Genomic DNA, 54,347 nt, shown 5'->3' on the forward strand with positions numbered 1-54,347 from the left:
CGCTGGCGAGAGCGGTTGAGCCTTGAGCCACAGGATGGTGCAAGCCGCAAAGCTGCCATGCGCGCCGTCAATCCAGCTTTTATCCCGCGCAATCATCGCGTGGAGGCGATGATACAAGCTGCAGTGGAACGGAACGACTTTGCTCCTTTCGAGGAGCTTCTGATGGTTCTCTCGCACCCTTATACGGATCAGCCAGCTTTCGCCCATTATTCTGAGCCACCGGAACCACACCAGCGCGTCCATCGGACATTCTGCGGGACGTAAGGCGGGAAGGCCGCCTCATCAGCTTCGCGCCTAAGCCGCTTGGCACATCTAATGCTGCTCTTTCAGCGTCCGACGAGGAACTCCTTGGACATCAATGGCCCTCGACGGCTTTTACCTCCGCCCAGCGGCCATTTTGCTGGCTGGACGCAGGAACGGCGGCACCCGTAAAAGGTCAGCTCGCAGGGGTAGCCAAATGTCGGACATATGTTGGCGTGCTTCGTCGTCCATCTCAGCCTTGAAGCTATGCCGCTCCTTCAGCGTGGCAGCGGCCTGTGCTGCCGGGCGAGCGCTGATCTCATCAAAAAGACGCTTGAGGTTAGAGAGGTATTTCCAGGCGTTCTCACTCAGGATGAACGGCACCATGCGTGCCCAGCCCCACAGGGCCATGTCCACGATGGTGTAAGTCTCGCCCACCATGTATCGCTGCCTGGCCAGATGTGCATCAATGATGCCGTAATGCCGCTTCGCTTCGTACAGATAACGATTGCCGGTATAGTCCTTGGGCTCAGGCTCAAAGTGCTTGAAATGCACAGCTTGACCTGAGAACGTGCGATGCCTGTTGCAATGAACATCAGCCAAACGAGAAGCTCATCATGCGCGACCGGTGTGCTGGCGGGCAGGAACTGTCCGGTCCTCCCCAAGATAGAGCAGGATCGCGTTTGAGTCGAAGACCCTTGCTCCGCTATCCTGATCGATGATTCAGGCACCTTGCCATTCGGATTGATGGTTAGAAAGTCCGGCTGGTGCTGCTCGCCTTTGCATGTATCTACGGGCTTGAGCTCATACGGAAGGCTCATCTCCTCCAAGCACAGAGCAGCCTTCAACAGGTTTGGTACAAGGTTGCAGTAGAATGTGATAAAAGGGGTGCTCCAACAGCAGGGGTGACGTCGGCGAGGTTCTGACGGAGGCCGCTACGGTAGGTAGTACAATCGAAGCGCGACCCGTGAGGGACCGTCAGGCAGGCTTCTAGTGAGGTGAGAGGACGTGGATCATTCGGGACTCGATCATGTCAGCCGTCCTCTCGGCATAGGCTTTCATGTGCGGAGACGCGGCATGGGCGTTGAGTGCTCCAGGGCTCGCCCATTTCTCGACCACGACGAAAGTGTCTGGCCCGAGCTCGGTCTGAAAGGGGCCGAATGCTGGAAGATCGACAACAGGAACGTACTCAATACAACCCTCTTCGGCATGCACCGCCGGCATGTTGGCGCGGAACTCTCGGAGCACGCTTTCGCGCATACCGGGCTTTGCAGTGATATAGGCTAGAACGTGCAGCATGATTGCTCTCCTTATAGCCGATTGTTAGACACAGCTCCACGACCCCGCAAGCTCCTCACCCTGGATGCCAGGATCTGTGACCCTCGCGTTAGGTCTGGTAATCGCGATACATCAACCTGGTCCGGGGCCCGAACGCCTCGGCCGCATCTCAACAGGCTGACAGGAGATCGGGCCAATGCCCCCGAGGGGAGGGCAGTCAGGCCACCGGGATCCTTGTCCCCAATGCCACTGGGCGTGTGGGGTTAAGCCGATCTGGCTTCCCTGCTCCGGGATATTGATGCCAATCAGCAACCGATAAGTAGCGGTCTGGTGCACCCAGTCCTCGCGGTGATACCGGATCTCTCGTTTGCGATGGAGACAGTGTGATGCGAGGACTTTTCTGAAGGGCTGTGGGCTTTCTGCGAGATCAGGAAGAGCCGCTTGAGCTTCGGCATAAGCGGCCGCATAGCCCTCCATCACTTGGACCACCTCAATTTTGAGAGTGTTCCCACGTGCTGCTTCGGACCTGTAAGGAGATCCATGTTTCGGCATGTGCGGTGCCAACATTAGTCCTCACGAAGAACAAGGAGGATGATCCCGTGCTGGCCATTCCCATACCACTGAAGCTTGCCGCTGAGTGCACCGGTGACAAAGTCAGGGGTACTGAGTGAAAAGGCATCGACATGCACGTGCGCTCCCGGCAAGCCATCCTGATCTTTCCAGGTCGTGGATTTGAATGTTGGGAGATGCGGGTCAGCAGGCCTGAGCCAGTAATGATGCAGGCTCATGAGCGACCAGCCAGAGGGTGCGGATGCCAGAAGCCATATAGCGCTCTTGCCGCTGGCGGTAAGCTTCCTCCCCCTGGAGCTGAACCTAAGCTTCAATGGCGGCGGTCCAGTGTTTTCCAGGCCGGCGGCACAAGACATCAGCCCGCCCATCCTGACCATCGGGTGTTGTTCCAGATTGTTCTGGCAGACCATCCCAACCCGCGGCTCGGGCTCCGATCAGGATCTGTGCTTTGATGTAGGGATGAAGGTCAATTTCCTTTGCTCCCTCAGGCGCTCGCCCAGGAGGATAGGTGAAGAAGCGTGTTCCACGATGCGATGTCTTCGGGATGGCCCGCCCTTTTCCATATGGCATTCATGCATCGCGATTTCGCGCTGATCGCAATCGCTCCCATTTATCATCGGTCATCAATGGGGCAATTAGCGGCTCTCCTGAGTGCGTGTATGCGAGCAGCGGCACGCTCTAACTTGTATTGCCCCGAGACGTGCGTATGGTGTTGGAACCTCACACCTTGAACGCGGCATGAGAACGGAAGTTTGCGCTATCGATCAATGGGCAGCTAACCATTCCCGCAGCTTCGTCCAGCGCCTCTTCATCTGCCCGCCTCTAACGGCAATCCCGACTGCTTTCTTCTGGCCCACCAGAACGACCAGACGCTTGCCGCGGGTGACGCCCGTGTAAAGCAGATTGCGGGCCAGCATCGTGAAATGCTGCGTCACGACAGGGATGATGACGGCCGGATACTCCGATCCCTGTGATTTATGAATCGTGGTGGCGTAGGCCGGTATCAGCGTATCGAGTTCACCGAATGGGTAGGACACCTCCCGTCCATCGAACGAGGCAATCAGCGCCCCTTCCTCGTCATCAATCCGCGCGACTGTCCCAAGATCGCCATTAAACACCTCCCGGTCATAGTCGTTCTGGGTCTCCATGACCCGATCTCCCGGGGAGAAGCGCCAGCCAAACCGTTCCACCTTGGATGGAGGATTGGGGTTGAGCACTTCCTGAAGCCGGATGTTGAGGTTGCGGGCTCCGAGCGCACCTCGGTTCATCGGGCACAGCACCTGAATGTCCTTCATTGGATCAAGGCCGAACCGGCGTGGCATGCGCTCCTTGATCATCTGAACAATCTTCGGCACGCCCTCCTCGGGATCGGCGATCTCGACGAAGTAGAAGTCGCTCTCCTCGCCTGCCTTCTGCGGCTCAGGCATCTGACCCTTGTTGATGCGGTGAGCATTCACCACGATCCGGCTCTCTGCCGCCTGCCGGAAGACCTCGGTCAGACGGGCGACTGGGATGCGCTCCGAGGCGATGATGTCAGCCAGCACCTGCCCCGAGCCAACCGACGGCAACTGATCCACGTCGCCCACCAGCAGCAGACCCGCCGGAGCAGGGATAGCCTTGGTCAGAGCATTCATCAGCGGCACGTCCAGCATGGAGGTCTCGTCCACCACCAGCAGATCGCAGTCGAGCGGGTTCTCCTCATTGCGAGAGAAGCCACCGTGCTTCGGATCAATCTCGAGGAGGCGATGGATCGTCTTGGCTTCCAGACCGGTCTGCTCTGTCATGCGCTTGGCCGCGCGTCCTGTGGGAGCCGCCAACGCGACGCGAACGCCTTTCGCGACGAGCAGACGCAAGATCGTGTCAAGCAGGGTTGTCTTGCCGACACCAGGACCACCGGTCACCACGGCCATCTTGGAGCCAAGCACCAGTTTTAGAGCCTCGCGCTGCGAGGCCGCCAGGGTCTTGCCGGTGCGGCCTTCAACCCATGGAATGGCCTTGTCGAGGTCGATCTCGGGCCAGGGTGATGGACCAGACGCTCGCTCAATCAACCGAGAGGCAATCGCCTGCTCGGCCAGATGGAGCCCTTTGAGGAAAAGGCAGGTCTCGCCGCCGATTGAGTCCGAGACGATCTCGCCCTTAGACAACTCCTCGGCGACAGCGGTGCGGATCAGGGCCTCATCAACTTCAAGGAGCTGTTCGGCCAGCCGGGTGAGAGCATCAACCGGTAGTGCGCAATGCCCCTCGTCCGTCGCCATCTGGAGCGCGAACGAGATACCTGCCCGGATGCGCTGAGGCGCAGTCTTCTCCATCCCGAGCTTGGCCGCGATGGCATCCGCTGTTCTGAAGCCAATGCCGCGCACATCCTTAGCCAGCCGGTACGGGTCCTCGGTCATGACCTGGACGGACTCATAGCCGTAGGTCTTGAAGATGCGGACAGCTCGTGCCGTGCCGACCCCGTGCGCGTGAAGGAAGATCATGATCTCCCGCACCGCCTTCTGCTCGGCCCAGCCCGCCACGATGCGGGAGGCCCGCATCGGGCCAATTCCAGGCACCTCAGTCAAGCGCTCAGGAGCGGCCTCGATCATCTCAAAGGTGTCTACGCCGAAGGCAGCGACAATCCGCTTGGCGATGGCCGGTCCGATGCCGCGCATCTGGCCCGAGGCCAGATACTTCTCGATGCCCTCTGCTCCGGTGGGTGGTGTCGTCTTGAGCACCTCGGCCTTGAACTGAAGCCCATGTGTGCGGTCGTTGATCCAAATGCCACTCGCGGTGATCCACTCCCCGGCAGAAGCCGCAGGCGTATGCCCAACAACGGTCACAAGGTCACGCTTGCCCCGCGTGTGGACCTTAAGGACAGCGAAGCCGTTCTCCGCATTGTGGAAGGTGACGCGCTCCACAGAACCCGCGAGGGTCTCGAGGACCGGCCTCTGATCAACTTGCGAGGGGCGAATCATCTGGTTCATGGTGCCTGCCAGGAATCGCTCCCAGCCTCTCCGACTGTATCGCTGAATGGCACCGCTGACGAGGATGCTCTGCTTCTCCAGCTCCAGATGTTCTTGTTTTGTTTCAGGGCTTTTTTGCGGCGATTTGGATTAACTCTGCTCCCCCCGCGCAATCTACCGATTCGGTTGTAGTGCCGGCTATGCAAGCGCCAATCCCGAGCATTCACAGAGTTCTGCCCGGTTTCCACAGCTGAAAAGAGAGTTGGTTAACGATCAGGTAGCAAAGCGGTACTCAGGGGGTGGCTGCTGATTGGGAGATGGAAATGGATAACGGACCTGATAGTGGCAAGCGACCTTCAGCGGTCTCCGACACCGAACTCCTGCGCCGGATTGGGCAAGATCTCCGCTCAATTTACGCCGATGTGATCAGGCAGCCTCTCCCACAGCGCATTCGAGCAACTCTCGCCCTCATTGATCGGGAGCAGAGGCTTGGTGAACAGTTGCCTCGTACGCTGCCGCACTGAAGAAGGGAGGTGCTGTTCGCAAGACCACCTTGCCCGTAGTTTTGCCCGACTACAAGGCTCGATGAGCTTGAGCCACACCTTCGTGGAGGCAGACGTCGAGACCTGAGCAGGATTGCCGCCAGCAACGACTACGAGATGGGTATCCTTGTTAGAGGTACGTTTCAGCTACGGACAAACGATGGCTTTCGAGAGAACTTAAAGCCCGGAGCCACGCTGAACTGTATGCTGCTCGCCAAACACACATACATTGGCATTGCAGCTGAGGAGGCCGAACTGCTTTGGGTGGGATGACGCGCTTAGTTCCTTACCGTTTTATCGTTCCGTGACGTGCGATGGTTAGACGCAAGTGTATGTTGCTGAAGGCTGTAACAGAGACGCGTTGCAGTTGCTCCGCCTGATTCGTTTCTGATCGCTTCGGCCGGCTCCTTGACTGGTCTTGGTTGCTGTCTCATCGTCATGTCCTAAGGGGCTACGATGAACCATAAACTCTCCCTCCTTCAACTCACCCCATCTGTCTCAGGAGTGATGACGGTGGACACCTGCAATCCGGCCTATCCACCCAGCCGAACCTGTCCAGTTGATAGATCCAGCATCATTCCGGTGAGGGATCCCGTCCCAGGCTCTGTTGATCATGCGGCTCGATTATCGTGAAGCAGTGCTCGATCAATCTGTGCTTTCCGCCTTCTGCCGCAATGCATTACAGTGGTTGTGCCATTTCGACCCGACAGGAGCCCGCATGAAGAAGGCGCGCAAGCTCTATGAAAGTTCAAGCGGTGATCGCTGGTACCTCATCCGAGACCCTTCAGGGGCTTTGTTCGTCCGCCACGAAGCCAATGTCGCTTCCGGAGGGCAGGTGGAACATGAAGACATCGCGGCTTTCCTGGGGAGGGGCGTAGGGCCGGAACAGCAGGAACTGCTGCGTCTGATCGGCACCCTCGTCGAGGAGCACCCCGCAAACGGGTAACCCATTTATGAAAGCGGCGGCCCTACGAGTTCTTGATTGCGATCTTGCCGTGGCGGAAGGTGAAGATATCGCAGCCTTGGACCTCCACATGAGCACCGTCAGGCCCGGTGGCTGTGAACACCCACTCGGAGACGCCCCGATCTCCAGCAATGAAGTGCTTAGGATTATTCCACCTGGCATCCGGAAAGGTTGCAAAGACCTCCTCAATTCCACGGCGGACTGCAGCCCGACCTGTAAAGATCGTCCCCTTCACGTCAGGACCACGGCTGGCCTCGAACACGCAGTCCTCCGTCATCATCGACAGGATCGCATCCGGGTCATGCCGGTTCCAGGCTGCCGCAAAGTCATCAAGGACAGAAATGGAAACAGCGTCTGCCATCAGGGGTCCCCTCTTGGCTCCTGAGATGCACCGGGTCAGTAGACAATGCTGCGGTCGCACTCCATCACCAGCCGCACCAGCATAGGCGGGCCAGCCTTCTCGTGAGGGACACCTTGAAGGTCCGCATCGCTGACGCCCCGCGCGGCACAGGACCCAGCCGAGAGATACAGCCGGCCACCTCCGGCGATCACCTTGTCGAAATGCTCCCGAAGGGCACCCGTACCAAGCCCGGCGAGGCCGGTGCGCGTGGGTTCGCGGATGAGTTGAACCGCATCGCCTGCCAGGAACACGTGAACCTGATGCCCTGCCTCGACGGCTGCTGCCGCGACGAAGAAGGCGAGTACAGCCTTAGTGGGGTTTTCAGGCCCGCAGGTGACATGGACAAGAAGGCTGGACATGAACACCTCCGCCGAGCCTAGAACGGGAGAGCAGGACTATGCTCCTCGTCAGGCCGTACGCCAACGTGACGGTTCTACTATTTGGGATGAGATGGGCCGGGAGCCGTAAACCCGCCTTGGTCGCTCGAAGATCTTGACGAGAGTAGCTGCTCAACCCACGCTGGGACGACCTCGCTGGCTGGCCCATACCGTCCCTCATCGAACTGGCGGGCGTTATCTGAGGGCTCCAGATTGATCTCGCAGGTGCGGAGGCCATGTTCCCGCGCCTCCGATACGAAGCCTGCTGCCGGGTAGACGGAACCCGAAGTGCCGATTGCAACAAACAGGTCTGCCCCGAGCAGAGCGTCATAGATCGCATCCATCTCCAGCGGCATCTCGCCAAACCAGACTACGTGAGGTCTCAACCCTCCGGAACGGCGGCAGGACGGGCAGGGGACTGCGATGCTCAAGTCTTCGTGCCATGGCATTGTCCCGCCACAGGCTGTGCAACGGGCTTTGAGCAGTTCGCCGTGCATATGGACGACCCGCTTCGATCCAGCCCGCTCGTGGAGGTCGTCGATGTTCTGCGTGCAAAGAAACAGGCTGCCGCCGCGCTCGGCCAGACCGGCCTCCAAGCGGGCAAGTGCCCGGTGAGCGGCGTTGGGCTCTGCCGAGAGGAGGTTCTGGCGGCGCATGTTGTAGAAGGCATGCACCTCGTCCGGATTGTGAGCGAATGCCTCTGGCCTGGCGAGCTTCATTGGGTCAAAGCGGGACCACAGCCCATCCTTATCCCGGAAGGTACCCAAGCCGCTTTCGGCTGACGCGCCGGCTCCGGTCAGTGCGAAGATCTTCATGATTTCTCCTAGGAGTACAAGCACGAGCTACCTTGGTGTCCTGAGCCCTGCCACCTGTTGCAACAAGACCGGCTGTGGCCACGACCCCCTCCCTGGGAGCCACCGCAAGGAGTATCCCGTCGAACTCACAGCCTGGGTCATGGGCCAGGAGATCGGCCGCCCCCAGAGGCTCGACCAGCTTGGAGGCAGGTTCTGTCCGATCTTCAAACGTATGCAATATGCCGCGCATAGCCTCTCGGGTGAATCGTCCATAACCGATGAAGGTTGGCATGTATTCGTCCCTGCTCACTGCGTTCGGATGAGCCGCAAGAGTTTATCACGTCATGGTTTGGACCTCGGGCAGCCTCAGATACCCACTCAGGATGAGATGCTCAGCCCAGCCTGATGTGGTTCGATGCTTTCCAAACTGAGAAGGACAAGCCCATGGCCGGTAAGTCTCGCATGCGACCCTCGTTCAAAAAGAACACCCGCCGCTACAGGGAGGTGATTGCCCCAGCCAAGACGCTCGAAGGGCAGAAGAAACTCACCAAAAAGCGTCGCTATGCCAACCGCCACGGTTAGCCGAACACAATCCCCTTTAGGTTCTTCAGAGCTTTATCGCAACGTTCGATGTGGTCGCTGGCCCGCCGCTGCATCTCCACGGTGTTGCGGCAGGGCTCATCGACCTCTTGCTTGCAGAACGGGCAGATCATTGGCTCGATCTCCTAGCTGACGGGGCATGTCAGGCCAACAGAGATGCTGGATCGAGGTTCCCGTGTGTCGCAGCCCAAGCCCTACAGCAAGGATCACGCCAGATGCTCTTCTGGCCTAAAGCCTCAGCATCAGTGTCATTAAAAAGCCAAGGTATCTGCCCTTGATCCCTTTATGAGCAAAGCTCCCAAGCGCCCAAGCCAACGTGATAACCCCAAACCACCGGATGTCGAGGCTGGTGTGCAGCGGCTCAAGTCCACCACCCGTAAGCCGCGCGCTGCGCCGAAGAAGGCGAACACGGCTCTGGATTCCCTGAGCGCTGAGATGCCCAATGGGGGACTGGAGGGACCCGAAGGGAACACTGGCTCCAAACTTCCGCCTGTGCAGAGCGACACCCTCGCCTCAAGCGGCAACTTGGCAACGGAAGACAATCGGAACACGCCAGATCAGCAAGACCTACACAGCAGGATCAGAGATGAGGTCGAGCAGCCGGTGCAGACGGTTGGTCTCGGCCCAACAGAGCCTCATCACGGCCTTGCAAGTGGTCAGCCCCGGCCCAGCGAGGGGCTTGAGATGCAAGTCGCCCAAAAGCAGGAACCAACCCAGCATCTTCTTATGGTTCGTGACCTCAAGTCGGAAAGTCGACAGGATAGGAAAAGATCTGTCCGCATTGGCCTCGAAGGCCAGGTTCAACAAGCGATCAGAGTGTGGAGCCCACGCCTCCAGGCTGCGTCAGCACAGGTGAGAGGTGCCTCGGGACGTGTGAAGGTCTGGGCACAGGAGAAGTCGGAGCGCAGGGGGCATGAGACCGACAAGGCTAGAAGATCAGCAAACCCGGTCTACATTCTTGGCGCAATCACCCTTGGCATTCCAGCTTTGCTGCTGATCCCGCTGGTGGGGATGAACCCGGGAGTTCAGGAAGGGACCTTCACGACTGTTGCGACCTTCCTCGTCGTCTCCGCCTTTGTCACGGCTGCAGTGTTCGAGATCAAAAGGCTTGCCGACCAATCCTCTGATGAGGAGCATCACTGACTAAGGGGAGTTGTCGTCTTTCGCCAAAGCTCCCCTCAAGACCCAGGACCGTTAGAGGAAGTGGTGCAGTGAGCAGGCGGTGCACCAACCGGCACCGCCCGACGGAAGAGTGGCCCTAGCACTCTGTTTTTTGCTTTGTGGTGGTGCCGGTCGCGTCAGTCGTCTGTTTCGTCGTTGTCGAGCAGCCGGTGCTGCCAGTTGTGCCGACATCCCGGTTCTCAATCACGACGTTCTTCTGGTCCGGTCCTGAAGCGGCGTCACCAGTTGCGCCGCCTACACCAGCCCCGACTGCTGCGCCAACTGGACCTCCAACAACCGCACCAACTGCACCGCCTGCTGCAGCACCGGCTGCGGCCCCTCCTGGATCGGCCGAGGCCAGGGTCGGTATCAGGAGGGCTGCTGCAAGAGCAGCGTACTTGATGTGTGCGCGCATGACTGTTTCTCCAACGAACCAATCGCGAACTGCGATCTGCTGCCACGTTAACGGCGTCCTCACGAAGGCGTTTCAGCTTGGCGGTTTGCGACCCTCAGTGATTTTGAAACATCAGCATGATCCCCAGCTTTTGCTGAATGATGGGATAAAGTCCTCTATTGAATTCGGTAGGGGTGCCTTGCCAAAGGTGAGCAAGGAGCATAGGTGGAGCAAAGGTCACGGGTATTTACTGTGCTGCACAGGCCGTTCCTGCTGATCCTGTTAGGATTTCATCTAGATCTATTCACCTTCTGAAACCTGTTCCTGTGCAGCCGAGGACATGAGCACTATGAGCGAGAGCACAACCTCTCCGAACTTCATCGAACTCTCTGCTGACATTGTTTCGGCTTATGTCAGCAACAACTCCGTTCCGGCCTCTGAGCTCCCGGCGCTCCTTAGTTCTGTTTACTCGGCTCTGACGAAGACTGCACAGGGTCAGCAAGAGGAGCCCAAGGCTGAGTTGGTGCCTGCGGTCTCGGTGCGGAAGTCCGTTACTCCGGATGCCATCATCTGCCTGGAAGATGGCAAGTCATTCAAGTCGCTGAAGCGTCATCTGCGGACGACCTATGACATGACGCCCGAGCAGTACCGGGCGAAGTGGGGTCTGCCCGCTGACTACCCGATGGTCGCGCCGAACTATGCCAAGGCACGCTCCGAGCTTGCTAAGACCATGGGGCTCGGCCAGCAGCGCAGAAAGACTGCTGCTCTGGTGGATGCTGCTGCCAATGAGGCTGCTCCTGCCAAACCCAAGGGGGCGGCTGCGAAGGCGGCTACGACATCGGACGAAGTGACTGCGCCTGCCAAGGGTAAACGCACGAAAAATGCCGCCTAGTTCATCCCGTAGTATTTAAAGCAGCCATAGCCGTTTAGATGCTCTCTCACTCAAACCCGGTGCTTCCAGTGCCGGGTTTTCTATGCCGCTCCGCCAACTTCCGTACCGCTATCCCGGAAGTGCGTCGGCTATGCCGCACTTCAGGCTGAAGCGGGTTAAGACCTCATTTACCGTGAGAGCACATCGTGTTGGCTCCGCCATCGGAGCCTATCATGATCAGTGTTGAGCAGATTCTCCGCAGTTGCCTCGGTCGTGGTGGCAAAACTAAGCGTATACTTCTGGGGCTGACCCTCCTGAGCCTCTCGGGGTTCTCGGAGGCTGCGTCTGCCCAGAGCTTGATCTCGATGCGAGGAACGGATCGTATCCAAGTGGTAGGTCGTGCAGACCCGACCCAGGCATGGGTGAGCTTCTGCCAGCACCGACCTCGTGAATGCCATATCGATCTCTCGCAGCCTGCGCGCATCACCCTAACCCCTGGCACCTGGGCGGCTCTCACGCAGGTGAATGAGCGCGTCAACTCATCGATCCTTGCGGTCACAGACCAGGATCACTGGGGTGTTCTCGACCGGTGGGACTATCCAGATGATGGGCTTGGTGACTGCGAGGACATTCAGCTTCTGAAGCGCAAGCTGCTGGTCCAGACCGGGCTGCCGCACCGCGCCCTACGGATGACAGCCGTCATCGACGACCAGGGGCAGGGGCATGCGGTACTCATGGTCCTCACAGACCAGGGCGATTTCGTTCTCGACAACAAGCGCAATGCCATCCTGCCTTGGCGGTGGACTGGCTATACCTTCATCAAGCGGGAGGGCACCAGCGGCAAAGCTTGGGTTGCTCTCGGAGATCAAGCCGCCCCAACTGTCACAGCCAATCGTTAGATCGGATGGAGGGCGGAAATGACTGACCGACGATGCGGGTGTGCAAAGGGAACGCTATTTCAACCGGCTCATTGATGACGAGCACCTCCGAGACCTCCGCGTGATGGACGGGTGTACCCTCATGCTCGACCGCAGGCTCTGGCAACAGAGCAGATTTTGCTGTCGATCCGGGATAGTTGACACCGCCACGATCCGGGGCGTGGCAGCACCTCCTGCACCCGGCTCCCTGCCAAGTCTGGCCGAGCATCTAGTTCCTGTCTGACGGCCTGAGCATGCGTAGGTACTGGCGCAGGAACGCGAGCTTCACCATCGCGGCGAGATTCAAGGCGAGCTTCTCGTGCCAGATCCTGCGGCTGCCGACAACAGGCGCTTCCAACAAGCTGATCGCCCGAGAGCTTGGCTTGACTGAGGCGACGGTGAAGGTTCACATCAAGGCGATCCTGCGGAACGCTAAAGCCGAGAAACGGACACAGGCGGCCATGTGGGCAACCCAGTTCCTTGGCCCTGCTGCTAACTCCCCCGAGATGGTGCTCGCGGGCTAAGCAAGATCGTCACTCCCATCTCATGAAAAGAGACCCGCTCCGTGGGGGAGGAGCCCTAAGGTTGACGCCCTTGTTTTTGAGAGAGGAACGGCGATTTCTTTTCAGACGGGTCCAACAGGAGCGCGCGACCATCAGAATTGCAAACGGTAGGAAGGCGCGAGGTAGTTCAGCGTGGCCGAAAAGAAAAAGCCCGACCGAATGTGAGGCTTTTGCATCCGCGGCTAAGTGAGGGTAAAGCTGGATGCTGTCTTCTGATTGTTCAAGCTCAGCTCGAGAGCGCTATGATCGCGCGGGGACTCCAAGAGGGCTGAGCATCAGGAAGCGAAACTCCAGTCAGCTGCGAATTAACGGCCGCGCTGAAACCCAACCCGAAAGGGTGAGTTGCCTCTCACATCTGTTAACAGGGGCAATGCTGGGCAACGAGCGAAAGCCATGCAGCAGAGTAACAGACACCGATGGGCAAGACAGATCCCCAATAGCCTGAACTTCTCGCAGGAGCAGGTGACCTTCATCCTCGGCCATTCCCTGCGTAACCTCTATAACGATGTCCTGGCGGCAGACCTGCCAGACAGGCTGAAAGCTCTTGTGGAGCAGCTTGATAACGGGCATTCCCCACCGCCCGCTGCCCGCTAAGCTGGGCGCTCGACAGCAGTGGAATGAAAGAATGGCCGGCAAGACGGTGAAACGGGCAGACCTGTGCGATGCAGTCTATGCGACCACGGGTGTTCCCCGGCATGAGGCAGCGACACTGGTCGAGCAAGTTCTGTCCGAGCTCGGAGAAGCCTTGGTCAGGGGGGAGAGTGTCAAACTCTCCGGCTTCGGCACCTTCACGGTCCGGAACAAAGCTGAACGGATGGGCCGAAATCCAAAGACAGGGGTCGAGGTGCCCATCGAGCCGCGCCGGGCGCTCACCTTCAATCCATCCTATGTTCTGAAAGACCACGTCAACAGAACATCCTAAGTGATCTCAAGCTGAAAAAGAAAAGGGTCGCGCCCAGTCTTTTGACCGTGTTCGCGACCCGTCAGCCCCCGCATTTGCCCCTACGGTAAGTACATAAAACTATTGTTGTTTTTTAAACCAATCAATGAAAGTGTGGGGTGCTTCCAATGACCGGGAAGATGAACTAGCCAGGTGCTTCGCGCAATAAGGGAAAACCGAAAGCTTGGCTGTAGGCAAAATACGTATTGCCTTAACGGAAGGTGAGAACGTTACGGCGAACATACCAAGAACAAAGTTCCATTCTAGTCAGAAGAACACATCTCCAGCATTCTATACTAAGCTTGGCCGTAAGTTGCGGCGGCTTTTACATTGTTAATCGCCTGTCTCTTTGCTATCCGCCCGAGCGCGTTACCTCCAAAGATTAGAAACACTGGACGGTCGGGGCAGCATTCCAACAATGGCTATCAGCAGTTTCAGCATCGGGGTTTCTGAGCCAAACGGCGCAAATCGTTTGGCTGCCGTTCGTGATCTTGGCGTTCTCGACACGCCACCTGAGGCTGTGTTCGACGACGTTGTTCTAATCGCGGCTCAAGCCTGCCGGACCCCAATGGGTTCTATTGGGTTCTTGGTCGAGGGGCGGCACTGGTTCAAGGCCAAGGTCGGTTTCGATGAAGTCGAGATCCCGGCTGACCTGTCGATCTGCGCCTTTACAATCCAGCAACCCGGGCTGACGGTTATCACCGATCTCCGCGAGCATCCGGAGTTTCGCCACAACCCGTTCGTCACCGGAGAGCCGGGGCTGCGCTTTTACGCCGGCATTGCCTTGCGGAATGAGAATGGCTTTCCTGTTGGCACCCTGACCGTTGTAGATTGCGAGGCACGCCCGGAAGGGTTGTCGCCGGTACAGGAGCGGACGCTTCTGGCGCTGGCTCGCTCCATCCAGCGCGAGATGAAGCTCCGCAAAGCCGAGCGGGAGTTGGCCCAGAAGACCGAGATGCTGGACCGGTTGCATGCCAGCTCCGAGGACTGCATAACGGTGCTCGATCTGGAGGGTCGGCTTCGTTTCATGAGCGAGGGCGGTTGTCGGGCGATGGAGGTGGAGACCTTCGCCGACATTGAGGGCTGTGACTGGCTCGACTTCTGGACGGGACCGTCGGCTGACGATGCCCGCCGGGCCGTGCTGCGGGCCAAGCTCGGGGAGGCCGGTCGCTTCCGCGGGTTCTGCCCGACGCTGGCGGGAACCCCGAAGTGGTGGGACGTAATCGTCACGCCGATCATGGGCAGCGACAGCAAGCCGGATGGGTTGCTGGCCATCTCGCGCGACATCACAGGTCTACAGCATGCTGAGGAGAGCTTGCGCCAGAGCGAGGAGCGGCTGCGTCTGGCAATCGAGACGACCGGCCTCGGGATCTGGGATCTTAATACCCTCACCGGCGAGAGGCAGTGGACCGCCGAGGCGCGAGACCTGTTCGGTTTTGCGCCGGACACAACGATCAGTCAGGAACTTGTGCTTGAGCGGATCCATCCAGAGGATCGGGAGCGGGTTGCGGACACCGCGTACCGGGATCAGCCGGGTGACAGCCTGACCTTTACCAACACATTTCGGATCATCCGGGCTGATAATGGCGAAGAGCGCTGGATCACGTCCGTCGGACACACGCTGGTCGACAAGAACGGACGGGCGACCCGCAAGCTGGGGATCGCGCAGGATGTCACCCACCACATCGTGGCCGAGGAAGCCCTGCGCGCCAGCCAGGACGATCTGCTCCGGCAAACCGCCCACCTACAATCCATTCTGGCGACGGTGCCTGACGCGATGGTCGTGTCAGACGAGAAGGGGATCATCAGGTCCTTCAGTGCCACCGCGGTAAAGATGTTCGGCTACCAGCCTGAGGAGATCATTGGTACAAGCGTCAAGTACCTGATGCCGGTGCCGTACCGGGACAACCACGAGGGGTTCATGCACCGCTACCGGCAGACCGGCGAGCGCCGGATTACGGAAAGCGGCCGTGTGGCGGTAGCCCAGCGCAAGGATGGCTCCACCTTCCCGATGGAGGTGCACCTGGGTGAGATGGAGTCGGGCGGCCAGCGCTTCTTTACCGCCTTCATCCGCGATCTGACTGATCGGCAATATACAGAGAAGCGCATGCAGGAGTTGCAGACCGAACTCGCCTACATGTCTCGCATGACGGCTATGGGCGAGATGGGCTCGACCCTGGCGCATGAGGTGAACCAACCGCTGACCGCGATCACCGGATACCTGAAGGGCTGCGGGATGATCCTGGACCGGATGGACGGAGAGCACGTGCCGATGCTGCGCCACGGGATCGAAGGAGCCGTGGAGGAGGCACAGCGGGCCGGTGAGGTGATCCGTCAGCTGCGGGCGTTCGTGGCCCGCGGCGAGACTGATCAGGAGGTTGAAGACCTGCGCAAGCTGATTGAGGAGGCCAGTGCCCTGGCTCTGGCCGGCGCCAAGGACAAGGGCATCAAAGTTGATTTCGATCTTCCTCACGAGAGCCCCAAGGTGCTCGTCAGTCGAGTTCAGATCCAGCAGGTTCTTCTCAACCTGGTTCGCAACGCTATGGAGGCCATGCAGCACGTCGGTGAGCGCGATCTCACCATCAAGGCAGAGGTGGAAGACGAGGGGACGATGGTACGTCTGAGCGTCAAAGATACAGGGACTGGTCTGGCGCCCTCTGTCCAAGACAAGCTGTTCACGCCATTCACAACCACCAAGAAGGCTGGCATGGGCGTGGGCCTGTCAATCTGCCGGACGATCATCGAGGCGCATGGCGGCAAGATCTGGGCAGACTCGACACAAGGGGAAGGGACAACCTTCCACTTCACCTTGAAAGCGGTGAAGGAGGAGGAACTTGCCGAGGCGGCGGAGGCATGAGCTACCAGGCCAAGCGCCGCGGCTAAGGCCCTGAAAGTGTCACAAACCTGATTAGGCTCTGGAGCTCGGCCTTGCCCTGTTTCAGCTCGCACTGAGACAGTATCCCGAGGCCGCGACGCTGACCGGCCGTGCGGTCCCTTGTGCTCGCTGCGAGCAACCGCTCAAGATGACCCGGACGGTCAGCGTCACCACATCCCCCAAGGGAACAACACCACAGGAACCAGCGGCCAGAGTGTAGCGGAACAGATCAACAACCAAATTGCCTATCCCGCTTGAAAAACACGAATCATGGACTCTATTCTGTTTCGGGCCGCCGTAATGAAGCGGACGTCTTCCAGCCGCCGTGCGGGGCTTCTGGATTGTGTCATCACCTCTTCGTCGTTCAAAAGTCAGTCTGAACCGGTGCGGGTGCATCGGGGCAGGAGTTCAGGAGTCTCTCTTTTGGCCACGCTGAAGCAATTCGAAGAAGCCCTGCGGGCTCAAGGCATGAATATGGCCCTGGCCATCCTCGAGAAGATGCGCAAAGAGGAGAAGAAGACGCGGTCGATCGCACCGGCGCGTCGGGTATCCGGGCGAAAGATGACGCCAGAGCTCGCCCGCAAGATCCTTGAGCTTCATAGCACCACCGACATGACCCAGCAGGAGATCGCGTTCCAGCTTGGGGTCAATCAGGGCAGGGTGAATGAGGTTCTGAAACGAGGAAAATGGCTGGTCGAAGATCCCCAGTCGGAGGAAGCCCAAGCCCGCAATAAGGCGAAAGCTCGCATGAAGCGCATGCAAACTGAGGATACTCCGATCCCGCGCAAGCAGCCTGTTGCCGCAGGTGTCGAGGAGGGCCCAAAGAAGCCGAGGCCTAAGCCGAGCAACACGGCGCAATTGTCGATCGACGACTTCCTGTAAGCCTCAAGCATCTGAATGGAATCTTGTATCAGCGGGTACCTGCCCCGCTGGTGACGATCAGGTCTAGCCGCTCCAGATCCGAGTGGTGCATCAGCAGCACGCCGTTTTTGTGCGCGAGCTGGTGGGCAGATTTTGTGTAGACAGAGTTTGTGACCACCACAGCGTAAGGAGCATCCTGAAACGCAGCGGCCGCATAGGCTTCCTGAACAGCCTTGTTGCCAACGGTGCCGTTGTAAAACTTGCACTGGATGACCACCCGTCTGCCATCCTTCTCCGCGATGATGTCGGCACCTTGATCGCCCGATCCGGGAGTAAGCGCGGCCTGCCATCCGGCTTCGTGAAGCACATCACGGCAATAGAGCTCAAACTCCCGGCCGGTCATCGCATCGTCAAACTCGACTGCAGCCTCGGTCGGCTGGTGCCGATCGATGATCCGGTTCATCCGGGTCCTGAGGCGGGCAACGTACCGTTTTGGGTCCTTAGCGACGAGATGATCGATCTTCCGGCGCTGGAACTCCGGTACAAGCGTCTTCTTGATGAAGGTGTTCAGGTGCCTGTCCCAGGTTTCCTCTGAGATGTTTCCATACTCGTCAGGTGAGAGCATATGGGCACGTTTGGTCGCCAGGGTCCGGACATGCCTTAAGGCCGCTCGGTCCGTTAGATCATAGATCAGCAGAAGCGAGTGAACCTTGGTCAGCCGCAAGAACAGGAGCAGCGCGAGCCCGGCCCAGGCGGCAATGGGGTGTAGATAGAGGCCTACGCCGAACAGAAGCAGCATCGCAGCGCTGAACGCCTTGTGCCTCCAGAGGTACCGAAACATTCCCTTTACCGTGCCAAATGCCGGTCATCGCCATGATCACCAGCCGTTGTCGATAGCTGAGCGCGGTTACCGACGGCTTCGCACTGAGCCAAAACCGAGAGAACTCACAGGATTATTTCGACAGCTACTGTTTAGTCATCCGGGTTCTGTCGAGGATTTGACCGGCGAACTCGCGCAACTCCTCCACAGTGCTTGTCTCGTCCCTCTGAATGACGAAGAGCCCGGTATGAAGCAGGATCATCAGTTCCCGAGCCTGCCGTGCTTCACCGTCGGCAGCCGGCATGACTTCAGCCATCTTGGTTCGCATGATAGCCGCATCGCGGTCCAAGGTTTCCATAAGACGGGTGGTCACTGCATCTCCTTCCATCGGCCGATCTGAGAGCCTGACCGATACAAATAGTTCTCCTCGCCGGAATGGTAATAGGCAGGTGCAGGAGAGCCCAATCACTCGGGCTTGATGCCGAGAGCAATGCAGTAGCCGTAATACGCATGTTCCCCTGCCTTATAGTAGATTTACGCGACCTCCGTCTTCTTGCGCCGGTAGGGGACAAAGCGGGAGCCGGCGCGTTGGAGGCGGAGATAGGCCATCGGGTAGGTGTCGAGTTTGACGGTCTGCTGAAGGCGAGGGAACTCCTTGGTCGACATCTCTTCCGAGGAGTCGTCTCGGCCCATAAACATCACGAACACTTTTCGGTGTTCGTGATGAACCGCTCATCGCTGAGGAACTCTGGGGTCGAAGCTGCCATACTGAGGATTCTCCATTAGGTCAGGCGCAACAAAAAAAGCCGCTCCAACACTGGAGCGGCTCAGCGTAAAGGCGGAGCAATCCGAGACTTAAAGGGTCTCAGACCTGCTGCAGGTTGGTCGCGGATTCTTTTCCCGAGCGACGATCCTGCTCAATCTCGTAGGAGATCTTCTGCCCATCCTGCAGGCTGCGAAGGCCTGCGCGCTCCACCGCTGAAATATGAACGAATACGTCCTTGCCGCCATTGTCCGGCTGAATGAAGCCGTATCCCTTGGTTTCATTGAACCACTTTACTGTGCCAGTCGCCATTCTCGTCCCTAGTCCCTAGTCGTTTCCTCTAGCGGAACGTCATGTTCCGCCCTCCGGTGACAGGTCCGTCACGCGAAGGAGGCTAGTTGGGCAGGGGTACCGTGGCAATATAGAGGCAAAATCAGGATTAACGCTCCTTTGAGTGCCGGGGTTGCTCCCGGCCGGTGACCTCGGCCCAGAACTGGTCGGCTCGTCTCTCAAATGCTTTCGGGCCGCGGCTGTCGCTCTGTAGAACCGACCGGGATGCCCGGCTCTGTCTCGGTAGCCCCTCGATTCAAAGATTCCCTATTATGTTTCGAACCTCATGGGCCTAATCAAATCACGCTGGCAGGTCCGGTCAATTCAAGTGCGATCGAAATAAAGGCAGAACTTGCCGAATTATGGTTAAAAGACCCTCCGGCAGGCGCGTTCCCGCTTGATGGATCCTTAGAGGGATTTTGGAAATTCCCCTTCGCCGTTGCTTGCCTTCTTTTAATTCCTGTGTTTCGTAAAGTCATTCTCAGATCACAATTCGTGTTCACGAAATGGGAACAAGGGCAGATAATCACGTTTCAAGGTGCGGACCGGAGGCCGATGGTCTCAGGGCTGCAACCTGAAGCGGCCTCCTCGCCTTGCGGGTTGGAGGGGTGATGCTCAGCCCTTGGATCAAGCGAGTTTGGTCTGTGTTTGTATTGAGGGGAACGGATGAGCCGCCAGTCATTTTCGGAAGATGACTTCTCAGAGAGCATGACGCTCCAGAACGTGAGTGCCAATCTCGAGACCATAAAGCGGATGATGGGATGGTCGGTGACGGAGATGTCGAAGCATATCGGCATCAGCGACCGGCACCTGGACAGCTTGCTTAAGATGACCTCGAACGTCACCGTCCTGGTGCTCGAAAAGATCGCCGACGGACTCGGCATTCCCTTTCTGCGCCTTGTGGGCACTCGGATCGTGGTCAGGGGGCACCAAGCTGGCGCAGATTTCCTTAAAGAACTTCGTAAGGAATCGTGGGAGATCAGCAGCGAGGATGCTCCGGCACCGCCTGTCCGGCGGACGAGAGCGGCAGACACCCGTAAGTCGGGCAAGGCCGAAAAGGCTTCTGAAGCGCCTGAGGCTCCAGCCGGGCTCGAAGGGATCCTGCAGCGCATCGTTGAAGTCCAGGATCGTCTCGCTAAGGATAATAATCAGACCAACGCAAAGGTCGACAGGCTTTCAACACAGGTTGAAAACCTGGTGAGCGCGGTCAAGGCCGGAATTGGTGAGGCAGGTGCCGCATCCGTCACCGGAGCCAAGCGGGTGCCTAAAGGTCCGCGCAAGGCAAAGACCGAGGGTGAAAGTGCTACGGGGTTGGCGGCGAAGAGCGGTCGGAGCGGAGCCGCACGCTCGATTGCTGGAGCAACAAGCTCAGTAACGAGCGAAGCCTCGGGCACGAAGGATGCCGAAGGTGATCTGTTCGAGCGCAGCGCCCCCGCGCCAGCCAAGCGCCGGGGCCGTCCGCCGAAGACGGAAAGCGCGTCTGGCCGAGAGGCTGCTTTGAAGTCGCGCGGAACGGACAGCGTAAAGAAGTCGAAGGCCTCAGAAGGGGCCGGAGCCCCAAAGCGGGCCTACAACAGGAAGAAATGAGAAAGCCCGCTCACAGATATGAGGCGGTGGGAGCTGGTGACGCGACCGGTTCCACGACACCAATCTGCTTCGGGATTGGACTGTGACAGGCTCCTAGAGCCAGTGTGATGCCAGCCGTGAGAGCCAGTCTGGAATAAGTGGAGTGATTTGCGAAACGGGTCATGCTCCCTTTTACTGCAGGGGCGGCCACGCACGCAAATTCGGTTTCATTTATTTCTAATTCCTCCTTCAGGTCTCAGTTTGGGTGGAGGCTGAACGAACCCCGTAAAGATTTGTGATCTCAATTCTAGTGAGGCTTGGGAAACTCGTTTGGCTTGAGCAGGAGATGTTTGGGGCCAAGTGACCGGCGGAAGTGCCTAATGAGAGTTCGGTAGCTTTGGAAGTGAGGGTACTGCATCCCGGAAGTTGGACGATACCTGCACCGAAGAGGTTGTACCCAGCAGGCATCCCTTTAGAACCTGAATCGTCCAACTTCCGGCGTTGTGTATGCAGAATAGAAACAGGACAATGATCCTGCTGAAATGGGAAGCGTCTAATTCAGAAGATGGACTAATGAGCATGACCCATGGGCGGCCGCCTAAATGTCTCGGAGTCAGCATGGCCGGGCAACGAATTCAACCGGGACCGGTTATCCTTGCAATGATCTGACCCGTTGCAGGCCTTTGGTGCACTACCTCGCCAGGAGCACACTGGCACTGGCTTTGCCGGACATAAGGATAGTTCCATGAACCCCCGCCATCTCCTTCATGCCTCTCTGGCCTTTGCGCTCCTCGGCGCCAGCTCAGGCTGGGCGCAACCGGCGCCCTCCTGTGGGGACACAACCAAGGTAAGCCGATCAGACACTCTCAGCAGCATTGCGGCTCGCTGCGATACCTCTGAAGCGGCAATCCTGCGGGCGAACCCGGCTGTTGAGGGGTCGGACGACCTTCGGGTCGGCCAGGACCTAAAACTCGCCGCCTCTACAGATCAGCCGACAACCGAGCGCCTTGGGTCGCTTGCCCGCGAAGCCGGAAGCGCGCTGAGCGGAATGGCGAAGGATGTCACGTCGTCCGTAGACAACCTCCTCGATAAGAACCCGGATCTGCGCCAACGGCTGGGCGGCATTGGCGATCGTATCAAGTCGACGGACGTCGATGTGAGCAAGGCTGAGGTCTCGCTGACGCCCGGCAACGGTACGGTCGGCACGACGGTGACCGTCTCTGCCAAGGGTCTCCCCGCCAATACGGCGGTGGTCATCGGCGGCGGAGCGCCCCGGACCGCCTATGAGGTTCTCCAGCAAGCCAAGACCGGTGCAGATGGAACCCTCCAGGCAACCGTGCGAATACCAGATTGGAGCACCGGTCAGGAGCGTTTTGTGGTGACGGTCGCTGCCGAAGAGACAGAGTGGAAGGTGCGCTCTGCTCCCTTCCAGATCACCGGCACCAAGCTCTGAGGAGAACAGGGTCCGGCAGGTCAGGCCATCCGTATGACATATCGGAACTAAGCTTTCGCTTCAGTTCCGCCCGACCTGCGCCAACATGGCTTTGACAATCACGCGGTGAAACGGCTTCACCGCGACCAGGTAGATCCGGCCGAGGCGGTTTCTCGTGCGGACGAAAGTCGTCGCTGTGACCGTCTGGCCGTCTCGCGCTGGCGCGACCTCGACCACAACCCGGAAATCCAGATGGGCATCGTCGAACCCCATCACCACCCGCTCAGGCGACGCACTTACGACGGGGAAGATCCCAATCCGCTCTGCCCCCGCCGGCGGTCCACGCTTGAGACCGAATGGCGTGACGGCGAGGTTGCGCAGCACGAGGAGGCCGCTCACCCACCGAGGCCGCCGCTCCATCATGCGCCGGGCCGCTTCACGCGCGTGGAGGGGTTCGGCAACCTGGATGGAATAGGAGTCGGTGAAGTCGGCACCGGGGAGGGGCGGATCTATAGCAATAGGCGGAGCACCGACTATGACCTGGCTAAATCGACGGCATCAGGCGTGAGACCATGCCACTAGGTAGGCCGCCGCGGATCGCTGGCCAGACCCAAGACAGCGAGCAGAGCCTCTGGAACAGGTTCCTGAACGATCTGAGCATAATCAGCACGCAGGACCTCGCCCAGCCGCCTCATGGTTGAACCCTTGAGACCGGGGTCTGAAGGCGGGGGGCCTTCCCCGCCGGTTCCGCCTGGCGACGATGCCAGGGCGAGTGCGCCTTGTGTGTCTGGTTCTGCCGCACGCATCAACGTCCTATCTCCCGGCCAGAGCAAGAGTTTCGCGAAGCAGTAAAGGAGCGCCATAAAGTCGGAATTTAGGCAAGCGCCCGTGTGCGCTTCATGCAATCGTGCAAAGAAATAGTCCGACGCGGGATGAGGCCATGAGCTCGTCTGGACCAGATCGGGGTCGTTCGTCCTGCTCCCGGAGCAGAGTTATGCGGCGCTGCTGGGCACTCCCGCGCAGAGACGCGGGTGGCGCTCCTGCGCGGCGGCACCTTAGGTGCCGATAGCGGGAGCGTATCAGCCTGAGGAGGGGCTGCATGGCCCCTGAACAATCGGGCAGATGCCGTGGCGGCTCTCGCCGCGTCCATTTCCACGGTGACGGAGGCTGCTTGTCAGCCTGGCCGAGCTGCTCCTGAGAGCATTGGAAGCCGAAAGAGCATGAGGACGCTTGTCGTCCGCCCGCAGCCGGAGCGTTCTGCGACGGCAAGTATTCAGATAGTATTCACGAAGGACGCGGTTTTCGCGTCCGGATTGCGAGGCGTGGTTGCATTGAGCAACCGGTAGCCTCGCACCCACCCGGCCACGATCCGTCTGGATCGTGCGATTTGAGCTCACCCAAAGCGCGCCGGGACAGCCTCGCAGAGATCAATGTTAGACTAGCCAAACGTGCTGTATCCGGAGGTGCGGCACGTTTGGGGTATTGGGCCCTAAAAAATATCCTGCCCCTAAACCTCCCTCTAGACCCCTCCTGTATGGGGTCTGTTGGCTTCAGAGGTATCCGACAGCCGCAGGCTATGACCGTCGGCGGGGTAGGGTCACACGGGACGTAAAACGGGGCCTGTGGCCCCTCCCGGGCCGGAAGAGGGCCCTTGTGGAGCCTTGTCCTGCCTCGATCGGCCTCCAGGCCGCTCCTGGCGGGTTTGGGGACGCGCACACAGTGAGAGCGCGTCCCTTTCTGCCGTGAAAATGTATTCCGGCAGTACAAACTGATATGAATACGCTCAAGCCTAATCGCGGGGGAACACCCGCTGTTATGAGATACGCTGAGCATCAGGCTTAGGATGTGTAGATGGGCTTGCGTCAGGGGTGACAGTCATGAGGAAGGGTTCGGGAGCGGTCTGAATGGCGTTCACGTCAGTTCTCCAATTCTGAAACTTATGGCTGTTGGGATCGGCTAGGGCGTAAAGCCCGGAAGATCGACGTGGTATGGAGCCGGATCGACGTAGGCAAAGCTGCCGTCAGGCTGCATCTCGTCTTTGAGCATCTTCTTATGCCGCGCTTTGCAGCGGTTCCTGACGGTGCCGACATAACCGACGGCCTCGAAGAAGGCTTTGGGCGTGGGGTGGTCGACGATAGTCCCGCTCGCATCCCAGAACGCGTTCTGGATCTCGTGCCTGATCGGGTCGCCAGGGAAGATCTGCTCGTGGAGCCTCTCGGCTATCGCGTGTGCGACCTCGGCCTCGCTCTTGGCGGTGTAGCCGTGGACGAGACACTGGCGGCGGAAGCTGTCGAGGGCCCGGAGGTCTCCGATGGTCTCGGTTCTGATCCGGTGCACGGTCCCTTTGGGATCGAGCACGTAGTAGATCGAGTTGAAGTGATCGGCCATGAAATGCCCTCTCACTGCAAAACGACCGGGATCCCCTGCATGTTCATTGCATCAATGACGCGGATCACGCCGTCGAGGATCGCCGTCTGGTCGCTGGTCCAGAATTCGAACATCAGCCAGTCGGAGCTGTCGCCCTGCAGGAACCAGCAGGTGTCGACGAAGCGCTTGCCATCCTCGTGGCGGGTGAAGCCATGCGGTGCGGCGCCAAGGTAGCGGAAGGCGGTGGCGCGGAAGGTGTCGACGAAGGCGATGTCATCCTCGTCGGAATCCTTCATGTGGAGCTCCAGGAGCCAGCCCTTGCCCGGGAAGTCCTTGTGAAGCCTCAGGGTGTAGCGGCTTGCATCCATCGCAGGATCCTTTCCGGGTTTGTCCGATCATCTCTTCATGAACATGACCGGAGAAACGAAAGACCCAGATCAGGCGGTCTATTTGCCCTGCTTGGCGAGCGAGCGCCTTGCCTGAATCTCCTTGATGATCATAGGATGGAGGATCCACCGGTCGCAGCCGATCACCGGGACCAGGATGCTTTGGCGCGAGAGGAGGGCGGCCCAAGATGAAATCGCCCCATCAGGGAAGTCGAAATTTGCTTTGCTCGCCCGAAGTGCGGTAGCCTCCACCTCAGTAATACGGCTAAAGCGGGTGTTGATCCAGCCGCGCTCCTTTAGTTTCCTAAGGGCGTCCTTCACAGTGATGTATGACCGGTGACCTGACACGGCCTGTTCGATCACATCGGCGAGGATCGTTGCCTGCCAGTCGCAAGGTGGGACCCTGAAGCATCCCCAACCAGGCACCTCATGTCCGATGGCGTGTTCCATGGAGTCGGCTTTGATCCTACCTATGGGAAGACAGGGGCGACGGGATGTTCGAAGCCTTTCAAGAGCCGCGAGGTAGGCCTTCGCAAGGGGGCTTGCCCCTCGGGAAACAGCATCCGCCTTTTGGCGGCGCCGTGCCCCCAACTCGGCCTCGCCTTGTCGGAGCTTTGGATTGTGGAGCCACCTGCGATTGGCTGTAGTGAGGATGGCGTCTTCCAGACCCTCTCGTGAGACGTCCCGAGGCAGTCGGGACAGATCGATCTCGATGGCGCCTATGTCCATTTCGACGATGCGGGCAATTTTCTCCGCGCCGCATTCGTGGGCAACGGCGAACTCAACGATGAGGTCGCGAGATCCTTTCCAGACGACCACGTCCGGAACGATGGTTCCCAGGCGGCTCTCAAGGAGCGCGTAGTCGAAGCGGAAGTTCTTTCCTTCGAAGCCGATCCATCGTTCTTGTCCGTCAGTTAGTTCGAGGGTCGGCAGGAAAAGCTCGAGCCTTCGCTCCAGGAGTTCCTTGGCGAATTTGTGAAGAGCAGTTTCAGGGGCGGTAGTACAGGGCCGCCCGTCGGCGGTGCCCTGGTGCCCGAAGTGATGATCCTGAACGTCGCCTTTCCTGGCAACGAGGGGAGTCCCGCAGCGAGGGCACGTGCACCCGCAGGCGATGCCGCGGGGCACCTCAGAAATGTGAGCGATAGAGCCATCTGGCCGCTGTCCAAAGACGAGGCTTTCCTGGCCATCCAGGCAGGCGAAGCTGCTAAGTGGCGAGGTGGCGGTCATCGACGGTACGGCTCCGAGCACTGCGGATCATCTGGACCGGGAGCCTGGGCCGGATCAGCCGGGCTGGCAAGATGTTCTTTGCCGGCCCTAACCCTTGAGGGGACGGCTTTCCCAAGCCGTCAGTGACGACACCCTGACAGCGCCACAGGACGCTGTGCACGGCCGAGCCGCCGAAATCAGGTTTTAGGCCATGAGCCTCGGCATAGGAGATCGCGATCGGGAGTTCCTTTTCGAGGTTCTCGAGGGCCTCGGACATTCGGCGGTTCTACTCGAGCAGGTCGGAATAGAACGGTGTCTGGAGTTCCGAGCCGATGGACGTACCGTCAGGCTGATTGATCAGGATGCCCGTTTCGGTGGCGCGGCTCTGGACGAGGGCACCAATGGCTTCACCGGGCGTCGAGCGCCGATGTCGAGATTGCGGTGGTTACCGTTCAGGGTGGCAGCGAACTTGTCATCGTAGGCCGTGATGTCGATCTTCATGGTCGCCTGTATTCCGGATCGATGACTGGGACGGATTGTTTCCGTCAGGCGGCCTTGAGCACCTTGCCCTCGGCCTCGCCTCGCCGTGATGGCGGCGGTACCGGCTTGAAGCGCCTCGAAGTTGGTCCCGAGCTTTTCGAGGAAAGCGGGATCTTCCAAATGACCGAAATCTCATCGGGGTCATGTCGCACCTGCCGCCGCGGCCGCAATTGTCGTAGGTCATCGTGATCTTCGGCGTCATGACGATCGCATAGTAGAAGCAGGCACGGACGATGCGATCCGGCTGCTCCCCCATGGACGGATGACCTTGGACCAAGAAAGGGGCGAAATGGTCTCCGTTTTAGGCCCGGATCAGCAGGTGACCGACCTCTGTGATCGGATCCGAGGGAATGCTCGGCGCTTCAGAAGGAGCGATTTCGATCATGGCAAACCTTTCGGGGTTTCTCAAATCATTGGATCATCGGGATGATTTTAGAGAAAATCGGACTGCTCCTCGAATTCGACATCGGGGTTTGAAGGCCCGGATACAAAAAGTAGCCCCAAAGGAGCCTCTTTCGGTTCGTTCGGTTCTGAACGACTTAGTACGTGCAGACGTAGCGCATGCCGTTGCTGGCGCGGAAACTTCCGGTGTTCGGGTCGTACGACCGGTACTTGCGGGCGCAGTCGGCCGCCAGGCGGGGATCGACTGTGCCGAGAGGCGGCGGAGGTGCAGCCTGCGCCTAGTTGGCGATCGCCCCAGCGATCAGGGCACCGGCGGCCAGACCGAGAACGCCTGCAGCGACGGCTCCGCCGCTGCCACCGCGGCGGTAGTAGCGGGGGCCATGATAGTAGCGCGGGCCACCATAGTAACGGCGGTACTGGGTGTAACCTTCGCCCGGGTATTCCTTGGTGATTTCCGGCGTGTGGTTGCGGGGACATAAAACCACCGAGAATTCCAATCCTCCGAGGATGAGCCTTCTAAATCTGGGGCGAGCGCCAGATCCGTATGCCCGATGTCCGCCCCAGAACTCTTGGTGTCCGCTCAGATCGCAGAAGTCTCATGACTCGCCGCTCGCTCCGAGGGTCGAAGGCGCTTCTTCAGCAGATTGTGGGTCAGTTCGAGGGTATCTGCCAACCTCTCAACCTGTTCGGCTCCATTCGCGGTGAGATCTGCGCTGGTGATACCTCTCCAGCCGACGCAGATCTCGTGCACAGTTCTTGCGCCCACATTCGCGGATGCGCTCTGCAGTCCGTGAGCCTCAAGGCGGAACCTATGAGAGTCGCCTGCGGCTGCGGCGTCCCGTAGCGCATCAATGAGACCATCCGCGTCCGAGAAGAATTCTTCTACGAGGGCAAGGACGAAGTCTCTTCCTCCCAGTTGCTCGAGATCCTTGAGCAGGGCTTGGTCGATGACGGGGGAAAGGGTATCCGGCGAACTAGCAGCAGGAGCGGTTTCGATTGGAGTTTCGGGGGGAGTTGGGCCGGCATGCTCCTCAATCGCCTTTAGCAGCACCGCCGGCTGAACCGGCTTGGTCAGACATGCATCCATCCCTGCGGCGCGGGTCTCGGCGACGATCTCCGGCGTCGCGTCGGCCGTTAGTGCGATGATCGGGATGCGCCTGCCTTGGGGCTCCGTGAACCGGAACAGGTTGGCGGCTTCGATGCCCGTCATGACGGGCATGTTGATGTCCATGATGACGAGGTCGAAGCACTCTGCCTCCAAGGCATTGAGGGCTTCCTCCCCGTTTTCGACGCATTGGGCGGCATGTCCGCCGCGCTCGAGCACCTTTGAGATCACCAAGCGGTTTGTGGCGTTGTCGTCCGCCACCAGGATCGAGAGAGGTCGGGACGCGACCGGCAGCTCCAGCCTGCCCGCCTCGCCCCACAACGATCGCGCCCAAGACGTCTGCGCAGCTGCCGCCCTCGCGGCGGTTCGCGCTTCTTCTGCCGTGAAATCGAGCGACAGCACGCTGCTCGACACATGCATCAGGCTTGTTTCCGCAAGATTGCGGGATGCATTCGGGCGGATCAGCACCGGAGGAACGGGAAGGGCCGCCCTTTCGATCTCTGCGGCCAGCAAGTCTGCCGGCATGTCGCTGCAGAAGAACGGAACGATATGCTCGCTCCGGGTCTGCAGGATCCATTCCTTCCCCTCGAGAGGGTTCCGAACGACGGGGCAATCGCCCCCACCGCCGAGCCGGAGCGCGAAGACCCGTGCAAGGTCTGAATCGTCGCAAACCAGAAGGGGTTGGATCGGGAGAGGCTGTTGATCGCCGGGAGCGTCCGTAGCCGATGCTTCCATCGGCAAGATGAACCAGAACGAGCTGCCATGGCCCTCCCGGCTATCCACCCCGATCCGGCCGCCCATGGCCTCAATCAACTGCCGGCAGATGGAGAGGCCAAGGCCCGTTCCGCCAAAGCGGTTGATGATGGTCTCGTCAGCTTGGGTGAAGCTGTCGAAGATCCTGCTCATGGCCTGCGGGGCGATGCCGATGCCCGTGTCGGACACGACGAAGCGAACGAGGCTCCTTCCGTTCTCGGTTACGGGATCGGCTGCGAGTGTGACATAGCCCCGTTCCGTGAACTTGACGGCATTACCGAGCAGGTTGAGCAGGATCTCTTCGAGATGATGCTTCGGACCATAGAGCTGCAAGGGCGTATGCGAGGCGATATGGATCGTTGTCCGAATCCCTTTCTGCTGAGCTTGCATGAGAACCATAGCGCGAGCGGTGGACAGGACCTCCAGCAGATCGAAGTCGATCCGTTCGATCGGCATCTTTCCTGCTTCGATGCGCGACAGGTTCAGGATGCTGTTGATCTGCCGCAGCAAGGATTCGCCGGCGGAGCCGATGGTGCGGATAATGCCGCGCTGCTCCGCGTCGAGATCCGCCCCGGCCATGAGGCCCGACAGGCCGATAATTGCGTTCAGCGGCGTTCTCAGCTCATGACTGACGCTGGCGAGGAACAAGGTCTTCGCTCTATTGGCCGCTTCCGCCTGTGCCTTGGCGTTTGAAAGCTTCCGGATCAGCGTGCTGGCATAGAGCGGGAGCACGATGAGGCTCAGCAGAAGGGTCGCCGAGAGATAGATGTCGTCGCGCCATCGCGGCGTCGTGTAGATGACAATGGTGAAACAGACCACCGAGACAGCCACCGCAATATAGAGGAAGCGGAGGCCGAAGCGGAATCCGTTGCCGAACGTGATCCAGAGATAGAGTAGGAAAAGAACGGATGACGTTTCTCCGACGTAGTGGAGCTGCACGGAGGCTGTCGCGAGGTCGCTGACGATGGCGATGATCCGGCGGATCGTCGATTGGTTCGGCCTGAGCAGAATATGAACGGCGATGCCTACTGAGACGAAAGCGAAGATTGTCGCAGCAATTAGCGCCTCGCGCGGGACCGACGGATTGATCCAGAATGTATAGGCCGCGATCAGGCTCAGGAAGATGAGCCTGTTGAGGCTCATCTCATGTTCGCGATCAGGGCTGTTTCTCAGCCGTGACAGGATGTCGGCGATCACGAAGTCTGGACCTTCTTGGGTGATACGCTCTGGCTCCGCAGCAGATAGCGGGGATGATCCCTGAGCAGGGCTTCGAAGGTGCTGGGCGGCACGGGGCGACTGAACAGATAACCCTGAGCCTCATCGCAGGCATGGCTAAGCAGGCAGGCTAGCTGTGGATTAGTCTCGACGCCCTCGGCGACCACCTTCAGCTTGAGGCTCCGGGCCAGGGATATGATCGCCCTGACGATGGCCTCGTCGCGATTTCCGGCCAGAAGGCTCGAGATGAAGGAGCGGTCGATCTTCAAGGTATCGACGTCGAAGTTCTTGAGATAGCTGAGGGAGGAAAAGCCCACGCCGAAATCGTCGATGGCGACTCTGACCCCGAGGTCCTTGAGGCTGCGCAGTACCTTTTTGGTACGCTCGACGTCCCTGAGCAGGCTGCCTTCCGTGAGTTCAATCTCAAGGGAGGCGGGGTCGAGGCCTGTCGTCCTGAGGGCATCCTCGACGAGCTGGACGACATCCTGGCGCAGGAACTGCACCGGCGACAGGTTGACCGAGATTCGCATCGGGCCGTGACCAAGACTCTGCCACGCCGCCGCTTGCGTGCAGGCGGTCGCCAGAACCCAGGCGCCGATTTCGTTGATAAGCCCCGTTTCCTCCGCAATGTCGATGAACACGTTAGGCGACGTGAGGCCGAACTCGGGCCTGCTCCAGCGCAGGAGCGCCTCCGCCCCCGCGATGGCTCCTGTCGCAAGATCGATCTGAGGCTGGTAATAGAGCTCGAACTGCTCCTGCGCGATCGCCTTTCGGAGGTCGGCCTCCAAGCTGATGTTGTTCCACGAGATGCTGTCCATTTCGGGCGAGTAGAAGCGCAGCGTGTTCCTGCCCTCGGCCTTTGCCTGGTACATGGCGAGATCAGCATACCGTAGAAGCTTCTCGGCATTTCCACTGTCGCAGGGCGCCAGGGTGATGCCGATCGTGCAGCCGATCCGAACTTCGGTCTCCTCGAGAAGGAACGGCGCGGAGAGGGAATCGATGATCCTGCGCGCCAGGGTCGCCGCATCCTCCGGCGCTGCGATATTCGCCTGCACGACCACGAACTCGTCACCGGACATGCGCGCGACCAGATCGGTGCTCGAGACCACTCCGAGGAGGCGGCCTGTCACCAACTGGAGCATGCGGTCGCCGCCGGCATGGCCGAGAGCGTCGTTAACCGCCTTAAACCGGTCGAGATCGATTAGAAGGATCGCGAAACGCGTGCCCTCGCTGGACAGCTCTTGCTCGATCCAGTCGTTGAGCATTCTCCGGTTGGGAAGGTCGGTCAGTGTGTCGTGCAGCGCGATATGCCGCAGTGTGCTTTCTGCCTGCTTGCGTTCCGTGATGTCGACCGATGTGGTCAGGACGCTCGTCTCTGCACCCGCAAGGGCAGGCATCAAGGTCTTGGTGGTCAGGAAAGCCCGTTCGGCTCCGGAGATGTCGACGATGCTCTCCTCAAAGCTCACGGCACTCCGCTGGTTCTTCAGAATGGATCTGTGTACATGGTGACTAAAGTCCGGCTTGTTGCTGCGCAGAACGTCGCTGAGCAGCCTCCCAGTTAAGGCCTCCGGCGTGGAACTGACGAAATCGGCGAAATGGGCGTTGACGAAGACGATCCGGCTGTTCTTATCGGTGGCGCTGATTAGGGCTGGGACGGTGTCGATCACCTGCGCCAGAGCTTCCCGGCTGCTGCGGACAAGTTCCTCCTGAGAGCGCTCGCTGATGCGCAACTGCTGCTCGAGAGCCCGGGCCCGGCCCTTGATCTGCTGCTGCTGGCGCTGCAGCTTGAGGAGGTTGCGTGCGCGGGTGACGAACTCATAATGGTCAACAGGTGATCGGAGAAAGTCGGTCGCACCCGCCTCCAAGGCGCGAAGCCGGAAGGCCCTGTCGTCATAGGCGGTGATGACGATGATCGGGACATCTACTCCGTTGACGCTACCCCTCGCATGCTTGGTGAATTCCGCTCCGTCCATACCAGGCATCCGAAAGTCGGTCACGATCAGGTCCGGAGCGTTGCCCTGGAGCCATTCAAGCGCCTCAACCGGCGATGCAAAGGCATGCACCACCGCACCTTCCTCAATCGTCTGGGAGAGCCTGGAATAGATGTTGCGGTTCGTGCTCTTATCGTCGAGGATCAGAATGACTGCCATATGTTGCCCCCGGCATCCCCGGACTGCTCGTGAGATCGATCCTCGGCCCCTGCTGAACCTGCTCAGAAAACCCGGACTCTCGACCTTTTCTTCCGATGCCATTCCGCGGATCGCGTGGTATGTCCTAAAGCGTGCCGTTTATCTTTCTCGATAGTCCATCCGTATCTGCTATCTGATCGCTCTCTTGCATCCCAGATTACCTGAAACATGCTTATGATCAGGATACTATTCATACTTCAATGACGTAGAGAATGTATGCTGCTTTGGTTGGTTTTCTATTTATTTGGTTAATGTAAATTCTTGTGACTCGAGCTTATGACTTAGTTTATGATAATATTATATTAATACAATTTCATGTTTTTCTGATTATCACATAATAGCATTAACCACGATCTGAGACAAATCTTCCTAGAGACTACCAACAATACTGTTAAGGGATCATTATCCTTAAGGAAGGGCTCCCCTCCCAGGGTGCCGCTCGACAGCGAGATGAAGCTCGTTGCGTTGAAATTCTCTATGACGGAGAACAGGATGTTGTCCCCGCTGGCCAAAGCCAATGGCCTTTCCTATCCTAACGAACAAACCACTTTAGATCGCGAGATCCCGACGCCTACTATTTCCGCGACGAGGCCCGCAGTCGAGCGAGACGGGCCCAGCTCGACCAACCTCCTGCTGCCGCATATCGACGTGAACCTCGACTTTGATCAGAAGATCTATTGGGCCGCCATGCGTCCGAGCCGACATCCGATGATCACGATGGAGCTTCTGCAGGACATGATGTGCGTCCAGGAATCCGTGCGGGCGATCATGGAGGAGGGAAACCGCGAGCAGCGTCAGCACCTCGAATATTTCGTCGCCGGATCCCAGACGCCCGGCGTGTACAATTTCGGCGGCAATCTGGCGTATTTCGCGAATTGCATCCAGCGCAAGGATGCTCAAGGCCTTCGGGAATATGCCTATGCCTGCATCGATGTGGTGTACGGAAATTCAATGGCGTTCCATACTCCCCTGATCACGATCACCCTGGTGCAGGGTGATGCGCTGGGCGGCGGGTTCGAATGCGCCCTGTCCTTCGATGTGCTCGTCGCCGAGAGGAGCGCGAAGATGGGACTGCCCGAGGTGCTGTTCAACCTGTTTCCCGGCATGGGAGCCTACAGCTTCCTCTCTCGGAAGATCGGAACGGCCGCCGCCGAGAAGATGATCATGAGCGGGAAGGTCTACACCGCCGAGGAGTTGCATCAGCTCGGAGTCGTCGATGTTCTTGCCGAGGATGGCCAGGGAGAAAATGCAGTCAAGGACTACATCGCCCGCAACCGGCGCAAGCACAATGCTCACAGGGCGATCTACCGCTCACGGAGGCGTATTGCCCCAGTCACCTATGAAGAACTGCGCGACATCGTCGACATCTGGGTCGAAACCGCCCTGAATCTCGACGAGCAGGATCTGCGCAAGATGATGCGGCTTGTCGCTGCGCAGGAACGCCGCTCGGACAAACCTGAGTAGCCGGCGGCTCTGCCTGGAAGCTTAGAAAGTTTCTGAGCAATTGAGCTTCTAGAATTGTCTCGTTCGATCAACTCCCGAATCGGTTGCTGATGGTCTCCGGCGGTGTCACTGACAGCCAGACCACCAGCACCTCGACCAGAACCCAATGAGCGGCATCCAGAAGATAGAGCGTGTTTCGGCTTGCCCTGAGATCAGATCGAGCGAGTTGGCACGGGCGCTTGGCCTGCCCCGAGTGGGTGATCCGAGTGTGATGTTAATTCAGGGTCGGTCTAGGCGCCAGCTTGGAAGCCGGTAGCAAGACCTCTGGTGCGGGCGCACAGTTGGTGATGCCGGCGCCAGCTTTCGATGAGCACCTTTGCCTCTTCCAAGGTGTAGAAGATTTCTCCCTTCAGCAGTTCATCCAGAAGCTTCGAGTTGAAGCTCTCGCAGTTGCCGTTCTCCCAGGGGCTACCGGGTTCGATGTAAGCCGTCTTGGCTCCCACGGCCGTGATCCATTCACGGACCGCTTTGGCCACAAATTCAGGTCCGTTATCGGAACGAACATGACTTGGGATGCCTCGCAGGACGAACAGATCCGAGAGCACGTCGATCACATCGACCGCTTTCAGTTTCCGGCTCATTCGGATCGCCAGGCACTTGCGCGTGAACTCGTCGATGATGTTGAGTATGCGGAACTTGCGCCCGCCATGGGTGCAGTCCTCGACGAAGGCATACGACCAGACGTGGTTGGGATACTCTGGCCGCAGCCGGATGCAGGATCCATCATTGAGCCAAAGGCGTCCTTTCTTCGGCTGTTTCTGTGGCACTTTCAGCCCCTGCCGCCGCCAGATTCACTCGACCCGCTTCTTGTTCACCCGCCAGCCGGCCCCTCGCAGCAGGGCAATGATCCGCCGATATCCATAGGTGACCAGGCGGCGAGTTCCGCCTCGCTGCATCGCGCTAAATCTATGACGCGGGGCACCTCAGTCACCGTCACATCGACAAAGCGGCCCTTCATGTCGCGCTCGGCGTAAACGCGACATGGTCGTCAACCTTCAGAGCCTTCCAGCGCTCATATCCTGGCCACGATGGAAATCGTGTTGTCGAGCTGCGCTCGCCTGCCAGAATGGCGTCGAATGTCGCCTTCGAATTCAGACCCGACCATGCGTCGCGTCCGTATGAGAAATGCATCGTCACCTTGAGCATGCTCATGATCACTTTCGTGGGATTTCAAATCTGAGTTTTTGCTGCCTCGTCCCGAATAATGATCTGACCCCTGCGCTCCCTGTTCAGCGAATGTTAAGAATTAAACCGAGCGACTGAAGCATAGAGCCGTTTACGGTAAATACGTATAGGACATTTAGTCTACTTGTCCCGTGGGCGCACCGTCCGTTAGTTCTTGCGTCAGAGGCAACCTCTCTGAAAGAAAACAACAATGGCAAAGAATAAAGGGGGCCGCGGCGACGATGTTCTGCGCGGCGGTAAATCCAAAGACGTGATCAAGGGCTTCCGCGGCAACGACAAGCTGTATGGCACTGATGCCGACAGCACGCTGGACGGCGGTACCGGCAACGACAAGATCTGGGGCGGTGCTGGCAACGAGAAGCTGATCGGCGGCTTCGGCAACGACAAAGTCTGGGGCGGCCTGGGTGACGACAGCATCGACGGCGGTGTCGGTCACGATCACCTTGACGGGGGTGTGGGCAATGACGAGATCCTGGGTGGCGCGGGCAACGACAAGCTCTTCGGCGGGGAGGGCGACGACGTTCTGAACGGCGGCACAGGCCATGACATCCTGAAAGGTGGAGCCGGCGCGGACACGTTCACGTTCGATGCCAAGTTCGGCAAGGACAAGATTACGGACTTCACCCAGGGCGAGGATGTTATCGACTTCTCAAACTCCGGGATTACGGCATTTGAAGAGTTCTCAAGCTCCATCAACTATTCTGACGAGGGTGCTGTGATCGTGACGGCGCAGGGCAGGATCAGCCTGAAGGGCTTCAAAGGCCAGCTGACGGCCGACGATTTTCTGTTCTAAGTCGCACCAGACGCTCCCGAAGTTCAAAAAGGGCGGCTTTCGGGCCGCCCTTTCCTTTTGGCTCACCCTGATCTGCTCACAAGAAGCGCGACAGGCTGTCCCGTTGACCTGCGGCACAAGTTCATGTTTTGTTCTAATCAACACATCACCAGAGAAGCGAAGGGGCAGGCACTATGGCGGGCGCTATGAAGGCAGTGGAGCAGGAGAAAACCCCAGAGCGCCTGCTGATAGAGGCTGAGCGCAGGATCAAGAAGCTCGAGGCCAAGGTTGCTGATCAGCAGGTGGTGATCCGCGGGCTCCGCTCTCAGATCCGGCAGGATGACAATCTCGTCGAGCAGGTGTCAGAGCTGAAGCTGGAGATCGGCGACCTCAAAGGCGAGATCAAGGAACTGACCCGAGCCAATCATGAGTTCGTTGCCCGCTATGAGGCACTTCGGGGCGAGGCATCGAAATCAAAGGTCACCGCTAGGGGTTCTGCAATCTCTTCACCAGCGGCTGAAGTTTCTGGAAGGTCAGTTCCGCAGGCTGTCGCTGCCTGATCTGGCTACGAGTCTGGGCCGCCAATCTCGAAGCCTGTGGGTGGGACGACCGTCGAGATTGCGTGCTTGTAGACGACCTGGGAGCTAGAGCCTCTCGACAGGAGAATGGTGTAGCGATCGACATGATCAATGCGCCCGATCAGTTTGACGCCGTTCACCAGAAACAGTTGCACGTCCACTTTCGCGTCGCGCAGACGCTCATAGAACCAGTCCTGCTCCTGCGGGGTCACTGGCTTGGCCACTGTGCTCTCCTGATTGGGCGATGCTTATCTATACAGCGGGGTTTGCGGCCCCGTGCAAGAAAAAAGCCGCCCGAAGGCGGCTTCTTCATGGCCGGCTTACGCGGCCTGCTGCATCTCCTCGGCAACCTGCTCACGCGAAAGGCTCTTGCCGATGATCCGGAAAATCTGTTTTGCGCGACGTTCACCGTCGGCCGGCATTTCGTCGAACACACCGAACACGCGGATCGGCTGACCTTCCTTCAGGGTTGCGCGAATGGCGTCCAAAGCGCAACCACTCGCGGAGTGGAACATCGTCCGCACCTTGTCAGAGCCACGGCTCTTGTACTCGCCGATGAAGCTGACGAGCTCGGTGCCGTTCTTGTTCTTGCCCTCCTTGATGGTCTTGGGCGTCACTAGGCGCGGGTAGGTGGTCTGGCGCTTGGCGTTGGCGACGTTTGCGACGGAGGTGTTTGCTGCGTTTGTCATCGAACTCATCCTTATTTTCGGGAATCGAAACGAGCCTTGCTCACTTTTGATCTGAGAAACCTGACTTCCCTTTTTGGGATTGAAACCTTTCCTTCGCTGATCTTTTCTGAATTCAGAATTCTCCCGGATTTGCAGAAATCGGGATTGAGCCGTCTCGACGCTGTAGGTTCAAACCGGCAGTGGTGCTTGTCGGCTGGACCGGCGCATTGTTGGGGTTTAGCTCAACGAGCAAAAAAGAAGCCGCGGGAGGTTGTTAGTGCCTTGTGGCACTCCCGCGGCCTCTTTTCGGTAGGTGACCGTTAGGTTGAAGGTCGGTCCACTCTCGTCCCTGAAGGGATAGGGAGCCCGTCAGCGGTGCTCAATGCTACCTGGTGTTTTGGATCCGGAGGTGATGGATCCGCGTCAGCGAGGATCAGAGGCTGAGGCAACGGTCGGGTTACATGTTCGCCGTGTACCTGGCCAAAAGGCTACTTTGTTCAAAGTGTTGCTGCAGTACGGTCTATGGACCAACAGATGAGGCAGGTGTGCTGTTCATTGCAATTAGCTTATCTAACGTTCTATCTTAACCTCCTCTCAGGTCGATCTTCCCGGGATTTCAATTTCCCCTCTTGCGCGATTTCAAATCGATAAAAAATCTCTTGATCAATGACTGTGATCTGCGGTGGCAACCCTCCGATGCGCGAGAGCCGGGAGGCCTTGAGCGATGCCTATGCCGATCTCGTCAGACAATGGAAGTTATGATCCGAAATCAGAGGCTGAGAGACTGCTCTGAACTCGTAATCCGCAGTTGCTTGATCCCAGACCGGCTCTTTCGAACATGAGGCGTGCGGGTCGCGGGTTCCTGAGGCGCTCTCTTGGGGCGGCCCTTGATCGCCTCTTGGGCCAGGAGGCGAACGTCCTCCAGCCGCCACTCCTCAGTCAGCCATGTTCGCTTGATAACCTTCAGGATGGCGTCGAGTGTCGCATACGGATCGACGCTGTCAGAGGTAGTTGCAGAGCCTTTCATGGTATCCCCCTATCAGGTCAGAGGTTTTCCCCTGATCGTCTTGAGTACCGAGGCTCTCGTACGCCGAGAGCCTCGGCAGTTCCTGAACTCTGCAGAAGAATTCGGCAGAAGGCAATTGAGCCTTTCGGACATGCTTAAGGGCTTCAGGCAGCTAACGAGGTGCCATCAACGTGATATCGCAGCGTCCTGGTGAAGCGTTTACTTTCGGGGATTTCAATGTCCCCTTTGTCGCATTCTGAATTGGAGAGAAATCTCCACTTCTTATGCGGCGGAAGCAAGACCTTCGCTCTCGTCGACCTGGTGCACGACAGGATGGAGAGCATACCGGAACTGGTGATACACCTTGGAGGCGCATGCAAAGCCGACGAAAGGCATGATCAGGTCAGCGGGAACGTAAGCCCCGACGTGGCTCTCTTGAGAGCCAAGGTCGACCCCGACGAGAACTCCAGCAAGGTAGCCTACGTTATCAACGACAGGACCACCGAGATCACTCTTGTTGAGGTATCCGAAACACGTATGATCCGCGATCATGGTCATTTTGCCGTAATCTTCATCAGCGCCGTTCCGGAAGTACGTCATGACGGGATGTGTGCATATCCAGCCGTCTGTTACCACCTGCGGCGGTTCGGTGCCGAGGCTGGGGATATCGAGGTACTGGTCGCCGAATACCCCTCGGGGATATCCAATCCGCCAGAGGTGGTTCTTGCCCGACATAGCAGCCATCGTGGCGATGTCTGGGCTTGGCCAGCGCTGCACGCCGTCGCCGCGGACTTGCAGGATCGAAATCGGCACGACCGGCGTCTTATAGATCCAGTCGATCCAGAACATCTGGCCGGAGCCATCGAGGAGGTGAACCCGAAGATTGCCATAGCGCACGAGCCCATCTCACTTGTCGAAGGGAAGCTGTAGTTTCCCGTCGCAGATCGTCGCGAACGCGCCGCCGCCGAGGTGGGTGGCGAATGCCACAAAGGGCCGTTCTCCTCGGTAGGGGTGGCGGCAGATTGCGACCACGCTGCGTTTCAGGGACACAAGGCCTTCATCGGTGAGAAGACCGGGGTTCTTCGGCAAGGGAGCCTCCAACGGCTTTGGAAGTGGGAAGGAGGACCCGATCGCGGGATCGGGCCCAGAGGATAGGCCGCGCTACTGGATCACTGACACCTGCCGCGCCTAGGCGGTGAAGTGGTGGGCGATTACCGCCTGCGGGATCTCCACCGGGTCAGAGAGCATGAATGAATGCTCTTCCACGACACGCCGCCATGGCGAGTTGGGGCCAATCGCCAGCACCTCGAGGCTCGTTCTGGACAGGCCCGCATGGCGTTCATCGACCCACTCGATCAACTCGTGGCTGATCCGGTCCTCCTCCGGAATCACCGGGTAGTCGGCATCCGACGGCTTGATTGCGACCGGCTGCAGGATCGGGGCGTCGCCATGATGGGATAGTTGGGAGAACAGGCGGCCGAAGATGGGCCCCTTGGCCCAAACCTCCGGAGCCTCCGTCAGCAGCGGCTTGCCCAGGATCGGGATCTACCATCCATAGAGGAGGTAGCACAGCGTCTGGATCCGCATGTGCGTGATGCCACCAGACGCTGCGTGCCGTAGGATCAGGGTGTTGGCGACTGCAATCGGGGGATAAGCCATTGTCCGGGATCTCCATGAAAGGAAGGCAAGCGGAAAGCACCGCGGGAGAAGGATTCCTCCCGCGGGAAGTCGGTCAGATCGACGGTAGAGCGTGGTTGGAGGGCTAGGCGTCAGCCTTCGTCAGAGCGGCTCCATTCCGCATTGACGGCGTCGTGCATCGCGGCACACATGCCGTGCTGGAGATGGCCCTGATTATCCAGCAACCAAGCGCGGATCTCGTCGTCCGTCAGAGTCGGATCGACGTCATCGCTGATCAGCGCCTCAACGTCGCTGACATTATAAGCGGCAACGGCCCAGCCGCGGCGGCGCACTTCTTCGAGTGTCAGGCACAGATCATGGTCGCTGAAATCCTTCGGATCGAGGGCGGCAGGTTTAAGCGACTTTATGCCCTCCGACTGCCGCAAACGGCTCAGAAACTCCGATACCCCATCCTGATCGAGGGAGATGTCCTCGTCGAGGTCCTCGGCTTCTCCAGAGGTTAACAGGTGCACCTCGTTCGACCGTTTAAGGGCTCTCCTAGGCCGTCCTCGTGGTAGTGGAGTAGAGCAGTGAGAAGGGTGTTCTTCTCCTGGCTGCTGAGAGGGTAGAGCAGGGGATTGGTGCCCGACCCGTGCGGCTGTGGATTGATCCTGCGAATTTCGTGGGCGCGGAGATTGTGGAGCCCGAATTCCAAGGGTGACTCCTGCGGAGTGTAGATGCCGATGTCTAACCCCTACTGGAGGATATCGCCTGCTTCGTTCAGGCCAAGGACTTCACCCTCCTCGAGGGCCTTTACGTCGAGCAACTCTCCCGTTGCCGGGAGGTGAAGCATCAGTTTCGGCTGATTCACGTTTCAATTCCTTACAGAAGGCGAGCGCACATAAGTCGAAAGCCAAATGGGCGGCGTATTCCCGCGCCACGGCTTCCGTGAATTCAGGATCAGTTCTGAGGGTTTTCATCCGCTCAGGGAGCAGCGCTTCCTTGTGCTGGCGTGCCGCCATAAGGGCGTCGAAGGCAGTCATAAGGGTGTCGCGGGCGTTAGCCATGGGTCCTGGATCCAGCGTCTGTAAGGCGGGAGCGGCCTCGGCCTCCTCAGGAGCCTTCGCGGTCAATTCTCCCGCCTCCACGGTAGCAGAGGCGGGTAAACCAATCCCGACGATGTCAGTGGTTCTGCCATCGACCGAGGTCGCTGGGGCGAACCCGCGTAAACGACGTTGCCGTGCGGCCGTCACCATAGAGGGTCTCGGCGCCGTCGTCGTGGAGCCGAACCCCGAAATACCAGCGTGTGGCCTTCGGGTTCAGGGAATAGAACAGCCGCAGGAACCCGGGCCTCGTCGAGGCCGTCGACCTGGCCCGTTGCAGCACCTCCAGCCGGCGGCCGTCTTCGTAGTCAATGACGCGGTAACGATCTGGCACGTGATTCCTCTGTTGGAGGTGCGATCAGGCGCACAGAAGCCGCTCGGCAGTGGCCGAGGCGGCGGCGTAGGAGGTGCAGGGGAGGGAGAAGAAGTCGCCTTGAGCGGTCTTGATCCGGACCACGAACCCGTCGTCCGGGAGAACGATTGCGTCCTTCACGTCAGAGCCGAAGGTGTTGATGTTTGCTGCTTCCTGCGACGAAAAACGAGCGTAACCGGACATCGTGGCTCTCCTTGATTTCGGGAATTTTCAATTAATCCCTTTCATCTCGGACTGAGCCTGGAATTCAGATCTTGGGGGTTGGTGCTCCGCTACCCGCGCAAGAGGGCGATGGCTGTCTCCGCATCAGTCTGTGTAAGCCCGATGCTGGGGTCAACCTGAATGTGAAAGCTCTTCTGGTGCGGGAGCATACCGGGATCATCATCGATGATGACGTACCTGATCGGTTGGTGACGTGTCAGATGGCGGTCGATCTCGGAGCCGCGGATCGGCACATCTGCGACCTCCTCCTCAGGCGAGAGGTCGGGCGTGCGCCAATCGACGAAATAGCGATCCTGTCCCATCCCAGCCTGAGCCAGCTTGGCCCGGCAGTCGGCGTCCCGGCGCCATGTGCTGGCAACAACCAGGCGGGCGCCCGTCCGGTCCAATATGTCGACTACCATCGAAGCCGCCCCTGGAGGAATATAGCCGGCTCCGCCCAACTTCGTTGAACGGTCGGTTACGATGACACCATCAATGTCGAGGTAAACCAGAGCGGGTGCAGGCATATCGTTCCTCGGCGATTTTGTCCGCAGTTGTCCTGTTCGCATTGAGGAAGCAAAACCCACTTCCCTCTGATGAGTTCGATGGATTTTTTGACGCGTCCAAAAGAAAAGCCACGTTACACAACGTGGCTTTTCTCAAGCTGGCCGGTATCCGGGGCTTTGGCTTAGGCGGTTGCTTGTTCCTTGGGCGGCAGAGCTTCGCTGATCACGCGGAAGACGTTGCGCTCGAAGGTGCCGTAGAGCGCGACAGGACCTTCCTTGAAGAGATTCTGAGTGTCCTCGAAGGCCTTCATGGTCACCGTCACCTGACGCTGGTCGCAGCGGGTATAGGTGAGCTTCGCCTTCGCAGAGGGCTTCTGGTTCTTGTCAGTGGCGAATTCCACTGCCGAGAGATGGCCGCGCAGCGGATAGGCGCGCGAGCGCTCCTGCGTCGACTCGGTGCCAGCTGCGTTTTTCGAAACCTGGTTGTCGTTCACTGCCGTGTCCATGATTGGCTCTCTTTCCTGTTCTGCCAAAGGCTGGTGATGATGTGGCCGCCTTCCCGGCTGGCCGTTTGATGCTGTCGGGCGATTGTTGTTCGCCGCTTCTTCTTGGGGATTTTGAAGTCTTCCCTTTCGACCAAGCTGTTCGAGCTAGATGATCTTCTGGGGTTCTTAACCTTCATCCCTTCGCCGTATTTTTCGGATAAATCTCTTTAGGTAAAACAACTTAGCCTTCTGGCGTTCCTCTTAGGAGTAAGTGACCAGCTCTAGGAAAGGACTAGGTTCTACAGTTTGGAAACGTGTGCTGCGTAGGAAAACAAGGGTATGCCTGAGATCCAGCCGATGGTGATTGACGATGAGACGGCAAAAGCTCTCTCAGTTGCCATCGTCAGACTGTGCTTCCGAGATACCTGCCTGGAAGACTATCACTCTGGGGAGTTGAACTGGGCCGACGTGCTCCAAGACCCGCAAGCAGTCGTAGTTCATGGTGCAGGCACCACTCCCGTCAGCGAGGTGCGTCGCTTCACTGAGGCGGAGAGCCGCGCCTTCAGGCGTGAGGCTGCGGACGCGCTCTATACAATCCTGCTCAATTTAAGGGATTCGGATTACTTGGCAGCAGTGGTCAAGTATGGCCAACAGGGGCTCCAGCAATGGGACGCGCCAAAGGCTGATCCGGAGCTTCAGGTCATCCCGTCTCATCGGGACGCTCACATCCCGAAAATCCTCCTTGGCGACTTCATATCGGCGAAGCTGGCCCTCGCTATCGTTAAGATGACACTCGACTGTGAGGAGATGTCAGCGCTTGAAGCCGGCGTCGAGCCGGTGAGCACAGCAGACGACCCCTCGGATCTGAAGATTGTCTACCAGGGCCAGCACGTGCCCTGGCAAGAGGCTGGGAGGATTACGGAAGACGAGATGAGGCTTCTGATGAAGCGGTGGGTCGATCGTGTGTACACTGTCCTGCGGCAGCTACACGATACCAAGTTTCTGGTCATCACTCTGCGACTTGGAGCAGAAGTGGAGCTCTGCGAGGAGCAGCCGCAGCTTATCCCCTATCTGGCAAGCACCCGGATCTTGAGCTACCCGTTCTAGAACCGCAGGCTCGATCGCAGAAAGCGGCAAGGTGGATCTTCACGGGCTGACCCGAAAACGGGTCAGGGTTTCTACCCTTGAGGCTAGCAAGCTGACGTTGGAAGGGACAGCCAAAGCCATCGCAAATTCCTATGTTGAATGCGTTCTTACGCAAGGGCGCGAGATGCCTGGCTTGCTGGCCGCCTTAGCGGGCTCGCCGGAGATGGAAGCGGTGAAACGGGAGTACCAAGTGGCCTTCATTGAAAGGTGCCGCAGGGCGCTGGCCGCTTTCACCCCGGCACGAGGCGTTGCGCTAGCCAGCTTCTGGGCCATGCTTGGAGCCGCCGACGCCCTGTCCCATGCCGCCGTGACCGGCGAGATCACAGCTCGACAGGCACAGGACGAGTTCTTCGAGACGATCATGTCGATCATCAGCCGAAGCTCCGGGCATTGAGGTATGAGGCCGCTTCGGGCCAACCTGTGTAGTAGCGGACGTCGGTGCGAAGGTCGGCTCATCCCAGCAGTGCGGAAGTAAGGCTAAGGTCAGCCCAGTGCTACGTGGAGGATTTCTCTTCAACCTGTCCGAGGGAGCGCGCTGGGCCGGCTAATGCCGCGCAGGCCGAAGTCCAGGCCGCAGCATCATAACCTAGCACGGTTCTCAACCAAGCCAGGGTCATCCGCTTCGTTGCCTCAAGCCCGTCCGGCGCCTCCACCTCGGTCTCCTTGGCATCAAGTCCGGCGATGCCACCCAGGCCGTGGCCGACACCATGAAGGGTGAGCAGGGCTCGTGCCCCCGGCCCATCGTGATAAGCATCGGCATGCCACTCAGGACCGCGCGACGTGAAGCGCGGATTGTCATCTGCTCCGCATACGACAAGGCTCGGCGTCACCAGGTAAGCAAAATCGAGATCGAAGAACGGAAAGCGTGCCGCATTCTCTTCCGTCAGATCCTTTCCGCCCCGGCCCGGCGCCGTAAGCAGGATGCCGGCCGAGATACGGGAGTCGCCAAATACCTCGCTATGGAGACGCGCGCCCAAGAGCAGGCTGACGGTGTGGCCACCCAAGGAATGCCCCACTGCAGCGATGCTTCCATGGTCCAGCCGACCCGCCACGGCCGGCGCTTGCTCTTCGACCTCGATCAGCCGATCGAGGATTGCCCTCACCTCCTCGACACGCTCGCGCCAGAAGAACGGCGCTCCTTCTGTTTCTGCCGGAAGTCCGCCGACGCGGGAACTCGCATGCGTCGGCTGAATGACGGCAAAACCGCGTTCCGCCCAGAACTGCGCCAATGGCGCGTACCCGTCCTTGGACGGAAGGTAATTTGAAGGTCCATAGCCATGCGATAGGATAACGATTGGCAGTTTGTGACCGCTCGCTGGGGCGGTCAAACGCAGTTCCAAAGGCTGCCGCCCAGCAAGATCGAGGCGGATCGGCGAGTAGGCGACAGTGAGAGCGGCGTCCGGGGTCGGGATATGGAGTGCGATATCGATCAGGTTATTAGTTGTCATTGGTAGGCTCCTGCTAAGAGCACCAGGATGGACGAGATCGATCGGACGATCTATGTTCGAACATCCTTGTCTATTTAGCTAAAGTCCAAAAATGTCGGATCCGCTTGCCGAAATCGTCTCGCTTCTCAAGCCCGTCCCTTCGATTGCTAAGTTGGTGACGGCGGGCGGTACTTGGCTCGTGGAGCGCCGGGAGCTCGGAAGCCCGTTCTATTGCGCGATCGTGGAGGGACACTGTCTGCTCACGATCAGCGACCAACCACCAATTACGCTCGCAGCCGGGGATTTCGTTCTGGTCCCGCAAATTCATGCCTTTACCATGAGCAGCCTTCAGCCACCGCCGCCAGGTACGCTGCCGCAACGGCTGGAGACCAGCCCCGGCGTCTTTCGCCTGGGCGATCCGGCGGCGGCGGCCGAGGTTACGGCCCTGGTGGGTCATTGTGCCTTCGCGGCGAATGACGAGCGGTTGCTGGGCTCGCTGTTGCCGGACATCGTTCATGTTCAGAATGAGAGTAGGCTCACGGATCTGGTGCGGATGATCCATGCTGAAACAGTCGGTCTGCTAGCGGCCCGAGACATGATCCTGACTCGGTTACTGGAGGTTCTGTTCATTGACGCACTGCGCAGCGCGGGTAACCCGACGATATCTCCTGGATTACTGCGCGGTCTTGCCGACAGCCGACTGGCTCCTGCCCTGCGACGCATCCATGAGAACCCAGGCGGTGAAATCTCTGTCGAGGAGCTGGCTGAAGCGGCTGCGATGTCACGCTCGGCCTTTTTCGAACGCTTCCGGCGCGAAGTGGGCGTGCCACCCATGGAGTATGTGACGAGCTGGCGCATGGCACTCGCTAAAGATATGCTACTTCGCCAAAAGGCGCCGCTTATCGAGATTGCCGCGCGGATCGGCTATGCCTCCGCCAGCGCCTTCAACGTGGCATTCACCCGGTATGTGGGGGTGACGCCTGGCGCCTTTGCGCGGAATTACTGACGGGCAGGGCGACTGGCCGTTATTGCCGCGTTCCTCCTGCCCCCAACCCGCATCGCGGCATTTTGGACAAGGTGCGCTCGAACGAAGAACGAGCACGCAAATGATAAGGCAACTTCATCAGGCTGTGCGCCGCGGAGTTCACGGATTTCTTGCGCGGCGGATGACTGCATCGGGTCAATCTTTCACGTTCCAGCCTTTGCAACGAACGTCGGCAATTGAGTGTCGAACCGGACCAAAAGTTTAAGTCTCCGGAGCGCGCTCACCCAGAGCGACATTGTGGGGCCCGCTCTTGCGTCGGAGGACATCTTCTACGACACGAGCCTCGGCCCGAGCATCGCACCAACGGTTCGCAGGCTGGCAGATCTAGCGCCGCGCACCTTGGCCCTGATGCACGGCTCCTCGTTCGACGGTGATGCGGTCACCGCCCTGCACCACTTGGCCAGTGCCTATGACAAGCGCCTGCGGGCCGCGATGTCGGAGGTGTCGGCCTGAACGTCAGCCCCGGTGCGCGGTCAGCCACAGCAGGCCGACGAGACCGAGGTTCAGGCAAGCCATTCCGGCCAGAAGGCGGAGCGCCGCGTCCGTGCCGCCCCATTCGATCAGGATCGCTCCGATCGATGGCGACAGGGCCTGGGCAAGCAGGCTCGGCATCGCCAGCTTGCCCATGAGCGACGCGTAGCCGAAGGGGCCGAACAACGCGAGCGGCAGCGTCCCCTTGGCGATGGAACCGATCCCGTTGCCAGCCCCGTAGAGCGCCAGCGCCAGGGCGAGGATCGGGAAGCCCGCGACCAGAAGGATCACTCCGGCCGCAACCAGGGCAACGGAAGCCGCCATGGTCCAGATCGGGTGGTAGTGACGTCCGAACGCCATCTCCACGATCCGCGCCCCGACCTGCGACGGGCCAACCAGTGCGCCAAGGGCAACCGCCGCCGCGAGTTCCAGCCCACGGGCTTGCAGGAGGGTGAGCAGGTGGACCCCGATCATCGAGGCGGTCACCGCCCCAAGGGTCAGAACGGTGGCCAGCAGCAGGAATGCCCGGTTGCGTCTGGATCTGGACAGCGTTTGCGGGGCAGGGGCCTCGGTGACGCCCCCGGAGGGCTTGGCATCCGGCCTGACCGTGCCGATGCCGGGCAGGACGAAGGCGTGCAGCGGAAGCGAGATGAGGATCTGGATCGCGGCGTAAACCGCGCAGGCGCCCCTCCAGCCGAAGTACTCCACAAGCCAGGCGCTCAAGGGCCAGCAGACCGTGCTGGCAAAACCACCCCACAGGGTCAGGGTGGTGATCGCGCGTCGGGCGTCCTTCCCATACAGGCGGCCCAGCGTGGCGAAGGCGGCATCGTAGAGGCCAGCACCCATGCCGACGCCCATCACCAGCCAGGCCATAAGGTAGACGGGGAGGCTGTGGGCCAGGGCCAGGGTGGCGAGGCCTGACCCGAGGAGGATCGAGCTGGCGGTGAGGACCGGACGGCCACCCCTTGCGTCGATGGTACGTCCGACCTTCGGAGCCACCAGGCCGGCGGCGAGGAGGCCGAGCGACAGTCCCCCCACGACCCGGCCGAGCGACCATCCGGTGTCGGCGGCGATCGGATGGGCGAGCACGGCAGGCAGGTAGAAGGACGATCCCCAGGCAAGGATCTGGGTGATCCCGAGGGTGGTAATGACCAGCCCCGGGCTTGGCTTCGGCATGGCAGGGTCACCTGCCAGGGATTCGGTTGCGGGGTTCGACACCTGCGGATCTCAGCAGCAGCCTGCGGGTTCCGCAACCTTCTCCGATGCCTTGCGGCCGGGTACATCCGCGGAGCCGCAGCCACAGCCGTCCTTGCCATCTGCCTTGGCAACTGCGTCCGTGACGCAGCACGCGTCGACGTCCACCGGAGCCGGACCGCCGCAGCCGGACGATGCCGCCGCTACACTCGGGGCAAGGTTGGTCGAGCACACACCCGTCTCCGGCAGCACGAGATGGATGTCGTCCGCTGCCGCAAGATCGTCGGCGATGGCCGCCACGACCGAACGCACCTGCTCGTAACCCGTCAGCATCAGGAAAGTCGGAGCGCGCCCGTAGCTCTTGATCCCCACGGTGTAGAAGCCCGGCTCAGGATGAGCGAGCTCGCGGTGGCCGTGTGGCGGGACCGATCCGCACGAGTGCAGGTTCGGGTCGATCAGGGGACCGAGTGCTTTCGAGCTTTCCAGCCACGGATCGAGGTCGAGGCGCAGTTCCCGCGTGAGGTTCAGGTCCGGGCGCTGTCCGGTCGTGACCACGATCCGGTCGACCGGACCGACCTCGCGGACGCCGTCCGCCGTTTCGCCCTCGAGGGCGACTTGGTCGCCGACGGTGCGGACACGGGTGACCGAAAAGCCGGCCACAAGGGTGACCCACCCGCTGTTGACGAGTACCTTGAGCTTGGACCCGAGTTCGCCCCTTGCTGGGAGCTGGTCGGCACGGCCGCCGCCGTAGACCCGCATCAGGTTGGCCCCGCGGGTCACCCACACGATCGACGTCCCGGGATTGCGCTCCGCCAGCTTGGCCAGATCGATGAGGACGTTGGCGGCCGAGTGCCCGGCACCGACCACAAGGATTGCCTTGCCTTCGTAGGCGGCACGGTCGCGCCCGAGCACGTCCGGGATGCCGTAGGCGATGCGGTCCGCGTTTTCCGCTTCGCCCTCGGCGAGGATGCCGCCCGCGCCCAAAGGATTCTGAGCCGTCCACGTCCCGGAAGCGTCGATCACCGCCCGGGCGAGGTCGCGCCGGATCGTGCCGTCGCCCTTCGAGACGGCGAGGATGAAGGGCTTGGTCTCGCGGCCCTTGCTGAGCACCTTGTCGGCGCCTTGGCGGGTGATCGCCGTTACTTTGGCATCCGTCTCGATCACCGCCGCCATCTCCGGCGTCTCGGCGAGCGGCTTGAGATAGGCCTCGTACAGGTCCGATCCCGTCGGCATCGCCTTCCCCGGGGGCTCCTGCCAGCCATGGGACTGAAGTAAGGCGCGAGCCGCCGCGTCGGTGTTGTACTCCCATGGCGAGAACAGATGCACATGGCCCCAATCGCGAACATTGGCGGCAACGGTGTCGCCGGCCTCGTAGACCTTCACGGGCAGCCCGCGCTGGATCAGATGTGCCGCGGCGGCCAGTCCGACCGGACCTGCGCCGATGACGGCAACGGGGAGACTTTCGAGTGAGGTCATTGGAAGACTCCTTGTAGGTCAGCAGCAGGAGGCGGGTCGGGGAGCGAAGCCGTCACGCACGCGCTCGATGAAGACGCGTCCGTGGCAGCAGAGGACCTTCAGCACCCGCGAGGGATCGCGGTAGCGGGGCTGGGACAGGGCGGAGAGGAGGTCGGTCCGCTCAAGGCCGATGTCGCGCAGGAGATGGTCGTCCAACTCGCCGAGGGCGACGACCTGGCGGCGGTTCCGAGCTGCGCGGAGGAGGTGGAGGAGGGTCGGAAGGAAGCCTGGCATCTGTCTATCCTTTTATATTTCCGGTATCATAGAAATAACGGGCAAAAATATATCAGGCGGCGTTCTCCGCCTGGGTTGAGCATCCGGCATCGGCGCAGCACTCGTCGGCCAGGAAGCCGATGAGGCCGTTCATCGCCGGGTAGCTGGCCCGGCAGATCAGGGTCGTGGCCTGCCGCTCCTGCGTCACCAGTCCCGTCAGCAGGAGCCGCTGGAGGTGGTGCGAGAGCGTCGATCCCGGGATGCCGAGGCGTTCCTGGATCTGCCCGACGGACAAGCCCGCTTCCCCTGCACGGACGAGAGTGCGGTAGACCTGGAGACGGCTGACGTGCCCGAGCGCTTCGAGCTGCTTGGCTGCTTGTTCGATGTTCATAGAAATAAGGTGGACCGGTCGCCGGCTTTCGTCAAGCGCTATTTCCAGAATAATCGAATAATACGCACATGCCCTCGGTTTGGGGCTTCCCGCCCTTTGCGGTTGAGCGGTCCCGGGATGGACTCACCGACCAGCGCTAGGGACCCCGAATCCGGCTTGACGCTGTACCTACCTAAAGACTTGAGAGTGGGGTTGCTGGCACAGATCCTGGCCTCACGTCGGCCGGAACGCCTGAACGACAGTTGGATCGGTTTCAATCCGCGCCGCTCGGATCAGATCGAGGCAGTGTTGCGACACAGGTTGCGCGGGAGATTAGAGCTAAGATCCTGCAGGAAGCCGGACTGACAGCATCGGCGGGTATATCCTACTGCCGCTTCCTTGCAAAAATGACTTCTGACCAGCGCAGGCCTATCGGAATGTTCGTCATTACGCCCGAGATCGGACCGACATTCGTGGAGCAATTGCCAATCAAGAAGTTTCACGGGATTGAACCGGCAACGGTCGCGAAGTTTAATTCGCTTGGCATCTTCACCAGCCTTGATTTGAAGGCGCAGTCGTTGGAATTCCTGCAGGAGCGGTTTGGCAAAGCGGGAAGCTATTACTACTGACTCTCCAGAGGCATCGATCGTCGTCCCGTGCAGCCGGACCGGATCCGGAAATCCGTTGGAGCCGAGACCACCTTCGAGAAGGACCTGGCGGCCCTGGAGGAAATGAAGACAGCACTTCAGCCGATCATCGACAAGGTCTGGCGCTACTGCGAGAACTCCGGCGTGCGTGGCCGTACGGTTACGCTGAAGGTGAAGTTCTCCAATTTCCAGCAGATCACCCGCAGCCGTACCCTGCCTAGGATGGTCGAGAACCGAGCGGCTCTGAACCAGACGATCATAACCTGCTTGCCGGTCAGTCCCATTTGGGAAGACTGTGCGCCTCCTGGGCGCGTCTCTGTCGAGCTTGAATACGGACGAGGAGCCAGAGAGCCCTCAGCTTAAGCTTGAGCTTTGAGGCTCTGTTCGGAACGATTTACCTTGGCCGAAAGCTGCTGACAATTCAGCGCAGTTCCCTTTTTGTTCTGGCCTTTTCAGGTGGTTTGAGATAGCTTCCGCTCATTCCCAAAAAATCGGACGTGCGGAGCCTTTATGAGCTTGGACAAGAAGAAGGCGATCGATGTTGCGGTCGCCCAGATTGAACGCGCCTTTGGCAAGGGCGCCATCATGCGCCTCGGTGGTGACCAAGTGGTCGAAGTTGAGACGATTTCGACCGGCTCACTTGGTCTCGACATCGCCCTTGGCGTGGGCGGCCTCCCCAGGAGCCGGATCATAGAGATCTACGGGCCGGAGAGCTCGGGTAAAACCACACTCACGCTTCACGCCATTGCCGAGGCGCAAAAGCTGGGCGGCGTCTGTGCTTTCATCGATGCGGAGCATGCGCTTGATCCAGTTTATGCCCGGAAGCTGGGCGTGAACCTCGACGACCTGCTGGTTTCACAGCCGGACAACGGCGAGCAGGCCCTGGAGATCGCCGACACGATGGTGCGCTCGGGAGCGATCAACGTCGTGGTGATCGACTCTGTGGCGGCGCTTACGCCAAAGGCTGAAATCGAAGGCGAGATGGGCGAAAGCCGTCCCGGTCTTCAGGCCCGTCTTATGAGCCAAGCGCTGCGGAAGCTAACGGGCTCGATCAATCGGACGAACACGCTGGTGATCTTCATCAACCAGATCCGCATGAAGATTGGCGTGACCTATGGCAGCCCGGAGACGACGACGGGCGGCAACGCCCTGAAGTTCTACGCCTCCGTGCGCCTCGACATCCGCCGGACGTCGACCCTGAAGGACCGGGATGAGCCGATCGGCAACCAGGTTCGGGTGAAGGTCGTCAAGAACAAGGTTGCTCCGCCCTTCAAACAGGTCGAGTTCGACATCATGTTCGGCGAAGGCATCTCGAAAATGGGCGAACTCATCGACCTCGGCGTCAAAGCCGGCGTGGTCGAGAAGTCGGGTGCCTGGTTCTCGTACGACAGCCAGCGACTAGGGCAGGGGCGTGAGAACTCGAAGACCTTCCTCAAGGAGAACCCGGAGATCGCTGTTCAAATCGAAGCGAAGATCCGCCAGAACGCGGGACTGCTGATGCACGATCTGCAGGCGAACGACACTGGCGATCAAGCTGCAGACGACGCGGCGTAAATAGGCGATCAGGTCGGTCATGATGACCGGCCTTTTCCTTTCAGGCGACCTTTTGCTCAGGCTGAGGGATGGTATTGAACAAGCGGTAGCGTCCTCTGCCTTCAGACTTCGCCTGATATAGGGCCTTGTCTGCACCCTGCATGATCTGGTCGCGGGTTAACATGCGATCCCTGGCCATGAAGATCCCGATACTTGTTCCAATCGTGATCTCCTGACGCTCTAATCGGAAAGGGGCGCTGATGGTTGCAATAATCCGCTGCGAGATCGTCTCAACAATCCAAGCCGAAACAGAATCCCGGAGCAGAACAGCGAATTCCTCACCGGCGAGACGGGCAGAGACATCGCCGGATCGGAGTGAATTCTGACGACGCTTCACGACGGTACGCAGAAGTTCATCGCCTGGGGCATGTCCAAGCTTGTCATTTACCTGCTTGTGCAGGGCCGGATGATGGCGCCGGTTGCTGGGGCGACCACGCTTGCGCGACACAAGCCCCGGCGCACCGTCCTGTCGGAACCGCCTCAGGAGCCACCATGCCTGGCGCTCGGTCAGACGCAGCATCTGCGCTACCTGACGAGCGGTGAGGCGGCCTTCAGCGAAATCCATCACCACCGTTAACCGGTTCAATTCTGCCTGGCTCATACAAATGACCGTCATCGCCCAGCCGCCTCGTGGATCGTGGGAACGCCCCCAAGGCTGACATCTCTAAATGGCAGGGCACTGACATCTGTATATGGCAGCTACAATCGCGTGTGGCTGCCAGATAGAAATGTCCGGTGGCCTGCAAAGTAGAAATGTCACCCGTGGCGGCCAGGCGAGCCAGCGCCTGTTCACGCTTGGCAGCAATAGCCGGATCGGACATCACATCCGTCTTGCGGCCCCGTTTAGCCCCCTGCGGCTTGTAGCCGGTCTTCTCGCTGTTGGTCTTGACCTTCGGTGGGGGACGCTGGTCCTGCCGCTCCTTGATATACGCCAGCACGTCGCCCAGCCGCTTGTTCTCGGTAATCGCCGCATGGGTCACACGCTGGTCCTTGTCGAACACCCGGTAGGACAGGGCATGCCCTTTCCACCGCACCTCAAGCCTGCCATCAGCAAACGCGTAGGTCTCAATGTATCGGCCGACGAGCCCGCGGGTGACGTCGTTCTCCTCCAGCATGATCCGCTTGCGTTCGTAGGAAAAGGTCAGTTGGGCGCCAACATAGCGCTGCTCGCGCCGGCACAGGATCTCCTGCAGCCGGCCCGGTGGCAGTGTGGAATCAAGCCGAGGTGCGACGGTTGGCGGGTCATCGGTCTCGGGTCGGTCAGGGGCTGCCGGGGCGGAGTTGGTTAGGGTTGCGCAGCCCCGGCAGCCTCGGATCCAGAGAGCTCATCAGGACCTCTTCAGGTGTGCGATAGCCCAGGCATTTGCGTGGGGTCGCGTTGAGCCGATCACAGATCTCAAGCAGAGCCTCCTCAGGCAAAGCGGCAATGTCCGTGTCCCGTGACAGGAAGCGCCGGACCCGGCCATTGGTGTTCTCGACCGAACCCTTCTGCCACGGGGCCTGCGGCTTGCAGAAGTAGCTGTCCATGCCGAGCTTCTGCTTGAGCAACGGGTAAGAGGCAAACTCCGTCCCGCGGTCGAACGTGATCGATAGACGCGCCGTCTCCGGCAGGACCTTCAGCTTCTCGATCATGCCGGTCATGACCCCGGTTGAGTTGCGATCCGGGTTGCGGGTCAGGATCGTGTACCGGCTTTGGCGCTCGACGAGCGAGGTCAAGTTGCGCTTTCCCAGATCCTTACGGAACATCATCAGATCGCCTTCCCAGTGACCAAAGCTCGTGTGGTCTGCGATCTCCGCCGGGCGCTGCTCGATGGTGTTGCCCGCCGGAATGAAGAGACCGCGAGGCTTCCGCTGGTAACGGGCCCGCCGCCGGCGCCGTGCCATGGGCAGATCCTGGTACAGTCCGAGCTGTTGCCCTTGAGAGCTGTAGACGAACCGGTAGATCGTCTCGTGCGACAGCCGTTCAGGCGCCCCGGATGCCCGCAGGCGGCCAGCGATCTGCTCTGGCGACCATCCAGCTTTCAGACGGTCCATGACGTAGACTGCGAGCACCGGTGTGCGGGAGAGTTTGCCCAGACGCTGACGCCGGGCGCGGGCTTGCATGTCGGCCGCCACATGGAAATAGCCGCGATACAACGGCTCTTCATCGTGAACCCAGTTCCGTTTGATCTCGCGGTAGATGGTCGAACGGTGCCGCTGCAGGCGTTCAGCGATCACATTGATCGGGATCTTAGCCGCGTGCATGCGGGCGATCTCACGCCGCTCAGCCAGGCTCAGGTGGATGTAGGGCAGGGTCATTCGGCCTCCGAGTGCAAATCCTTTGTTTGTAACGGAATTCGCACCTCAGAATAGAATCCACCGCCCCT

At 59.6% G+C, this 54,347-nt stretch carries 62 protein-coding genes and 5 pseudogenes (1 of these 67 running past the window's edge); 23 read left to right on the forward strand and 44 right to left on the reverse strand.

The features are described from left to right. Positions 1-264, forward strand: partial view of a protein adenylyltransferase SelO gene (locus tag MA07_RS20760; RefSeq protein WP_036356194.1) — the 3' end only. It extends 1,215 nt beyond the left edge of the window; only the last 264 of its 1,479 coding nucleotides appear in the window; its start codon lies beyond the left edge, outside the window; the stop codon is at positions 262-264. A gap of 172 nt (positions 265-436) precedes the next feature. Here MA07_RS20760 and MA07_RS20765 read toward each other — a convergent pair. The 3 genes and pseudogenes from MA07_RS20765 to MA07_RS20780 all read right to left on the reverse strand — a co-directional run bounded on the left by MA07_RS20765 (position 437) and on the right by MA07_RS20780 (position 5,051). After that, positions 437-1,061, reverse strand: a pseudogene (locus MA07_RS20765) (glutathione binding-like protein). A 169-nt stretch (positions 1,062-1,230) separates the two neighbouring features. Further along, positions 1,231-1,539, reverse strand: a complete 309-nt coding sequence (locus MA07_RS20770; protein WP_036356198.1) for a putative quinol monooxygenase — start codon at positions 1,537-1,539, stop codon at positions 1,231-1,233. A 1,313-nt stretch (positions 1,540-2,852) separates the two neighbouring features. Then, the gene (locus MA07_RS20780) at positions 2,853-5,051 is read right to left on the reverse strand and encodes an ATP-dependent RecD-like DNA helicase (protein WP_036356203.1); all 2,199 of its coding nucleotides are present in this window, start codon (positions 5,049-5,051) and stop codon (positions 2,853-2,855) included. A 1,134-nt stretch (positions 5,052-6,185) separates the two neighbouring features. On the opposite strand from MA07_RS20780, the gene MA07_RS20785 reads away from it, so the two are divergent. Next, positions 6,186-6,518, forward strand: a complete 333-nt coding sequence (locus MA07_RS20785; RefSeq protein WP_244445317.1) for a hypothetical protein — start codon at positions 6,186-6,188, stop codon at positions 6,516-6,518. Positions 6,519-6,540: 22 nt separating this feature from the next. Here MA07_RS20785 and MA07_RS20790 read toward each other — a convergent pair whose 3' ends face one another. The 3 genes from MA07_RS20790 to MA07_RS20800 form a co-directional block, all read right to left on the reverse strand. Further along, entirely contained in the window at positions 6,541-6,897 is a 357-nt protein-coding gene (locus tag MA07_RS20790; protein WP_036356209.1) for a nuclear transport factor 2 family protein, read from the reverse strand. Between the two features lie 35 nt (positions 6,898-6,932). Continuing rightward, positions 6,933-7,295: a DsrE family protein gene (locus MA07_RS20795; protein WP_036356211.1), complete on the reverse strand. Its 363-nt coding sequence runs from the start codon at positions 7,293-7,295 to the stop codon at positions 6,933-6,935. Between the two features lie 77 nt (positions 7,296-7,372). Further along, the gene (locus MA07_RS20800) at positions 7,373-8,128 is read right to left on the reverse strand and encodes an NAD-dependent deacylase (protein ID WP_052003388.1); all 756 of its coding nucleotides are present in this window, start codon (positions 8,126-8,128) and stop codon (positions 7,373-7,375) included. A 423-nt stretch (positions 8,129-8,551) separates the two neighbouring features. Between MA07_RS20800 and MA07_RS30250 the strand changes: the two genes are divergently transcribed. After that, positions 8,552-8,689: a hypothetical protein gene (locus MA07_RS30250; protein WP_160195468.1), complete on the forward strand. Its 138-nt coding sequence runs from the start codon at positions 8,552-8,554 to the stop codon at positions 8,687-8,689. Here MA07_RS30250 and MA07_RS31240 read toward each other — a convergent pair. Continuing rightward, positions 8,686-8,820 carry a hypothetical protein gene (locus MA07_RS31240; RefSeq protein ID WP_280114251.1) on the reverse strand — a complete coding sequence of 45 codons (135 nt, stop codon included), beginning with the start codon at positions 8,818-8,820 and terminating at the stop codon, positions 8,686-8,688. The genes MA07_RS30250 and MA07_RS31240 overlap by 4 nt on opposite strands. 172 nt (positions 8,821-8,992) lie before the next feature. Between MA07_RS31240 and MA07_RS20810 the strand changes: the two genes are divergently transcribed. Further along, a complete protein-coding gene (locus tag MA07_RS20810; RefSeq protein ID WP_152568962.1) occupies positions 8,993-9,850 on the forward strand; it encodes a hypothetical protein in 858 nt (285 codons plus the stop codon). 115 nt (positions 9,851-9,965) lie between these two features. On the opposite strand, the gene MA07_RS29155 is transcribed toward MA07_RS20810, so the two are convergent. Continuing rightward, positions 9,966-10,283: a glycine zipper domain-containing protein gene (locus MA07_RS29155; RefSeq protein ID WP_081929091.1), complete on the reverse strand. Its 318-nt coding sequence runs from the start codon at positions 10,281-10,283 to the stop codon at positions 9,966-9,968. A gap of 328 nt (positions 10,284-10,611) precedes the next feature. On the opposite strand from MA07_RS29155, the gene MA07_RS20815 reads away from it, so the two are divergent. The 7 genes and pseudogenes from MA07_RS20815 (at position 10,612) to MA07_RS20845 (ending at position 17,310) form a co-directional block, all read left to right on the forward strand. Then, positions 10,612-11,154 (forward strand): MucR family transcriptional regulator, encoded by a 543-nt coding sequence (locus tag MA07_RS20815; RefSeq protein WP_052003389.1) that lies wholly within the window; start codon positions 10,612-10,614, stop codon positions 11,152-11,154. A gap of 368 nt (positions 11,155-11,522) precedes the next feature. Then, on the forward strand, positions 11,523-12,032 hold the full coding sequence (locus tag MA07_RS20820; RefSeq protein WP_244445319.1) for a transglutaminase-like cysteine peptidase: 510 nt from the start codon (positions 11,523-11,525) through the stop codon (positions 12,030-12,032). A gap of 344 nt (positions 12,033-12,376) precedes the next feature. Continuing rightward, positions 12,377-12,574 (forward strand): annotated as a pseudogene (locus tag MA07_RS20825) (LuxR C-terminal-related transcriptional regulator); the annotation flags it as partial. A 432-nt stretch (positions 12,575-13,006) separates the two neighbouring features. After that, positions 13,007-13,207 (forward strand): NepR family anti-sigma factor, encoded by a 201-nt coding sequence (locus tag MA07_RS20830; protein ID WP_036356223.1) that lies wholly within the window; start codon positions 13,007-13,009, stop codon positions 13,205-13,207. A gap of 31 nt (positions 13,208-13,238) precedes the next feature. Beyond that, entirely contained in the window at positions 13,239-13,535 is a 297-nt protein-coding gene (locus tag MA07_RS20835; RefSeq protein WP_036356226.1) for an integration host factor subunit alpha, read from the forward strand. Positions 13,536-14,025: 490 nt separating this feature from the next. Next, complete coding sequence (locus MA07_RS29160) at positions 14,026-16,410, forward strand: PAS domain S-box protein (RefSeq protein WP_244445320.1); 2,385 nt, start codon at positions 14,026-14,028, stop codon at positions 16,408-16,410. A 441-nt stretch (positions 16,411-16,851) separates the two neighbouring features. Beyond that, positions 16,852-17,310 carry a sigma factor-like helix-turn-helix DNA-binding protein gene (locus MA07_RS20845; RefSeq protein ID WP_036356229.1) on the forward strand — a complete coding sequence of 153 codons (459 nt, stop codon included), beginning with the start codon at positions 16,852-16,854 and terminating at the stop codon, positions 17,308-17,310. Between the two features lie 28 nt (positions 17,311-17,338). On the opposite strand, the gene MA07_RS20850 is transcribed toward MA07_RS20845, so the two are convergent. The 4 genes from MA07_RS20850 to MA07_RS20860 all read right to left on the reverse strand — a co-directional run bounded on the left by MA07_RS20850 (position 17,339) and on the right by MA07_RS20860 (position 19,184). Next, positions 17,339-18,088, reverse strand: a complete 750-nt coding sequence (locus MA07_RS20850) for a restriction endonuclease (protein ID WP_052003390.1) — start codon at positions 18,086-18,088, stop codon at positions 17,339-17,341. 166 nt (positions 18,089-18,254) lie between these two features. Further along, the gene (locus MA07_RS20855; RefSeq protein ID WP_152568963.1) at positions 18,255-18,482 is read right to left on the reverse strand and encodes a hypothetical protein; all 228 of its coding nucleotides are present in this window, start codon (positions 18,480-18,482) and stop codon (positions 18,255-18,257) included. A 161-nt stretch (positions 18,483-18,643) separates the two neighbouring features. Further along, on the reverse strand, positions 18,644-18,775 hold the full coding sequence (locus MA07_RS31245; RefSeq protein WP_280114252.1) for a hypothetical protein: 132 nt from the start codon (positions 18,773-18,775) through the stop codon (positions 18,644-18,646). A 199-nt stretch (positions 18,776-18,974) separates the two neighbouring features. Beyond that, positions 18,975-19,184: a cold-shock protein gene (locus tag MA07_RS20860; protein WP_036356235.1), complete on the reverse strand. Its 210-nt coding sequence runs from the start codon at positions 19,182-19,184 to the stop codon at positions 18,975-18,977. 684 nt (positions 19,185-19,868) lie between these two features. Between MA07_RS20860 and MA07_RS20865 the strand changes: the two genes are divergently transcribed. Both MA07_RS20865 and MA07_RS20870 read left to right on the forward strand, forming a co-directional pair. Then, positions 19,869-20,789 carry a helix-turn-helix transcriptional regulator gene (locus tag MA07_RS20865; RefSeq protein ID WP_036356238.1) on the forward strand — a complete coding sequence of 307 codons (921 nt, stop codon included), beginning with the start codon at positions 19,869-19,871 and terminating at the stop codon, positions 20,787-20,789. Positions 20,790-21,513: 724 nt separating this feature from the next. Further along, positions 21,514-22,221: a LysM domain-containing protein gene (locus MA07_RS20870; protein ID WP_036356241.1), complete on the forward strand. Its 708-nt coding sequence runs from the start codon at positions 21,514-21,516 to the stop codon at positions 22,219-22,221. A gap of 60 nt (positions 22,222-22,281) precedes the next feature. On the opposite strand, the gene MA07_RS20875 is transcribed toward MA07_RS20870, so the two are convergent. The 10 genes from MA07_RS20875 to MA07_RS20915 form a co-directional block, all read right to left on the reverse strand. After that, positions 22,282-22,737 carry a DUF2867 domain-containing protein gene (locus tag MA07_RS20875; protein ID WP_052003391.1) on the reverse strand — a complete coding sequence of 152 codons (456 nt, stop codon included), beginning with the start codon at positions 22,735-22,737 and terminating at the stop codon, positions 22,282-22,284. 1,419 nt (positions 22,738-24,156) lie between these two features. Next, on the reverse strand, positions 24,157-24,588 hold the full coding sequence (locus MA07_RS20880) for a hypothetical protein (RefSeq protein ID WP_036356246.1): 432 nt from the start codon (positions 24,586-24,588) through the stop codon (positions 24,157-24,159). An 11-nt stretch (positions 24,589-24,599) separates the two neighbouring features. Then, complete coding sequence (locus MA07_RS20885; protein WP_036356248.1) at positions 24,600-24,935, reverse strand: hypothetical protein; 336 nt, start codon at positions 24,933-24,935, stop codon at positions 24,600-24,602. Positions 24,936-25,013: 78 nt separating this feature from the next. Beyond that, a complete protein-coding gene (locus MA07_RS20890) occupies positions 25,014-26,180 on the reverse strand; it encodes a hypothetical protein (protein ID WP_052003392.1) in 1,167 nt (388 codons plus the stop codon). Further along, positions 26,158-26,436, reverse strand: coding sequence for a hypothetical protein (locus MA07_RS20895; protein ID WP_036356251.1), 279 nt, complete (start codon positions 26,434-26,436; stop codon positions 26,158-26,160). Before MA07_RS20895 ends, MA07_RS20890 begins: the two co-directional genes overlap by 23 nt. Positions 26,437-26,516: 80 nt before the next feature. After that, complete coding sequence (locus MA07_RS20900) at positions 26,517-26,819, reverse strand: hypothetical protein (protein WP_036356254.1); 303 nt, start codon at positions 26,817-26,819, stop codon at positions 26,517-26,519. Between the two features lie 419 nt (positions 26,820-27,238). Continuing rightward, complete coding sequence (locus tag MA07_RS31335; protein ID WP_348270416.1) at positions 27,239-27,334, reverse strand: BA14K family protein; 96 nt, start codon at positions 27,332-27,334, stop codon at positions 27,239-27,241. A 45-nt stretch (positions 27,335-27,379) separates the two neighbouring features. Continuing rightward, positions 27,380-27,586, reverse strand: coding sequence for a hypothetical protein (locus MA07_RS30985; protein ID WP_244445321.1), 207 nt, complete (start codon positions 27,584-27,586; stop codon positions 27,380-27,382). Positions 27,587-27,681: 95 nt separating this feature from the next. Continuing rightward, complete coding sequence (locus MA07_RS20910) at positions 27,682-30,156, reverse strand: ATP-binding protein (RefSeq protein ID WP_052003394.1); 2,475 nt, start codon at positions 30,154-30,156, stop codon at positions 27,682-27,684. Next, positions 30,153-32,324 (reverse strand): EAL domain-containing protein, encoded by a 2,172-nt coding sequence (locus MA07_RS20915; RefSeq protein ID WP_036356257.1) that lies wholly within the window; start codon positions 32,322-32,324, stop codon positions 30,153-30,155. Before MA07_RS20915 ends, MA07_RS20910 begins: the two co-directional genes overlap by 4 nt. Before the next feature lie 531 nt (positions 32,325-32,855). On the opposite strand from MA07_RS20915, the gene MA07_RS20920 reads away from it, so the two are divergent. Next, positions 32,856-33,827: a crotonase/enoyl-CoA hydratase family protein gene (locus tag MA07_RS20920; RefSeq protein WP_036356384.1), complete on the forward strand. Its 972-nt coding sequence runs from the start codon at positions 32,856-32,858 to the stop codon at positions 33,825-33,827. Positions 33,828-34,085: 258 nt separating this feature from the next. Here MA07_RS20920 and MA07_RS20925 read toward each other — a convergent pair. Then, positions 34,086-34,729: pseudogene (locus tag MA07_RS20925) on the reverse strand (IS3 family transposase); the annotation flags it as partial. A gap of 91 nt (positions 34,730-34,820) precedes the next feature. Then, positions 34,821-35,018 (reverse strand): hypothetical protein, encoded by a 198-nt coding sequence (locus MA07_RS20930; RefSeq protein ID WP_152568965.1) that lies wholly within the window; start codon positions 35,016-35,018, stop codon positions 34,821-34,823. Between the two features lie 223 nt (positions 35,019-35,241). Between MA07_RS20930 and MA07_RS20935 the strand changes: the two genes are divergently transcribed. Further along, a complete protein-coding gene (locus tag MA07_RS20935) occupies positions 35,242-35,844 on the forward strand; it encodes a hypothetical protein (RefSeq protein ID WP_036356263.1) in 603 nt (200 codons plus the stop codon). Positions 35,845-36,017: 173 nt separating this feature from the next. After that, entirely contained in the window at positions 36,018-36,383 is a 366-nt protein-coding gene (locus tag MA07_RS20940; RefSeq protein WP_152568966.1) for a hypothetical protein, read from the forward strand. Positions 36,384-36,388: 5 nt separating this feature from the next. Here the strand turns inward: MA07_RS20940 and hfq are convergent, their stop codons facing one another. The 12 genes from hfq to MA07_RS21000 all read right to left on the reverse strand — a co-directional run bounded on the left by hfq (position 36,389) and on the right by MA07_RS21000 (position 42,381). Continuing rightward, positions 36,389-36,625 carry an RNA chaperone Hfq gene (gene hfq, locus MA07_RS20945; RefSeq protein ID WP_036356269.1) on the reverse strand — a complete coding sequence of 79 codons (237 nt, stop codon included), beginning with the start codon at positions 36,623-36,625 and terminating at the stop codon, positions 36,389-36,391. A gap of 96 nt (positions 36,626-36,721) precedes the next feature. Further along, the gene (locus MA07_RS20950; protein WP_036356272.1) at positions 36,722-37,090 is read right to left on the reverse strand and encodes a hypothetical protein; all 369 of its coding nucleotides are present in this window, start codon (positions 37,088-37,090) and stop codon (positions 36,722-36,724) included. Between the two features lie 748 nt (positions 37,091-37,838). Then, positions 37,839-38,096 carry a hypothetical protein gene (locus tag MA07_RS20955; protein ID WP_036356275.1) on the reverse strand — a complete coding sequence of 86 codons (258 nt, stop codon included), beginning with the start codon at positions 38,094-38,096 and terminating at the stop codon, positions 37,839-37,841. Between the two features lie 261 nt (positions 38,097-38,357). Then, positions 38,358-38,972: a hypothetical protein gene (locus MA07_RS20965; RefSeq protein WP_036356282.1), complete on the reverse strand. Its 615-nt coding sequence runs from the start codon at positions 38,970-38,972 to the stop codon at positions 38,358-38,360. A 9-nt stretch (positions 38,973-38,981) separates the two neighbouring features. Then, positions 38,982-39,164 (reverse strand): hypothetical protein, encoded by a 183-nt coding sequence (locus MA07_RS20970; RefSeq protein ID WP_036356285.1) that lies wholly within the window; start codon positions 39,162-39,164, stop codon positions 38,982-38,984. 99 nt (positions 39,165-39,263) lie between these two features. Further along, the gene (locus MA07_RS20975) at positions 39,264-39,467 is read right to left on the reverse strand and encodes a hypothetical protein (protein ID WP_036356289.1); all 204 of its coding nucleotides are present in this window, start codon (positions 39,465-39,467) and stop codon (positions 39,264-39,266) included. Positions 39,468-39,844: 377 nt separating this feature from the next. After that, on the reverse strand, positions 39,845-40,225 hold the full coding sequence (locus MA07_RS20980; protein WP_036356293.1) for a hypothetical protein: 381 nt from the start codon (positions 40,223-40,225) through the stop codon (positions 39,845-39,847). Positions 40,226-40,486: 261 nt separating this feature from the next. Beyond that, complete coding sequence (locus MA07_RS29765; protein WP_152568967.1) at positions 40,487-40,759, reverse strand: hypothetical protein; 273 nt, start codon at positions 40,757-40,759, stop codon at positions 40,487-40,489. A 115-nt stretch (positions 40,760-40,874) separates the two neighbouring features. Continuing rightward, positions 40,875-41,129 (reverse strand): hypothetical protein, encoded by a 255-nt coding sequence (locus tag MA07_RS20985; protein WP_036356296.1) that lies wholly within the window; start codon positions 41,127-41,129, stop codon positions 40,875-40,877. 24 nt (positions 41,130-41,153) lie between these two features. Next, positions 41,154-41,351, reverse strand: a complete 198-nt coding sequence (locus MA07_RS20990) for a hypothetical protein (RefSeq protein WP_036356299.1) — start codon at positions 41,349-41,351, stop codon at positions 41,154-41,156. A gap of 89 nt (positions 41,352-41,440) precedes the next feature. Beyond that, complete coding sequence (locus tag MA07_RS20995) at positions 41,441-41,938, reverse strand: HAD domain-containing protein (protein ID WP_348270417.1); 498 nt, start codon at positions 41,936-41,938, stop codon at positions 41,441-41,443. 119 nt (positions 41,939-42,057) lie between these two features. Then, complete coding sequence (locus MA07_RS21000; RefSeq protein ID WP_036356304.1) at positions 42,058-42,381, reverse strand: hypothetical protein; 324 nt, start codon at positions 42,379-42,381, stop codon at positions 42,058-42,060. A 318-nt stretch (positions 42,382-42,699) separates the two neighbouring features. Here MA07_RS21000 and MA07_RS28020 point away from each other — a divergent pair, with 318 nt between their 5' ends. Then, the gene (locus tag MA07_RS28020; protein ID WP_052003395.1) at positions 42,700-43,467 is read left to right on the forward strand and encodes a hypothetical protein; all 768 of its coding nucleotides are present in this window, start codon (positions 42,700-42,702) and stop codon (positions 43,465-43,467) included. Between the two features lie 94 nt (positions 43,468-43,561). After that, a pseudogene (locus MA07_RS21010) lies at positions 43,562-43,900 on the forward strand (TetR/AcrR family transcriptional regulator); the annotation flags it as partial. 100 nt (positions 43,901-44,000) lie between these two features. Here the strand turns inward: MA07_RS21010 and MA07_RS21015 are convergent. Further along, positions 44,001-44,954, reverse strand: coding sequence for an alpha/beta fold hydrolase (locus MA07_RS21015; RefSeq protein WP_036356307.1), 954 nt, complete (start codon positions 44,952-44,954; stop codon positions 44,001-44,003). Between the two features lie 91 nt (positions 44,955-45,045). On the opposite strand from MA07_RS21015, the gene MA07_RS21020 reads away from it, so the two are divergent. Together MA07_RS21020 and MA07_RS21025 are read left to right on the forward strand one after the other, a co-directional pair. Next, entirely contained in the window at positions 45,046-45,939 is an 894-nt protein-coding gene (locus MA07_RS21020; protein ID WP_036356310.1) for an AraC family transcriptional regulator, read from the forward strand. Between the two features lie 276 nt (positions 45,940-46,215). Continuing rightward, positions 46,216-46,431 carry a hypothetical protein gene (locus tag MA07_RS21025; RefSeq protein WP_036356313.1) on the forward strand — a complete coding sequence of 72 codons (216 nt, stop codon included), beginning with the start codon at positions 46,216-46,218 and terminating at the stop codon, positions 46,429-46,431. Between the two features lie 3 nt (positions 46,432-46,434). Here the strand turns inward: MA07_RS21025 and MA07_RS21030 are convergent, their stop codons facing one another. The 4 genes from MA07_RS21030 to MA07_RS21045 are packed head-to-tail and all read right to left on the reverse strand — an operon-like array spanning position 46,435 to position 49,762. Continuing rightward, positions 46,435-47,625 (reverse strand): MFS transporter, encoded by a 1,191-nt coding sequence (locus MA07_RS21030; protein ID WP_036356393.1) that lies wholly within the window; start codon positions 47,623-47,625, stop codon positions 46,435-46,437. 51 nt (positions 47,626-47,676) lie between these two features. Continuing rightward, entirely contained in the window at positions 47,677-49,119 is a 1,443-nt protein-coding gene (locus tag MA07_RS21035) for an FAD-dependent oxidoreductase (protein WP_052003396.1), read from the reverse strand. A gap of 18 nt (positions 49,120-49,137) precedes the next feature. Next, positions 49,138-49,392: a DUF1127 domain-containing protein gene (locus tag MA07_RS21040; protein WP_036356317.1), complete on the reverse strand. Its 255-nt coding sequence runs from the start codon at positions 49,390-49,392 to the stop codon at positions 49,138-49,140. Between the two features lie 52 nt (positions 49,393-49,444). Continuing rightward, positions 49,445-49,762: a metalloregulator ArsR/SmtB family transcription factor gene (locus tag MA07_RS21045; protein WP_036356320.1), complete on the reverse strand. Its 318-nt coding sequence runs from the start codon at positions 49,760-49,762 to the stop codon at positions 49,445-49,447. A 242-nt stretch (positions 49,763-50,004) separates the two neighbouring features. On the opposite strand from MA07_RS21045, the gene MA07_RS30990 reads away from it, so the two are divergent. The 3 genes from MA07_RS30990 to recA all read left to right on the forward strand — a co-directional run bounded on the left by MA07_RS30990 (position 50,005) and on the right by recA (position 51,942). Beyond that, complete coding sequence (locus MA07_RS30990; RefSeq protein WP_244445322.1) at positions 50,005-50,370, forward strand: hypothetical protein; 366 nt, start codon at positions 50,005-50,007, stop codon at positions 50,368-50,370. A gap of 27 nt (positions 50,371-50,397) precedes the next feature. Continuing rightward, positions 50,398-50,751 (forward strand): hypothetical protein, encoded by a 354-nt coding sequence (locus MA07_RS30995; RefSeq protein WP_052003398.1) that lies wholly within the window; start codon positions 50,398-50,400, stop codon positions 50,749-50,751. A 147-nt stretch (positions 50,752-50,898) separates the two neighbouring features. After that, positions 50,899-51,942, forward strand: coding sequence for a recombinase RecA (gene recA, locus MA07_RS21055; protein WP_036356323.1), 1,044 nt, complete (start codon positions 50,899-50,901; stop codon positions 51,940-51,942). A gap of 40 nt (positions 51,943-51,982) precedes the next feature. On the opposite strand, the gene MA07_RS21060 is transcribed toward recA, so the two are convergent. The 3 genes and pseudogenes from MA07_RS21060 to MA07_RS21070 form a co-directional block, all read right to left on the reverse strand. Beyond that, positions 51,983-52,582, reverse strand: coding sequence for a GGDEF domain-containing protein (locus tag MA07_RS21060; protein ID WP_160195470.1), 600 nt, complete (start codon positions 52,580-52,582; stop codon positions 51,983-51,985). A gap of 172 nt (positions 52,583-52,754) precedes the next feature. After that, positions 52,755-53,183 (reverse strand): annotated as a pseudogene (locus tag MA07_RS29175) (ISNCY family transposase); the annotation flags it as partial. Positions 53,184-53,241: 58 nt separating this feature from the next. Continuing rightward, positions 53,242-54,279 (reverse strand): IS30 family transposase, encoded by a 1,038-nt coding sequence (locus MA07_RS21070; protein ID WP_036345680.1) that lies wholly within the window; start codon positions 54,277-54,279, stop codon positions 53,242-53,244. Positions 54,280-54,347: the final 68 nt, after the last annotated feature.

It is taken from the genome of Microvirga sp. BSC39, assembly GCF_000739015.1.
GTDB lineage: Bacteria > Pseudomonadota > Alphaproteobacteria > Rhizobiales > Beijerinckiaceae > Microvirga.

Bases quoted from the DNA above. Each gene is read 5' to 3' on its own strand.
- MA07_RS20770 (WP_036356198.1), bottom strand. From the start codon at position 1,539: ATGCTGCACGTTCTAGCCTATATCACTGCAAAGCCCGGTATGCGCGAA.
- MA07_RS20780 (WP_036356203.1), bottom strand. From the start codon at position 5,051: ATGAACCAGATGATTCGCCCCTCGCAAGTTGATCAGAGGCCGGTCCTC.
- MA07_RS20785 (WP_244445317.1), top strand. From the start codon at position 6,186: ATGCGGCTCGATTATCGTGAAGCAGTGCTCGATCAATCTGTGCTTTCC.
- MA07_RS20790 (WP_036356209.1), bottom strand. From the start codon at position 6,897: ATGGCAGACGCTGTTTCCATTTCTGTCCTTGATGACTTTGCGGCAGCC.
- MA07_RS20795 (WP_036356211.1), bottom strand. From the start codon at position 7,295: ATGTCCAGCCTTCTTGTCCATGTCACCTGCGGGCCTGAAAACCCCACT.
- MA07_RS20800 (WP_052003388.1), bottom strand. From the start codon at position 8,128: ATGAAGATCTTCGCACTGACCGGAGCCGGCGCGTCAGCCGAAAGCGGC.
- MA07_RS30250 (WP_160195468.1), top strand. From the start codon at position 8,552: ATGGCCGGTAAGTCTCGCATGCGACCCTCGTTCAAAAAGAACACCCGC.
- MA07_RS31240 (WP_280114251.1), bottom strand. From the start codon at position 8,820: ATGATCTGCCCGTTCTGCAAGCAAGAGGTCGATGAGCCCTGCCGCAAC.
- MA07_RS20810 (WP_152568962.1), top strand. From the start codon at position 8,993: ATGAGCAAAGCTCCCAAGCGCCCAAGCCAACGTGATAACCCCAAACCA.
- MA07_RS29155 (WP_081929091.1), bottom strand. From the start codon at position 10,283: ATGCGCGCACACATCAAGTACGCTGCTCTTGCAGCAGCCCTCCTGATA.
- MA07_RS20815 (WP_052003389.1), top strand. From the start codon at position 10,612: ATGAGCGAGAGCACAACCTCTCCGAACTTCATCGAACTCTCTGCTGAC.
- MA07_RS20830 (WP_036356223.1), top strand. From the start codon at position 13,007: ATGCAGCAGAGTAACAGACACCGATGGGCAAGACAGATCCCCAATAGC.
- MA07_RS20835 (WP_036356226.1), top strand. From the start codon at position 13,239: ATGGCCGGCAAGACGGTGAAACGGGCAGACCTGTGCGATGCAGTCTAT.
- MA07_RS20850 (WP_052003390.1), bottom strand. From the start codon at position 18,088: ATGCTGCTTCTGTTCGGCGTAGGCCTCTATCTACACCCCATTGCCGCC.
- MA07_RS31245 (WP_280114252.1), bottom strand. From the start codon at position 18,775: ATGTCGACCAAGGAGTTCCCTCGCCTTCAGCAGACCGTCAAACTCGAC.
- MA07_RS20860 (WP_036356235.1), bottom strand. From the start codon at position 19,184: ATGGCGACTGGCACAGTAAAGTGGTTCAATGAAACCAAGGGATACGGC.
- MA07_RS20865 (WP_036356238.1), top strand. From the start codon at position 19,869: ATGAGCCGCCAGTCATTTTCGGAAGATGACTTCTCAGAGAGCATGACG.
- MA07_RS20870 (WP_036356241.1), top strand. From the start codon at position 21,514: ATGAACCCCCGCCATCTCCTTCATGCCTCTCTGGCCTTTGCGCTCCTC.
- MA07_RS20880 (WP_036356246.1), bottom strand. From the start codon at position 24,588: ATGGCCGATCACTTCAACTCGATCTACTACGTGCTCGATCCCAAAGGG.
- MA07_RS20885 (WP_036356248.1), bottom strand. From the start codon at position 24,935: ATGGATGCAAGCCGCTACACCCTGAGGCTTCACAAGGACTTCCCGGGC.
- MA07_RS20890 (WP_052003392.1), bottom strand. From the start codon at position 26,180: ATGACCGCCACCTCGCCACTTAGCAGCTTCGCCTGCCTGGATGGCCAG.
- MA07_RS20895 (WP_036356251.1), bottom strand. From the start codon at position 26,436: ATGTCCGAGGCCCTCGAGAACCTCGAAAAGGAACTCCCGATCGCGATC.
- MA07_RS20915 (WP_036356257.1), bottom strand. From the start codon at position 32,324: ATGGCAGTCATTCTGATCCTCGACGATAAGAGCACGAACCGCAACATC.
- MA07_RS20920 (WP_036356384.1), top strand. From the start codon at position 32,856: ATGTTGTCCCCGCTGGCCAAAGCCAATGGCCTTTCCTATCCTAACGAA.
- MA07_RS20930 (WP_152568965.1), bottom strand. From the start codon at position 35,018: ATGAGCATGCTCAAGGTGACGATGCATTTCTCATACGGACGCGACGCA.
- MA07_RS20935 (WP_036356263.1), top strand. From the start codon at position 35,242: ATGGCAAAGAATAAAGGGGGCCGCGGCGACGATGTTCTGCGCGGCGGT.
- MA07_RS20940 (WP_152568966.1), top strand. From the start codon at position 36,018: ATGGCGGGCGCTATGAAGGCAGTGGAGCAGGAGAAAACCCCAGAGCGC.
- MA07_RS20950 (WP_036356272.1), bottom strand. From the start codon at position 37,090: ATGACAAACGCAGCAAACACCTCCGTCGCAAACGTCGCCAACGCCAAG.
- MA07_RS20955 (WP_036356275.1), bottom strand. From the start codon at position 38,096: ATGAAAGGCTCTGCAACTACCTCTGACAGCGTCGATCCGTATGCGACA.
- MA07_RS29765 (WP_152568967.1), bottom strand. From the start codon at position 40,759: ATGGCTAACGCCCGCGACACCCTTATGACTGCCTTCGACGCCCTTATG.
- MA07_RS20990 (WP_036356299.1), bottom strand. From the start codon at position 41,351: ATGTCCGGTTACGCTCGTTTTTCGTCGCAGGAAGCAGCAAACATCAAC.
- MA07_RS20995 (WP_348270417.1), bottom strand. From the start codon at position 41,938: ATGCGAACAGGACAACTGCGGACAAAATCGCCGAGGAACGATATGCCT.
- MA07_RS21000 (WP_036356304.1), bottom strand. From the start codon at position 42,381: ATGGACACGGCAGTGAACGACAACCAGGTTTCGAAAAACGCAGCTGGC.
- MA07_RS28020 (WP_052003395.1), top strand. From the start codon at position 42,700: ATGCCTGAGATCCAGCCGATGGTGATTGACGATGAGACGGCAAAAGCT.
- MA07_RS21015 (WP_036356307.1), bottom strand. From the start codon at position 44,954: ATGACAACTAATAACCTGATCGATATCGCACTCCATATCCCGACCCCG.
- MA07_RS21020 (WP_036356310.1), top strand. From the start codon at position 45,046: ATGTCGGATCCGCTTGCCGAAATCGTCTCGCTTCTCAAGCCCGTCCCT.
- MA07_RS21030 (WP_036356393.1), bottom strand. From the start codon at position 47,625: ATGCCGAAGCCAAGCCCGGGGCTGGTCATTACCACCCTCGGGATCACC.
- MA07_RS21035 (WP_052003396.1), bottom strand. From the start codon at position 49,119: ATGACCTCACTCGAAAGTCTCCCCGTTGCCGTCATCGGCGCAGGTCCG.
- MA07_RS21040 (WP_036356317.1), bottom strand. From the start codon at position 49,392: ATGCCAGGCTTCCTTCCGACCCTCCTCCACCTCCTCCGCGCAGCTCGG.
- MA07_RS21045 (WP_036356320.1), bottom strand. From the start codon at position 49,762: ATGAACATCGAACAAGCAGCCAAGCAGCTCGAAGCGCTCGGGCACGTC.
- recA (WP_036356323.1), top strand. From the start codon at position 50,899: ATGAGCTTGGACAAGAAGAAGGCGATCGATGTTGCGGTCGCCCAGATT.
- MA07_RS21060 (WP_160195470.1), bottom strand. From the start codon at position 52,582: ATGAGCCAGGCAGAATTGAACCGGTTAACGGTGGTGATGGATTTCGCT.
- MA07_RS21070 (WP_036345680.1), bottom strand. From the start codon at position 54,279: ATGACCCTGCCCTACATCCACCTGAGCCTGGCTGAGCGGCGTGAGATC.